Consider the following 57,671-nt stretch of genomic DNA (forward strand, 5'->3'; position numbering starts at 1 on the left):
AATAAGGCCGAGTTTTGAGATTTTCGGTGCACTTCCGAAAAGCTCAAAATCGTGCCCGCAGCGTTCCACCACCCCCAACCCGACCTGGAGCCCATCCACATCTGCCACCACCAACGCCACGCGCAGCGCAAGCTGCGGCCAACCTACTTTTGCCCGTCACCATCACCTCAACTCTCAGTAGTGAAATTGCGGCAGTAACGTCTTGATCCGATTGATCAGTTTCTGAATCTCAGTGGAACTGGAAATCGTCGGACTCAATAAATAGAACTCCCGCCGGAAGTCACTGGAAAGCTGCTGGTAGGGCAATAAGGTATCGGTGATCGAACGCTTGGAGACGATGGCCTTGCCAATGCGCATGCTGACCAGCTTGGTAATCAAATTATCATCACTGACCTTGATCAAATGGGTCGGTCGGATGTGATGTTCGTTGAAGTAGCGCTCAGTATATTCCCGTTGGGTTGAACCGGCGCGACCAATGATCCATTCCGGGCTCTCTAAGTTGCCGGCCAGGACCAACTCGTCGGAAGTAAAGGCCATCTGTTCGACCTGTTGGGCCACGAAAGGTTTCTCCAAGATGCCAAAAGCGATTTCGTGTTTGAGAATATCTTCCAAGATCACTTCGGAATCAGCGGTAATGATTTCAAAATCAAATTGATCGAAATAGTTTTGCAGATTTTCCATTAATTTTGGTAAAACAAACAATGAGGTCGTCGGCGAAACCCCAATCGCACAGCGGATGCGAGGACTGCGATGGCTTTTGACCAAATGATTCAGTGAGTTTTCCCAATTCTGGAGGATAATTTGCGAGTCTCGATAGAAGCGGTTGGCGTTTTCGGTGGGCACCACACCTTTATTGCCGTTACGCTCGAATAATTTGACGCCGAGATGGGCTTCCAGTTTCTTGATTTGAATCGAAATACTGGGTTGGGTCACATAAAGATCCTTCGCCGCTTTGGTGATCGAGCGGGTCTCGTAAACCTTTTGAAAGACAGTTAAATCCTGAAACATCAGCGTTTACTCCCTTTTATAAATATTATTTATGAGAACATATAGAAATATAATATCACGAATTTATTGTGAAATAAACAATTTAAGTATTTTCTACCTAATGCGGAAGCGACAACGATTCTTCTTTTGAAATACGATGACCTAGTCTAGGTTTCGACTAATTTTATAATAAAATCACAATTGAGAAAGGGCTCTCATTCACATGGCGCCTCTTAAACATTAAGAATATTTATGCTAATCTAAGGGTGAGCGATCTTCAGCTGAAAACTCATCATTATTTTTTATCGCACTTATTCAGGTTTATGGAGAAAGGGATGGCGAAATGAAGCATCTAGATCGGATCTTAGGATTTGGGTTATTGTTGATTCTACTGGTTGGTGCACCGTTTGTTTTACCAACCAATATGCATTATATTCGTTTATTATTTGGGTTGGCGTTGGGTTATATCTTGTCACGGTCATATACCGGCTTTGCAGGCAGTGTTAATCGGGCCTACAATACGGGGTCCACAAAATTGATGCGAACCTTGATGTTCATGTTTTTTATCACTTCTGTAGCGGTGGCCGGTTTTCTCATGTTGGAGCCGGATGTGACCAAATATTCATTGTGGGTCAATCCGATCAATTTCGGTTTATTATTAGGTGGACTGCTGTTCGGATTTGGGATGTCGTTTTCTTCTTGCTGTGCTTCCGGGGTGATGACCGACTTAGCGACGGATCTACCACGGGCAGGGGTAACTTTGGTCTTCTTCACGCTGGGCGTTTTTCTTGGGTTCCCACTGCAAGCGACGCAATCGTGGGTCAAGGATTCCTGGTTCACGACCGCGACCGGCGCGAAGTACTCAAATGGCGTCTTTATGCCGGACTGGTTCAAAGGTGGTATTCTGAACGGCTACTTAGGCGCGGTGATCATTACCGGGATTTTCTGCGCGATCGTGACTTACTTGGCTTATCGCTATGAGAAGAAGCGGCGTAACGCGCAAACTTACCGTGGGGTTTTATCAGAACGGGCGCAAGACGCCAACTATGAAAATAAAGTGGCTGAGTTCGAATTAAAGAGCGACCATACTTATGACGTGTTGTTCACCCGGCCCTGGACTTTGAAACAAGGCGCGGTGGGGCTAACGATCATTTTCATTTTGATGATGGCCTTAACCAAATCAGGTTGGGGTGCCTCCACGCCTTATGGATTCTGGTTTGGCAAAGTGTTGAATGTTTTCGGTGTTTCTGGCGCGTCCTTGGCGGCATTTACCCATCAAAGCGCGGAAGTTTTCACCGGTTCTTGGTTGAGCAACGCGATGACAGTGCAAGATTTCGGGATTTTTCTGGGCGCGGCGGTCTTTATTTTGACCTCGGGATTATTCAAAGAAACGATCCATGCGGTGCCAAGTTTGACGGTCAAGACAACCGTCATGTATGCTTTGGGCGGCTTCACGATGGGCTTTGGCACGCGGTTGGCTAACGGCTGTAACGTGGGTGCTTTATACAGCCCAATTGCCCAATTCTCACTGTCAGGCTGGATTTTCTTGATTGTCTTGATCCTCGGCGGTATTATCGGCAACCGTGTTTCTCAGGCTGTTTATGGTGATTAAATCGCCCGCGGTTGCTAAGGTGATCGTCGCGGCTAGCAAGTGATCCAGTTAATTATTTTGGCCAGTTGGCAACTAACGCAGTTGGCTTCATTCAAGGAGGAAATGACATGACTCATAAAAAAATCGTGATCGTCGGTGGCGTTGCAGGTGGCGCTTCAGCGGCGGCACGGGCGCGGCGGTTAGACGAACACGCGGAAATCACCATGTTTGAACGAGGACCACACGTTTCGTTTTCCAACTGTTCTTTACCGTATTACTTAGGTGGTTTGATTGAAAACGCCGATGATATCGTCTTGATGTCGCCAGAGCAATTCAAGGCGCAATATAATATTGACGCGCAAGTCAATTCTGAAGTGATCGACGTGGATCCGGTGGCCAAGACGGTCGCGGTCAAACAGACCAAAACCGGTGAGCTGAAGCAAGTTAGTTATGATGAGCTGGTCCTGTCACCAGGCGCCAAGCCAGTCATGCCAGCTTGTATCAAGGGTATCGATCGGGATAATGTTTTCACCGTCCGGAATGTGGTCGATATCAAGAAGATCCATACCTTCCTTGAGGTCAACCATGTCACTGATGTCGCCATTGTTGGCGGTGGTTTCATCGGTTTGGAAATGTGTGAGAATCTGGCCAAAACCGGTCGCCATATTTCTTTGATCGAAGCGGCAGACCATGTTTTGGGGACGATCGATGAGGATTTCGCCCAATTGATCCACAAAGAATTGTACGACCACGGGATTGATGTGATCCTCAAGGAAGGCTTGGCGGAAATCACCGCTGAAGCCGCGATCCTCGGTTCCGGGCGGGCCATCAAGGCGCAGGCGGTGATCGTGGCGATCGGGGTAGCGCCGGAAACGGAATTGGCGACCAAGATCGGCTGTAAATTAGGCCTGACTGGTGGTATCGCTGTCGACCAACACTATCAGACTTCGCTGCCAGACGTTTACGCGGTGGGCGATGCCATCGAAGTCAATCATCTGTTGACTCGGAAGAAAACTCGCCTGGCCTTGGCTTTCCCAGCACAAATGGAAGCGCGGGACGCGGTGGATCATATATACGGCCGCACCGTGCAAAATAGTGGCTTCATTGGCTCCCAAGCGATTCATATTTTCGATTTGAATGTGGCGTCCACTGGGTTGACGGAGAAACATTGTCAACGGGAAGGTATTGATTTCCGCGCGACCACCGTGATTCCGAAGAATCGGGTCGGCTTGATGCCGGACGCGACCCCACTGTACTTGAAGTTGGTGTTTGCTTATCCAAGTGGTGAAGTGCTCGGCGCTCAAGCAGTCGGCAAATCCGATGTGGACAAACAAATCGATATTGTCGCGACAATGATCGCGATGCACGGGAAAATCTCCGACCTGACTCATTTGGAAGTCTGCTACTCACCATGGTTCAGCACCGCGAAGAACGCGGTCAACATGGCTGCCTTAGTCGCTGAGAATATTTTGAATGGTGAGTATCAACAAGTGCCGATTACCGAAGTGCGGAAATTAGTCGAGAAAAAAGCGCTGATCATTGACGCCCGTGAGCCGAATGAATACGCGGAAGGTCATATTATCAACGCGATCAATATTCCGCTGAGCGAATTCCGCCAACGCTTGGCTGAAATCCCAGCGGATCGCCCCGTCTACATTCATTGTCTATCCAGCCAGCGCAGCTATAACATGGTGCGCGCCTTGGGTAATCTCGGCTATCGTCAGGTTTACAATATTGTCGGTTCGTTCTTAGGATTGTGTGAATATGAATACTTCCAAGATCAAGTGACTGGGAGGCAACCGATCGTCACGAATTACCGCTTCGATTTGTTGTAAGTCATGAAGTAGTTTCAATCAAAAGGAGGGTCACAAAAATGTCCAAAAAACGTAAAATCACTTTGGCCGTTTGGCTGGTCCTCCTTTTGCTTTGGGAAGTCGTGACGCGGCTACACTTAGTTTCGGGGATTTTGTTTCCGGCTCCAGAGGAAGTGCTACGGACTTTCGTGGCGATTTGGCAGCATGGCTATAATGGCATTCCCTTCTGGCAACATCTGGGCATCACTTTGTGGCGGTTGTTCAGCGCGATTTTATTGGCGATCGTGACCGCAGTACCGCTGGGATTGGCTTCAGGTATGTCGACCACCGTCAATGGCTTGGTCGATTCGCTGGTCCAATTCTATCGGCCGATCCCGCCGCTAGCTTACTATACCTTGCTGATTCTTTGGTTTGGGATCGGCGAGTCCTCGAAGATCATTCTGCTCTACTTGGCGGCCTTCGCGCCGATTTATTTGGCCGGAGTGGAGGGGGTCCATAATCTGAATCAGGATTACCAACTAAGTGCCCGTTCACTGGGTGCCAGTAAAGGACAGATCTTTCGCTGGGTTATTTTTCCTGGGGCCTTGCCTAGCTTGTTCACCGGAATTCGCACGGCGGTGGGGGTGTCTTTCTCCACCTTGGTGGCGGCGGAAATGGTCGCCTCTACCTCAGGCATTGGTTGGATGGTGATCGACGCTTCCAAATATTTGAAAAGTAGTGTCATGTTTCTCGGAATTCTGCTGCTGGGTGGGCTAGGACTATTGCTGGATTGGCTTTTACAGCGGCTGGAGCGGCGGCTGATTTTCTGGAAGGGGCAACTCTGATGGGGCGGCGGTGGCTGGCGCGATGGCCGCGTTGGGGCCGTGGGCTTGTGTTGGGCTTGGTGGCGCTGATTTTGGCGCCGGGAGTTAGCGGGTGTCAGCACTCGCAAAGCGGCCAGGCCGTAGCCGAGATTCGCATTGGTATTTTGAACACGCCCAATGATGTAGCGGTGGCGCGGCAACTGGGCTATTTTCAGGCCGCTTTTCCCCATCAGAAATTGAAGTTTATCACCTTTGATTCAGGTGTAGACGCGAATAAGGCGTTACTTTCCGGCGGGGTGGATTTCGCGACGATGGGTGATACCAACGGCGTGGTGGCCTTGGCCGCGGAAATCCCAGTCCAATTGTGTTGGATCAATGAGATCTGCGGCGCCAATGAAGCTTTGGTCGTGCGGCGCAGTGCGAAAATCAAGCGCGTTGAGGACTTGGTCGGCAGGAAAATCGCGACCCCGTTTGCTTCGACGTCGCACTATAGTCTGATGAGCGCCTTGAGCCAGGCGGGTATTCGCGATCAAGTGACTTTATTGGATATGGATACGCAGAATATCGTGGCGGCTTGGCAACGGGGCAATATCGATGCGGCCTATACTTGGCAGCCGACCTTGGCGCAACTCTTGCCAGAAGCGACTGTTTTGTGTGATAGCGCCGATTTGGCCCAACAGGGGATCACAACGGGCAACATTACCTTGGTGCGCACCCAATTTGCTCAGGCTCATCCCCGCTTGACTCAGCGCTTCGTGGCGACCCTGGATCAAGCGCATCAATTGCGCCGGCGGAATTTCTCCCAGGCAGTCAGCGCCGCGGCCCGTCAAGTGGGTATTAGTCACCGCGAAGCCCGGTTACAGATGCAGGGCACGACCTGGCCTGGCGCCAGCGCAGAATTCTCGTCGGCTTATTTAGGCGCGGCTGGTAGCAGTGGCGCGTTTGTTCAGGCGATGACGCGGACGGGTCAATTTATGGCTGGTCAGCAAACGATTACGACGGCGCCCTCAGAACAACAATTTATTGATTTCATTTGGAAAGGGGATCAAGAACCATGACCGCTTTGATCGTCGCAGACGGGTTAACGGTTCGTTACGGTCAGCAAGCGCCGATTTTGTGGCAAACCGATTTGACGATCGCCACCAACGAAATCGTGGCTTTGGTCGGCCCCTCTGGCTGTGGCAAAAGCACTTTACTCAACGCGATTGCCGGGTTCATTCCTTACGAAGGAACATTGACCATGGCGGGAGATGCGATCAAGGGACCGGCCAGCCAACGTGGCGTCGTCTTCCAGAATTCTTCCTTGTATCCTTGGTATGATGTCGCCCAAAATATTGGCTTTGGCTTGCGCGCGGCCCAGCAAGCGCCGGCAACGGTACAGGCGCGGGTGACCCAGCTCCTGCAATTGATTGACTTGGAAGGACAGGCGCACAAGAAAGTTTTTGCCTTGTCAGGGGGGATGCGGCAGCGGGTCGCCATCGCGCGGGCTTTGGCGCCGCGACCGCCGTTATTATTGCTGGATGAACCATTCGGCGCGCTGGATGCCTTTACCCGCCAGAAAATGCAACACCTGATGTTGAGTATTTGGCGGCAAGAACAAGTGAGTTTGCTGTTGATCACCCATGATCTTAACGAGGCGCTCTTCTGTGGTTCGCGCATCGCGGTGATGACCAGTACCAGCCGCCAGTTGATCGCAACGCTGATCAATCCTTATCAAGGGCGAACCGAGCCGGAGTTGAGCGGTGCGCAGCTGCAACAGCGGGAGCAGTTTCAACAGCGCTTGCTGACCCTGATCAACCAATGAGAATTAGGTTTTAAAAAGAGCCAAGTCGAAATTTTCCGACTTGACTCTTTTTTGCTGGGAATAGCAGGCAGAGGCGCTGAGATGTCCGGCCGCCGTAAAACTGGTCTAACCGCCGGAGGCAACCGCTAGACCTGCAAGTATTTCATTTCAATATAATAACCGCTATCTAACTGGACCCACTGACTGCCATTTTCCAACGTCAGTAAGCACTTGACACCGACTTCAGTTCGATCAGCTAGCCGTTGCGTGATCACGCGGCCATAGGGAAATGTCCACTGGGAGATCGGAAAACTGGGACTGGCTTTGATTTGACCGCGCCGGACGGTTTCGTCGCGGGTCAGGATCGCAAAGGGCATACTGGCCAATAGTTGCGCGGTCGGTTTTGCTGGGCTGGCCGGTTGGGGCAAGTCCGGATGCTGTTGAAGTTGTGTATTCAGACTATCGATCCACAGGTCACCGCCAAGATTGAACCAAACGCTATGGTCCCGTGGATTTTTGACGGTAGTAAAAATCTGCCAGGTCGAGCCGGCAGGTAGGGGCCATGCTAAAGGTTGACCATAATGGGGGCTTGAATAGGCCTGTTTAGGTTGACGCATCGTTACCGCGTTATCTCGAGTCAAGGTCAGGGGACGTTGGCCCGCGGTCAGACGATAGTGGAAATGCAATTGTTGGACCGTTTGGCCAAAGACGCCATGGGGATCATGGTCGACTCTAACGAAATCTTCCCGGTAGCGAGTCAAGGGTTCGATCGCAAATGCGCGATTCAGTTCTCCGTGAATGAAGGCTGGTGGCGCAAGCAGCTGCCCGGTTTCATCTTCATGGAAGACCATCAAGGGAGCGGCCAATTGTTTGGTGTAGATCAAATCGATCTCAGTTTGATTTAATAAGAATTGAGTCTGATAGTGACGGATATCATATAGAAGATAACCGGGGATCGTTTGCCAGGGGATTTTGAGTTCACTACGAAAAGCCCCCCAGATTTGGCGGGGCTCAGCAAGTTGATGAGCGGTGCTATCTAAATAACGGATCAAGACGGCCAGATCTTGATGCTGACGCCGGGTGACTTGACCCGATGCAGTAAGATCAGTCGTTGACGCTTTTTTAGGAGGCGTTTGTCGCTCGGTGGCACGATCTCCCTCAGCACGTGGCATCTCGTGACCTCCTAAAATTGCTAAAAAATGATTTAGACACGATTTTGAATTGAGATCTCCGCCAAATGGTTACCACGAATGATCTCGGTTTTTCTTGGCCGTTGCTTGATCAAAGTCTTGATGGCAAAGTCGATCTCATCTTCAGAAATATCGCGATGCTCGCTCTTCATCAGAATTTCCTGGTGGGTGGGCGCTTTCGTATAGACAACCGTCACATTGCCTAAAGAATATACTTTGACTAGTTTAGCGTCAGTACCAGCCAATTGATTATGAACTAATTTACTGAAGCTATTGGTTACATCAAAAAGTCTCATCTGATCCCTCCGAGGTTGATTTTTTTGTGTAAAACTCGCTAACATAAGTATAGAATAAAATGTTCGTTTTTGAAAACGTTTCGGCCCTTATTTCTGGGAAAATTATGAGCACACTGTGAAATGAGGTCGCTCAAGCGAGCTAGTGCGGAAAAACAAGCCCAGCGAAAGTCAATTGAATGAAAAAACGGCGCCGCGATTCTAAACCGCGGCGTCGTTTTGATCACGCTAGGTAAATAGTTTTTTAGACTTACTTGATCGAAAAACGATCATCAAACTCAATCATTCTTGGTCGTGGCGTTAGCGCTGGTCACGCTAGATTCGTCATGACGCTGTTCACTGATGTGGATCTGATCATCAGCCATGCGTGCTTCCAATTGCTTGATCGTGGGATGATCCAAATAGAAATCTGCGACCCGGTCTTCGATCTGTTCTTGGATCACTCGCCGCAATGGTCGTGCGCCCATAGCCGGATCGTAGCCCAGATCAACTAATTTTTCTTTGACGGGTTCAGTGACATGGATGGTCAAACCTTTATCGGCGATCATTTTGTTAGTATCGGCGATCATCAGGTCAACGATCTTCATTAGATTGGCCTTGGTCAATGAATTGAATTCAACGATGTCATCGAAACGGTTGAGAAATTCTGGCTTGAAGAATTCGGTCAATTTGTCCAAAACAGAATGAGTCTCACCAGTAGCAGCCGCGCCGAAACCAACATTGGCTTCTACATCTCCTTGACCGGCGTTAGAGGTCATGATAATGATCGTATCTTTGAAGGAAACGGTCCGTCCTTGGGAATCGGTCAAACGACCATCATCAAGGATCTGTAAGAACATATGCATCACATCAGGATGGGCCTTTTCGATCTCATCTAAGAGGACCAGGCTGTAAGGATTGCGGCGAACTTTTTCCGTCAACTGACCAGCTTCTTCGTAACCAACATAGCCAGGAGGTGACCCGATCAATTTCGAGACACTGTGTTTTTCCATGTACTCACTCATGTCGAAACGGATCATGGAATCCTCGGACCCAAATAGCTCCCGCGCTAATTGCTTGGCCAATTCAGTTTTCCCAACGCCAGTGGGACCAACGAAGAGGAAGGAGCCGATCGGCCGACCGGACTTGTTAAAACCGATCCGGTTCCGCCGGATCGCGCGGGCGACTTTGTCGACAGCTTGATCTTGACCAATGACGTTAGCTTCCAGATCTTCAGATAGGTTTTTCAATTGGGCTTGTTCCTGCGCCCGTAATTCGCCGACAGGGATATGGGTTTTTTCCTCGACGATCTGTTCCATGTCTTTTTCGGTGATCACAGGACGATCGCCGTCAGCAGAAGCTTGATTATTTTTCATTTTGTTGAGTTTTTCGATTTGATCACGGAAATAAGCAGCCCGCTCATAATCTTCTTGTTGGAGCGCTTCTTGTTTCTGAGATTCTGCGGACTGGATTTTTTCTTCAATCACTTTCGGGTCGATATTGGTCAAAGTCAAGTTCTTCTTTGAGCCCGACTCATCCAATAAGTCGATTGCTTTATCAGGTAAAAAGCGGTCTTGGATATAGCGTGCGGAAAGGCTGACCGCCGCTTTGATCGCGTCGGCAGAATAGCGAACGTGATGATAATCCTCGTAGCGAGGTTGTAACCCTTTGAGGATCGCGACCGTTTCTGCTTGGGTCGGTTCATCAACGGTAACCGGCTGTAACCGTCGCGCTAACGCGGAATCTTTTTCGATCGTGCGATATTCATTCATCGTGGTGGCGCCGACCAATTGCAATTCGCCTCGGGCCAACGCAGGTTTCAAAACATTACCCGCGTCCATCCCACCTTCAGCGTTACCAGCGCCAACGATCTCATGGATCTCATCGATGAACAAAATGATATTAGGATTGCGTTGTAGTTCTTGGATCATTTGTTGCATCCGTTGTTCAAACTGACCGCGGACGCCAGTACCTTGGACCAGAGAAACCACATCTAACCGAATGATCTCTTTGTTTTGTAATTTAGCAGGTACGTCACCGTTGACGATTTTTTGCGCCAAACCTTCAATAACGGCAGTTTTACCAACACCAGCTTCTCCGATCAAAACGGGGTTGTTTTTCGTCCGGCGATTGAGGATCTCGATCACACGAGCGATTTCACTGTCCCGTCCGATCACTGGGTCGATCTTGCCTTGTCGCGCTTGATCGGTGAGATTGACGCCGAATTGCGCGAGGACACCATTACCGCGGCGATTGCCGCGGCCGCCTTGACCAGGTTGTGCCTGCGCTTGCCGTTCTTGCTGCTGGAACCCGGAATTAGGGTCACTACCTTGGCCACCCATCGCTCGCATGATATCATCGAGGTTGGAGAAGCCAAATGGATCTTGGGCCATATTCGTATTGCCTCCTTGATTAGCTTCATTTTTTAACTGCTGATAGCAATTCTGGCACAAGTCGATCTCGCGACGTTGGCCGTTCACAGTCGTATATAAATGGATCGTTGCTTCATTTTGATGACAATTTTGGCATAACATTGTCTCCATCACACCTTTCTGGATGTGTCGCTTCTTGAAAAAGGTCAGGCAAAGTTTGACCTTTGTTGACCTATGCTTGTATTATAGTATTAGCACTCTATGGGCGCAAGTGCTAAGGCTTGTAATTCTGACCAAATTTTCATAAGCTTTAGATGGCACCTTGAACAAAGGGGTCTAGTTCCTAAAACCATTTTAAAACTTCAAAGATAGGGTGGGCAATCAATATGACTCAAGATTATTCGCAACAATTACAAGCGCTGGTCAGTGGTGGATTATCGTCATTAACAGTGACAGAAAAGGACTTCATGAGCTTCAGAAAAGCTTGGCTGGCCTTCCCGCAACGCAAAGAAATCGTCGGTGAGGCCAAGCGAAATGGTACAGTGATCTACCATTTTGATGAAAGCGGTAACGTTCAGTAGCTAAGCCGATTTTTGGCATTTCAAAGTTCAAAAATTCTTGTAGTATTTGGCAAAAAATGGTAGCATTTAGGTTGTAGCAAACAGTGTCCACAAATGGACCTGTTTCACGGTTGTGTTTTTTAACGCAACTAAAAATTTTTTATTTATGAAGGAGCTCATTATAATGGAAAAACGCGATTTTCATGTTATTGCTGAGACAGGTATCCATGCACGTCCAGCAACTCTCTTGGTACAAACTGCTAGCAAGTTCAACTCAGACATCAACCTTGAATACAAGGGCAAGTCAGTTAACTTGAAGTCGATCATGGGCGTTATGTCTTTGGGTGTTGGTCAAGGCGCTGACGTTACGATCTCTGCTGATGGCGCTGATGAAGCCGAAGCAATCGTTGCTGTTGAAGAAACAATGAAGAAAGAAGGACTTTCTGAATAATGACTACAACCTTGAAAGGGATTGCGGCTAGTGACGGCGTTGCAATCGCCAAAGCCTATCTCCTTGTTCAACCTGATTTGTCATTTTCGAAGTCTGCAATTAATGATGTAACGAAAGAAACCGATCGTTTGCAAAGTGCCATCGATAAGTCAAATTCCGAGTTACAACAAATTCGTGATATCGCAAGCAAAAGCTTGGGCGAGGAAGAAGCCCAAGTTTTTGATGCGCACATGATGATTTTAGCGGACCCTGAATTCACAGGTGCCGTCAAGCAAAAGATCGAAGATGAAAAAGTCAACGCTGAATCCGCTTTGGATGAAGTCGCGACGACATTCATCAAGATGTTTGAGGCGATGACAGATAATCCTTATATGCAAGAACGCGCTGCTGATGTCCGCGATGTTTCCAAGCGGATCATGGCGCACTTGTTAGGGGTCGAACTGCCAAATCCGGCCTTGATCGACGAAGAAGTGATCATCGTCGCTCATGACTTGACGCCTAGTGATACGGCTCAGTTGAACAAGAAATACGTCAAAGCTTTCGTCACCGATATCGGTGGACGGACTGCGCATTCGGCTATTATGGCTCGATCGCTGGAGATCCCAGCCATCGTCGGTGCAGGTAGCGTCACAACAGATATCAAGGCCGATCAACGGGTGATCGTTGATGGCAATACTGGTGACATCGTTGTGGAACCAACTGATGCGGACGTTGCAAAATATCAAAAATTAGCTAAAGAATATGCGGCGCAAAAAGCGGAATGGGCAAAGTTACGTGATGCTCGGACCGAAACCGCTGACGGGAAGCATTTTGAATTGGCGGCTAATATCGGCACACCGAAAGACCTTGCTGGCGCTACCGATAATGGCGCAGAAGCAATCGGTCTTTATCGGACTGAGTTCCTTTACATGGACTCACCAGAACTGCCGACTGAAGACGATCAATTCACTGCCTATAAAGCTGTTATTGAAGGTATGGCTGGCAAGCCTGTCGTTGTTCGGACTATGGATATCGGGGGCGACAAGCACTTACCATACTTGCCACTCCCTGAAGAAATGAATCCGTTCTTAGGTTACCGGGCGATCCGGATCAGCTTAAGTCGTCAGGATATTTTCCGGACTCAGTTACGGGCGTTGTTACGCGCGTCTGCATTCGGTCACTTGCGGGTCATGTTCCCAATGATCGCGACCTTGCAGGAATTCCGTCAAGCCAAAGCGATCCTTGATGAAGAAAAGGCCAAATTAGTTGCTGAAGGCACTGAAGTTGGCAAGTATGAAGTGGGGATCATGATCGAGATCCCTGCGGCCGCAGTTTTGGCTGACCAATTCGCGAAGGAAGTTGATTTCTTCAGTATTGGGACCAACGATCTGATTCAATATACCATGGCTGCTGATCGGGGCAACGAGCACGTTTCTTACCTGTACCAACCTTATAACCCTTCTATTTTGCGCTTAGTCAAGCATGTGATCGATTCTGCGCATAAAGAAGGTAAATGGGCTGGCATGTGTGGTGAAGCCGCTGGTGACCCAATCATGGCACCGATTTTAGTCGGTTTAGGTCTTGACGAATTCTCAATGAGTGCGACTTCGATCTTGAAGATCCGTTCCTTGATGAAACGTTTGGACACGGCTGAAATGGCTAAAATGGCTAACAAAGCTTTAAACGAATCTTTGACGAATGATGATAACATCAAGCTGGTCAAAGAAACCTTGAAGTAAGCTCCGCTAATGATTTAATATATTCGCCTATCCGAAAAGCCTCACGCAATTTTGCGTGAGGTCTTTTTGCGTTGAAGTGTGTTGTGGACTGATTTTCAGTAGCATCGGTTGAATGATTGAGCCTTGTGGATTCCTGTTCTTGAATCTTCGCTTGATTGCAGGTGTGGTTGGGTTTAGGTGTGGACGCAACCGGCTGAGACTGCTGTTGCGGACGGGAACGTGATGGGCGTCGTTTTGAAACTGCCCGGTTCCTATTCTAAAACATGCGTTTAATTGCAGGTATGCCGGGTTGGGTGGTGACGCAACCGCCTCAGGGCGTTTGTCGTGGCTGGAACGCAGTGGGCATCGTTTGAAGCCAATCCGCAAAAGCAGCGGCTTGTCTTCAAATCGAGCCTTTGTCTAAGTGATAAATCACTAAGACAAATTTCACTGCTGAGCCACACGCCCTGAGGCGGTTGCTAGGCAGAATTATGCCTATCTGCAATCTAGGCGAAGTAGTTAGCGAAGTGCTTTTGCAAGTGCGGTGGTCAAACAATTGCCCTTTTTTAGGATGGTACGACAATATCAACAGATTCGGGTCGGGAGGTTGGGACACTTTACGTAGGCTGAACAGCTCTACTTGTTTCCTTAACAATTCTTGGGTGGAAAGCCGACTGATTCAGTTGATTTACTGAGAACTAGGTTTGTTCATCAAACAGACTGCGCTGGTGTCACCAATTTGAAAATTGTGACCACTAACCATGGTCGTTAATTGCGTGGTTCCCCATCAATCGGCGATAGCTTGTCAGATAGCGTGAGTGCTCAAGCAACTATTATAATGTTGAGCGGCTGGAGCGGAGCGTGGCGTTGAAACGTGCTCCACACAACTGACTTCTGCGCTTAACTACGCCAGGCTTCCGGAGGCACAGACCCGCCTCCAAAATCCTGGCTAGGTTAATGCTCAAAGTCAACCCGTTGTGTTCCGCACTCTGGCGTTGGTGGATCGTTTACTAGCTGGCGGAAGATCGGGCTGGGGGTGAGTCAGCCGCGATATTATTGTTGGCGATTTATCGCCTACAATAAGGCCGAGCTTGAAGATTTTCGGTGGTTTTCCGAAAAGCTTCAAGTCGTGCCCGCAGCGTTCCACCACCCCCAGCCCGACCTGGAGCCCTACCACATCTGCTAACCACCAACGCCACGCGCAGCGCAAGCTGTGGTCAACCTACTTTTATCCGCGAAAAAATAACGATAAAAAAGTAAGCAAAGTGGTTGACAAAATAAGTCTACAATTGTAAACTTAACTCATCCTAATGAAAGGCAGGCGGCAACGATGACGTCAACGCAACCTGAAAATTTACCAGAAATCAGCCCAGCAGAGTGGGAGGTCATGCGGATCGTTTGGACCTTGAACGGCGCCCAGACCCATGAACTGATCAGCAGCTTGCAAGAGAAAATGGATTGGACCGAATCAACGATCAAGACTTTGATTCGACGCCTGCAACAGAAAGGCTATCTGCAACGTCAAGGGACCCAACGTCCTTATGTTTATCAAGCGACGATCACAGAACAGGCCGGGATCAATCAGCAAACCGATGCGCTTTTCGCCAATTTATGTGCGATGCACGTGGGTCCGACCCTGATTCGTCTCGTCAAGAACAATACATTGAGCCAGCAAGATTTGACCGAACTGAGCCAACTGATCGCAACCAAGCAAGCAACTGCGCCGGCCGTTGTCGCCTGTGATTGCTTAGCGGACTGCCAAGTCGAAAACCAAGGGGAGTGTCACGAATGACCAAAAACGAAATGAACGAACACAAGCAGATGGATCATACCCAAATGGATCATACCCAAATGGATCATAGCCAGATGGATCACAGCCAGATGGACCACAGCAAAATGGATCACAGCAAAATGGATCACAGTCAGATGGACCATAGTAAAATGGATCACAGTAAAATGGACCATAGCATGATGGGGCATGATATGGCTGGGATGGATCATGACATGGGCGAGATGGACGGCGACATGATGATGCACGGCGGCCATATGATGCACATGGGTAATTTAAAGAAGAAGTTTTGGATCTCAGTGATCATGGCGATCCCGGTGCTGTTGTTGTCCCAGATCATGGGCTTCAGCCGCGCGGTGATCCCGGCTTTTCCTGGTTCCGAATGGCTAGTTTTGGTCAGCGCCACCGTGCTGTTCTTCTACGGCGGCTGGACGTTCATTAACGCGGCTTATTATGAGTTGAAAGAGAAGAAGCCGGCGATGATGACCTTGATTTCCTTGGGGATCTCCGTTTCTTACTTCTATAGTGTGTACGCCTTTATCGCCCGGAATTTCTTAGGCAATCATCATGTGATGGACTTTTTCACCGAATTGGCCACGCTGATCTTGATCATGTTACTGGGTCACTGGATCGAAATGAACGCGATGATGAAGGCCGGCAATGCCTTGGAGAAAATGGCGCAGTTGTTGCCGAGCCAAGCTCACGTTCAAGTTGCCAATGGTGAAGTTGTTGAGCGGCCTTTAGCTCAGATCAAGGTCAATGATCTCTTGATCGTTCGCGGTGGGGAGTCGATCCCAGCCGATGGGACGATCCTCAATGGCCAAAGTCAGGTCAACGAATCTTTGGTCACTGGTGAATCTAAGGCGATCAATAAAGAAGTGGGCGCCACGGTGATCGGTGGTTCAGTCAATGGCGATGGTACCTTGACGATCAAGGTCACGGGCACTGGCGAAAGTGGTTATTTGTCGCAAGTGATGAAATTGATCGGCCGGGCGCAAAATGACAAGTCGAAATCAGAAACCATGGCGGACAAGGTTGCCGGCTGGTTATTCTACTTCGCTTTAGTTGCTGGGATCCTGACCTTCGTTGTTTGGGGCTTCAACGCCGACATGGCGACTGCGTTGGAACGAATGGTGGCGGTTCTCGTGATCGCCTGCCCTCACGCTTTAGGAGTGGCGGTACCGTTAGTGGTCGCCCGTAGTACCTCATTAGCGGCGGTCAATGGCCTGTTGATCCAAGAACGTCAAGCCTTAGAAAACGCGAAAACGATCACCCATGTTTTTTTGGATAAGACTGGGACCTTAACAGAAGGTAATTTCACCTTGAATGCTGTCCACAGTTACCAAACGGGTTTAAGCGATGATCAGGCGTTACAATTGATCGGTGGGTTGGAGCAACATAGTAGTCACCCGATCGCCACCGGGGTTTTGAGCGCGGTCAAAAAAGCCCAGTTAACTTTGCCTGAGGCTACCGATGTCCAAACGATCAAAGGGGTCGGTTTGGCTGGAACGATCAATGCGCAAGACTATCAGATCGTCACCGTCAATTATTTACAGCAGCATCAGTTGACTTATGACCAAGCAGAATTTGCTAATTTGGCCGATCAAGGCAATAGTGTGAGTTATTTGATCCGCGGTCAGCAGGTGGTGGCGATTTTCGCCGCAGGGGATCAGATCAAGGATAGCGCTCGTAGCTTCATCAAGTCCTTGCAGGCTCGGGGGATCACGCCGGTTATGTTGACTGGGGATAACCAGGCGACAGCTGCGAAAGTCGCGGAGAGTTTGGGCATCACCGAATTCAAGGCGCATTTACTGCCAGAAGATAAAGAAAAAGTTGTGCGTGAGTATCAAGCCGCTGGTCATCACGTGATGATGGTCGGCGATGGCGTCAATGACGCGCCGGCCTTGGTTCGGGCCGATATTGGTGTGGCGATCGGTGCGGGAACTGATGTGGCCATCGATGCCGCCGATGTGATCTTGGTCCATAGTGATCCAGCGGATATTTTGAACTTCCTTAATCTGGCGCAAGCGACCAATCGAAAAATGATCGAAAACCTTTGGTGGGGCGCTGGTTACAACTTGATCGCGATTCCGTTAGCGGCGGGCGTCTTGGCTCCGATCGGCTTTGTCTTGTCACCGGCGATCGGTGCGATCATCATGTCCTTCTCCACCGTGATCGTGGCGTTGAACGCTATGTCCTTGCGGTTGAAACGGGCCTAAGTGCCAAATGACCACCATGATTCGTTATTACGGAAGCTGTAAAACGAAAATGATCCAATCAAGCTAGGTAGAACTGTCGAACATCGCCCAATGTTCGGCAGTTTTTTTGTAGCCGTTGGTTTGATTTTTGGTCTAGAACTCCTGATGAGAAATCATCTGTCCGCTCAAAAAAATTTTAGACTCGATTTTTGTGCGCACTCAGATTTAGAAAATAATTTGAAGAAAAAAGCGAGGATTTTTTTAAAGGGTGGCTTGATATGTCATATTATGGCTAGGTGATTGGCTATAATGACCTTAATGACGGTTTTTAGGATGATGGAATCCGATCATTGGCTGTATTGCCAGATATTTCGGATCATATTGGTACGGGTATGTGGGAAAAAGGAGTTTTGGGCAATGAATAGTCAGGAGCGGATCCTGCGGCTTTTTATGTTATTGATGACCCGTCGACAGATCACCAAGACCGAAATGATCAGCGCAGAAACGGATCTCTATCGGGCTGATCACACGGAAAAGGATCTGGAGAATCGCAAGAAAAGGTTTCAGCGGGATATTCAGATCATTCGCCAAGTATTGGCGTCGACCTCACAATATCGACTGCAAGATAATCATCGCGGTGTTTATACGTTGATCGAATTATCGCCGCCAACGCGGGTGAACCAGCGGTCATTGGCTGACCAGACTGCGGTGGCGGTGAACGAGTAAGTCAACGGGTTGACCAGATCCGTTAGTTTTAGCGTCTGGATCTTCAGGGAGTAATGAAGTCGCACGTTAGCGTGGGGCTTTTTTCCTTCTCTAAAAAATGAATAAGTAGCTGATCGCTCACTTGAGTGACTTTAGCAAAATGGTCATGATCGTTCGTTTTTTTAACATGAGCTAGCAGCGGGCGCAAAAATTTTTTACGTAATTAATAAGGATACATAAGTTATGCCAAGATTTGTTTATCAGAATACCAATCGGATGATCGCAAAGCTGAAACTACCCGAATCAGCGCTTATTATTATCGAAGAATTATACATTTTGCACAATCTAACCGACGATCTCATACACTATATCTTGTATATAATTCCTTTATATTTGCAAATCACTACTATATGTGGGCCGATATTGCTTGCTTTTAATTTTTGGCACGGTAAAATAGGTGCTATGGAGTATCGGCGCGATTATCGTCTTTACAGGCGAGCGCGCGGTGCTGTTGCCCGATCATGAAGTTAGTCCTGGGCAACGATCAGTAAATAAATCATGACTTTAATGAGTGGAGCGATTGAAATGGATGAGCTAAAAACACCGTTACAAAGTAAACTGACCACAGTCAATGTAATCAAGCGTGATGGCCGCATCATGGCTTTTGAACCGGAGAAGGTCGCACAAGCGATCCAGAAAGCTGCCACGAAAACCGAGCAGGATGGGCAAGAAGTCTCCGATGAAGAACTCCAAAATGTCTTGGATGATATTCTGGCGGAGCTCACTGATCGCTTTACGACCAATGTGAAGATCTATGAGATCCAAAATATCGTGGAGCATACTTTGCTTGATCACCACCTCTATTCGATTGCCCAAGAATATATCGGCTATCGGACCCAGCGAGATTTCGCGCGGAGTCAGGCAACGGATATCAATTTTACGATCAAAAAATTATTGAATCGGGACGCGACTGTCGTTAACGAGAACGCCAACAAAGACAGCCAAGTTTTTAATACGCAGCGGGACCTGACTTCCGGAACGGTGGCCAAAGCGATCGGGTTGAAAATGTTGCCGCCGCAAGTCGCCAACGCCCACCTTAAAGGCGAGATCCATTGGCACGACTTGGATTATCAACCCTATAGTCCAATGACCAACTGCTGTTTGATCGATTTCAAGGAAATGTTGACCCATGGTTTCAAGATCGGTAATGCGGAGGTCGAGCCACCTCATTCGATCCAAACGGCCACGGCGCAGATGGCACAGATCATTGCCAATGTTGCCTCCAGTCAGTATGGTGGCTGTTCTGCCGATCGGGTCGATGAGCTATTGGCGCCTTTTGCAGAGCGGAATTTGGCCAAACATGAGGCGGAAGCGGCGGAATGGATCGATGAACCTGAACGACGTAAAGAATACGCGATCAAACGGACTAAAAAAGATATTTATGATGCGATGCAGGCGTTGGAATATGAGATCAATACTTTGTATTCGTCACAGGGACAAACGCCTTTTACGACCTTGGGTTTTGGTTTAGGGACAAGCTGGATCGAACGCGAGATTCAAAAGTCGATCCTCAAGATCCGTATTCTCGGTCTCGGCAAAGAACATCGGACGGCGATTTTCCCGAAATTGGTCTTTACATTGAAGCGCGGTTTGAATCTAGCACCGACTGATCCAAATTATGACGTTAAGCAGTTGGCGCTGGAATGTGCGACTAAGCGGATGTATCCTGATATTTTAAGTTATGATAAAATCGTTGAGTTAACGGGCTCTTTTAAGGCGCCGATGGGTTGCCGTAGTTTCTTACAGGGCTGGCAGGACGAAAATGGTCAGGAAGTCAATTCAGGGCGAATGAATCTAGGGGTGGTCACCTTGAATCTGCCGCGGATCGCGCTTGAATCAAAAGGCGATCAGGCTCGTTTCTGGTCACTGCTGAGCCAGCGCTTACAGGTCTGTGAAGAGGCGTTGGTCTTCAAGGTCAATCGAGCAAAACAAGCGCATCCTTATAACGCGCCGATCCTGTATCAATATGGTGCTTTTGGCAAACGGCTCCGGAAAGATCAATCCGTTGATGAGTTGTTCAAGAATAGTCGCGCGACTGTTTCTTTAGGCTATATCGGCCTTTACGAAGTGGGGACAGTCTTCTTTGGACCGACTTGGGAACATGATCCTGAAGCCAAGGCGTTCACGCTAAAAGTCGTCAAGGCTTTACATGATCATTGCGCGGATTGGGAACAAGAGTATGGTTATCATTTCAGTGTTTATTCAACGCCGTCAGAGAGTCTGACCGATCGTTTTTGCCGCTTGGATACCAAGAAATTCGGTAAGATCAAGGATATCACCGATAAAGAATATTACACGAATAGCTTCCATTATGATGTGCGCAAGAATCCAACGCCATTTGAGAAGTTAGATTTTGAAAAAGACTACCCTCAATACTGTTCCGGCGGTTTTATCCATTATTGCGAATATCCTAATTTAAAGCAGAACCCGAAGGCGCTTGAAGCGGTGTGGGATTATGGCTATGATCGGATCGGCTATTTAGGTACCAATACACCGATCGACCAATGCTTCAAGTGTGGGTTTAAAGGTGAATTCGTTCCTACCGCTAAGGGCTTCAAGTGTCCTGAGTGTGGTAACGCTGACCCAGCTAGTTGTGACGTGGTCAAGCGGACATGCGGTTATTTGGGCAATCCCAATCAACGGCCAATGGTCCATGGCCGTCACGAGGAGATCGTTTCCCGGGTCAAACATCTAAGCTTCAGCAATAATCAGGTGGCTAATCAACAAAGAAATGGGTGATTTTTACGACAAAAGTAACTTGGCGTTCGCCGCGTCTCCCGAAAAATCCACAGCCTGGTGAATGGCAAGCAGCCCAACTGAGCCAGCAATATATCGCCGACTATAAACCTTTTAATTTCGTTGACGGGGAAGGGGTGCGTTGCAGTTTATATGTTTCCGGTTGTCGCTTCGCTTGTCCCGGTTGCTACAACGCCGCCGCACAGAATTTCCATTACGGTCAACCCTACACCGATGAGCTCCAAGAACGGATTCTGACGGACCTGGACCAATCGTATGTTCAAGGGTTGACGCTGCTAGGTGGCGAGCCCTTCTTGAATACACAGGTCTGTTTGAAATTAGTTGACGCGATTCGCGCGCGCTTTGGGTCAACGAAAGATATTTGGTCCTGGACCGGGTATACTTGGGCGGAGTTACAACAAGAAACGCCGGATAAATTGGAATTATTAAGTAAAATCGATATTCTGGTGGACGGTCGCTTTTTGGAAGCGGAAAAGGATCTGACCCTGCAGTTTCGCGGTAGTCGCAACCAGCGGATCATTGACGTGCCGCGCTCTTTAGCCCAAGGCGACGTGGTGATTTGGGATAAATTAGTTAAGTGAGCTCTCTTTAAAATGAAATATGCCAACGAAACGTGATACCAATTCGAAGACAGTGCCTCGGCTTGTAGGTTGCAACCCTATGCGGCTGGTGGCGGTGCTTCGAGTTGGTGTTTTTTGTTTTGGGTTTTTGGGGGTTCTGTGTGAGTTCAACCGGCTGGGACTGCTCGATTGGATTTTTCGCGTAATTGCAGGTTTTGGTGGGTTTGGCTGGGACGCAACCGCCTCAGGACGTTTGTCGTGGCTGGAACGCGGTGGGCACTGTTTTGAGCCAATCCGCAAGCCCAGCGGCTTGTCTCAAAATCAGGCCTTATTCTAAGCGATAAATCGCTAAGAATAATCTCACCGCTGAGCCACACGTCCTGAGGTGGTTGCTAGGCAGCATTGAGACTATTTGCAATCGAAGCTGGATATCTGATGAAGTAGTTTTGCAAGATAGAGGTCAAAACAATCGCCAACTTTTTTGGTGGTACAGCAATGCCAACTGATTTGGATTAGAGCCAGTAGCTTTATCTCAAACATTTAGACGGATCATCACTGGAAACAGACCGATTCAGCTGATTCATCAAGAGCTTGCCTCAGTTCATCAGACAGACTGCGTTGGTGTCACCAATTTGAAAATTGTGACCACTAACCATGGTCGTCATTTGCGTGGGTCCCCATCAATTGACCACATCTTGTAAGTTGGCGTGAGTGCTCAAACGGATGTTATAACGTTGAGCGGCTGGAGCGTAGCGTGGCGTTGAAACGTGTTCGCCGACCTAGCTTCTTTCGCTTAGCTACGCAACTATTCCGGAGGCATAAACCTGCCTCCAAAATAGTTGCTAGGCTAATGCTAAGAAGCTGACCAGGTCGGTTCACACTCTGGCATTGGTGGGCTGTTCACTCGTCTGGCGGAAGGTCGGGCTGGGGGTGAGTCAGCCGCGATATTATTGTTGGCGATTTATCGCCTACAATAAGGCTCAGCTTTGAGATTTTCGGTGCCCTTCCGAAAAGCTCAAAGTGATGCCCGCCGCGTTCCACCACCCCCAGCCCGACCTGGAGCCCTTCCACATCTGCCAACCACCAACGCCACGCGCAGCGTAAGCTGCGAGCATCATCACGGCCAACATTCAAACATATTTCCTCAATAATTCACGCCAAAAAAAGTTAGCGCAAACACTTTCCCAGTCGTCTCTGTATTGTATTTTTTCAGAAAAACCAGTAACATGAAGGCAGACCTTTCAGCGGAGGATAAAGATGTTTAAAATCATGATTATTGAAGATGACGCGACGATCGCCCAATTGATCGCCGAGAATCTTGAAAAATGGGATTTAAAGGCGTACATCATTCAGGACTTCAATCAAGTCATGCCCGAATTTACGGCGGCCAAACCTGATTTGGTCTTAATGGATATCAATTTGCCGGTTTTTGATGGTTTTCATTGGAATCAAAAAATCCGCGAAGTTTCGCAGATCCCGATCATTTTCATTTCGTCGCGCAATACCAATATGGACATGGTGATGGCGATGAATATGGGGGCGGACGATTTTGTCAACAAGCCTTTCTCCATGGAGGTCCTGTTGGCCAAAATCAATGCTTTGCTGCGGCGGACTTATGATTATCAAGATTCGAACGCGAATTTTTTGGAACATAACGGGCTGAAATTGAATTTGCAAAATGGCGATGCCCAGATCAAGGGGCAGACGATCAATCTTTCCAAAAATGAATATAAACTGTTGCAGTTCATGATGCGCCAACATGGCAAGATCATTTCGCGAGATCGATTGTTGCGCGAGCTTTGGGATGATGAACGGTTCGTTGACGACAACACCCTGACTGTCAACGTTAATCGGTTACGGCGTAAAATTGAAAAAGCGGGGATCCAGGATTACATCGTGACCAAAGTTGGTCAGGGTTATTTGATTCCATGAGGTGGCGCGAATGACATTTGGCAAGTTTCTGCGGGATCACTTTCTGCAGATCGTTTTCTGGTTGTTGGGCTTGGTTCTGTTTAATTTGGTCATTTGGCTAGATCCTTCCAATTCGGTCGCGCTGGTCAACCTGCTCTATTTGGATCTACTTTTGGTGATTTTTCTGGCGGTCTTTCTCTTTATTTTATTTTGGAGTCGGCGGAGTTGGTATCGCCAGGTGGATGAACGGATCGCTGACGCGGACAATATCTTGAATAACCCGTTAGTCAATCCGCAACGTTCAGATGAACGTCAGATTGCCCGCTATTCGGAGACCTTATTGGAGACGCATCAACAGGTTTTGAACAGCTTGGTCAATGAACAGGCGGATCAACGGGAATTTATCGATAGTTGGGTCCACGATATCAAGGTCCCGCTGGCGGCGTTACGTTTGGTCAGCGATAGTTTGGAAGATGAGATCGGCGAACAGAAGTATGATCAATTGGTTGAAGAAATCGACCGCATGAACCATTATGTCGAAGAGGTCTTGTATTATTCACGACTGAGTCATTTCGCCAATGATTATTTGATCCAAGAATATTCGCTGAAGGCGATCATCAATCCAGTCGTCCGTGATAATATGAATTATTTCATCCATAAAAAAATTCGGCTCGAACGCAAAAATTTGGATTATACGGTGCTGACCGATCAAAAATGGCTTAGTTTTATTATTCAGCAGATCATTGCTAATAGTTTGAAATATACGCCACCTGCAGGCGAGATCACGATCGCCGTGGTTTCGGATCGTCGCGGTCTGGACTTGAAGATCACCGATAATGGTGTGGGGATCCCAGAAGCGGATCTGCCGCGGATCTTTGATAAAGGTTTTACCGGTGCCAATGGCCGACATGCGGACACCCACGCGACTGGTCTCGGCTTATATTTGGCCCAGAAATTGGCCCAGAAATTAGGTCATCAGATCAGCGTTTGTTCAACGGTCGGTGTGGGGACGACCTTGACGATCCACTTTCCATTGCTGAGCTATTATAATAGTCCAGGTAGTCAAAATGGGTTTCTAGAAAAAGAGGGGGAGTACAATGACTAATGAACAGATCCAAGTCGTGACCATCGCCGGCAATGATTCAGACGGCAGCGCCGGGATGCCTGCCGATCTGCATAGTTTTTTCATGCGTCATGTTTATGGTATGGGGATCTTGACGGCGGCGGTTTCGGGGAATTCCTACGGGATCGAAGCGGCCCAAGTCATGCCGGCGGAGTTTATCGCCCAACAATTCGCGACTTTAGCCAAGGATTTTAAGATCCGGGCCGCGAAAACTGGTATGTTGGCCGATGCCACAGTGATCAATGTGGTGGCGGATTGTTATGAAAAATATGATTTTGGTCCTTTGGTGGTCGATCCCGTGATCATTACCAAGCACGGCGCGATGTTATTAGAAGAAGAAGCCTATCAGACTTTTCGCCGGCGATTATTACCCTTGGCGACGGTGTTGACACCGAACTTTTTTGAAGCGCAAAAACTGACCGGCCTAGAGTTGGCGACTGATGAGCAGATCATGACCGCAGCGCGGCAATTGCAAGCGGCCGGTGCGAAAAATGTGATGATCAAGGGGCGTCATGATGACGAGCACCAACGTGAAGTTCGCGATTTTGTGCTGACTGCGACGGGAGAGTCCTTCTGGCTGGCGGAACCCTATGTCAAAACCGACCACGTCAACGGAACTGGCGATTCATTGTCGGCTGTGATCGCGGCGGAATTGGCGAAAGGTCAGACTCCGGCGGCAGCGATCCGCTTGGCGAAGAAATTTGTTCATACGGCGATCGCCCAACCGATCGCCGTCGGTCATAAGTTTGGTCCGATCAACCATTGGGCGACAGCTGACCTCAAATAAGCTGACAGTCAAGGCGATGGCGTCTGATTGTTGACAAATATTGAACGAATACCCTTGGTGGTGTTCGTTTTTTGTTGATGGCGATTTTGCTGTGAGCGCCAGCGATATTGGCCGGTCAGTGCGCATCACCCTTGTGAGTACAGCATCCTGATAGCGCGATTTGCTCAGGTCGACGCCCGACCGTGACCCTGACAAAAGATCCTTCGGCGTCCCAGCCACTTTCTGGTTACAAAAGTGTTAGTGTTGTCTTAGGGCATTTCCGTGTAAAATGTAAGTAACGACGGTGGCATTGAGAAATGGGGAAGATTGATGCGAATGGCGGAAGTGAAACAAGTCAGCAAGAATTTCGGCGCGCGGCAGAACTTGGTCCGAGCGCTGAACAATATTAGTTTTAAGATCGAGCGCGGCGAATTTGTTGGGGTGATGGGCCCCTCTGGCGCCGGGAAAACAACCTTGTTGAACGTGATGTCAACGATCGACCAGCCGACGATGGGGCGGGTCTATTTGGCGGGGCAAGAGATCACCACTTTGCCAGAGCGGGATCTGGCCGAATTTCGGCGCAATAATATTGGCTTTATCTTTCAAGATTTCAATTTATTGCCAGCCTTATCGGTCCGGGAAAATTTGGTCATGATCTTGTCGATGTTGCGTCTGCCTGCTGACCAAGTCGAGCAACGGTTGGCTTATTTCAGTGAGCGCTTGAACTTGGCTGAATTGATGAGCCGCTACCCCAATGAACTTTCAATGGGTCAAAAGCAGCGGGTCGCGGCGGCGCGGGCCTTGATGACTCGGCCGCAGATCGTTTTCGCAGATGAACCTACCGGAAGTTTGGATTCCAAGTCCGCGACTGAGTTGTTGCAATACTTGGCCACGATCAATTTGGAGGACGAGACCACGATCATGATGGTGACCCATGACGCGTTTACCGCCAGTTATTGCAATCGGATCATTTTCATTAAGGATGGCGCCCTTTATTCTGAGGTCGTGCGTTCTGGCAGTCGCCGGCAATTTTTCCATCAAATCATTGACATGCAGGCAGCTATTGGTGGGGGTAATCTTAGTGATTTCAAAAATCGCCTTTAAAAATTTTCGCCAGCACTTAGCGGGGCGCGTGTTATATCTGGTCGCGATCGCCCTGTTGGTGATGATCTCCTATGACTGCTTGACCACGTTTGAAAATCCGATCATTTTGAAAATGAACCGGCTTAATCCGATTTTAGGGCTATTATTGATTTTGTTAGTGGCCTTGCTGGTTTTCAGCTTATTGATCATTTTCTACGCCAACCGTTTTTTTGTATATCAACGCCATTCTGAATTCGGTCTCTTGATCGTCTCCGGATTATCACGAGGGCAGATCGCTTGGCTGTTCTTTCTGGAGACTTTGCTAGGTGAGGTCTTGGCACTACTGGCTGGCTTGGTTTTAGGGATGTTGACGAATAAATTATTTGCCATGTTGCTGCTGCGCTTCATGGGGATCAGTCAAGAAACGAACCATTGGTGGTCCTTGATTGGTCTGCGGGATGTCAGCGTGGCTTATTTGGTTATTTTTATGATCGTCGGCGTGCTCGATGCGATTCGGATCTTTCAGCTGCGTCCAGTGCGCCTACTCAACCCTGAACAAAGTACCGATCAGCCAATGACTGCGCCCTGGTTGGCCCGCTTATTGGCTTGGCTAGGCCCTTTGTTAGTCGTGGGGAGTTATTTGGCGATCTTCAAATTGAATTGGTTAGAACCGTTTCGTTTAGCCGACCGCGCCTCTTTGAATACCTTGCTGATTTTTATGGCGCTCATGTTAGGGGTGTGGTTTGTTTTTCGCAATACTTTGCCCCAACTTTGCGCGCATTTACGGCAATCGGAATGGGCCTATCGCCATCAACGGATCCTCGATCTGGCGATGACCGGCAGTGAGTTTCGGCGTCATCATCAGTCGTTGACCTTGACGACTGTTTTTGTCACGGCCTCAGTGGTGTTATTAGGGATCGCCGCGGTCAGTTACGCGGATAATTATCGTGACTTGGACGAGGAGGCGCCAGTTGATCTGGCGGTGGATCAGGCTTACCATGACCAAGTGGCGCAAGAGATCCGCGGTCAAGGCGGTCAGTTGGAGCGGTTGACGAGTATTCAGGTCAAGGCAGTCCCGGCGCAAATGCGCGGTCCTCACAGTCGCGAGATCATGGGTCAGCGCAATATGCCAGTGGAAGTTATCCCCAGTTCGGCTTACCGCCGGGTCCAACGGCATCAGCGCGGTTTACCGCCGCTGATACTCCAAGAACGCCAAGCGCTTTATATTTCTTATAATTTTCAATATCAGAAATTACCGGCACGAGTTCTCCGCCAAAATAAAATCAAGTTTGCCCAACCAGGCCTGCCCCAATTGGCGATCAGTGGTTACTCGCGTCAATATCCTTTTGGCAACTCCTTGTTCTATGCAGATCTACTGGTGGTGCCGGACGCGTTTTTTGAGCAATTGCATAGCGATCCGCCCCGCCGGCTGACCGGTTATCGGATCAAAAAAATGGCGCCGGACAGCGCTTTTCTCCGCAAGATCGATCACGCGTCTTTCGCCAGCAAGAATCTGCGGAAAATGACTTATCACGCTGATCCCGACTTGCGAAAATCTTGGCTCAAAACAAGTGTTACCGGTCAGAAAAAGTCGGGGGATCTGATCACCTATTCAAGCAATAGTTATTCTGTTCGTGGGCCTTTCCAAGTCATGCTGCGGCGAGTCTTAGGCGTGGTGATCTTCGTTATCAGCTTATTGGCCTTATTGATGACTTTCGCCTGGGCCAGCGTCTTTTCCCTGCGGCAGCTGTCTCAGGTCGAACAGAACCGTTTCGATTATCTGACTATGAAAAAACTAGGTGTGGCTGAAGACGAGTTGCTCCGCTATTCGGACCGGCAGAATCGGCGGATCTTTCTGACCCCAGTGCTTTTTGGGATCGCCAATGGTCTTTTCATCATGCACTTTGTTGGCTGGCACTTGGACCATCTGCCGTTAAAACTATTGTATTTGTTGACGTTGGTTGTTTTTCTCGTTTATTGGTTCTTCTATTTATTCACGGCCTATAATTATCGGCGCTTATTACGGACAACGCAGATCTCCACGCAACGTTTGATCTGATATTGCGCTGAGGCAGATCGATTCTTGAAAGGATGACAAAAATGAAATTAACTGTATTGGGTTATTACGGTGGCTACCCCACGGCTACAGCGGGGACAACGGGCTTTTTGATCGAAGAACAGGATTATCGACTATTGTTGGATTGTGGAAGCGGTGTGCTGAGTCAGCTGGAACAGCGGCTGGATCCATTGCAATTGAACGCGGTCTTATTGACCCATTATCATCATGACCATATTGCTGATGTCGGCGTGTTGCAGTACTACTGGCAGTTACATCAGGGTCCACGACGGGAGGCGGTCTTGCCGATCTATGGCAATACAGAAGATCCTTTGAATTTTGCCAGTTTGACTTGGGCGCAGGCAACTAGTGGTCAGGCCTACGATCCCGCCGAGACATTACGGTTGGGGCCTTTATCGGTCACTTTCTTACGCACGATCCATCCAGTGCCAACTTACGCGGTCCGGATTGAAAACGAAGAAAATAAAGTGTTGGTTTTCACAGCGGATTCCGCCTATTTTCCTGAATTAGGGCAGTTTGCCCACAAGGCGGACCTACTGATCACCGATACCAATTTCGTTAACGGGAAAACGGGGCGCTTATGGCATATGACCGCGTCCCAGTCGGCACAGGTCGCCTTGAGTGGTCAAGTGCAGCGCTTATTGCTCAGTCACTTACCTCAACAGATCGATCATCAGCGCTTACTCCATGAGGCGCAGGCGGTCGCGCCAACTATACCAATCACTTTGGCTCAAACTGGGAAAATAATTGAAATCAATTAAAATTTATTCACCGCCGCAAACGGAAAACTAAGAAACCCTTTTCATTACCATGACAACGGCACTGTTCACAAGTGACAAGCTGTTAACTAAAAGAGATTATCAAAATCATAAGCTATTCTTATTAGTACACATTAAATTATAGCAAGTGAATATCCTGCTATTAGTTGATATATCAAGATTGTATATTTCTTAAATCATTCTTATGTTTCAAATTCTTTACAATTTTTTTATCAAAAGGACTAGATTTTTTCTTAATTAGTGGGTATAATGTACTTGTGAATTGATAAGGATTATGTTCATAATCGCGTAATAAGGGAGCGAATGTCATGGTAAATTTATATACATCACCAAGTTGCACATCTTGCCGTAAAGCCCGTGCCTGGTTGAAAGAACATAATATACCGTTTGAAGAACGTAATATCTTCTCTGATCCGCTAAGCAAAGATGAGATCAAACAAATCTTGCGCATGACCGAAGATGGTACTGAAGAGATCATTTCGACTCGTTCTAAGATTTTCCAAGAATTAGGGATCGATTTAGATGACCTAACTATGGATGAATTATTGGATCTGGTCGAACAGAATCCTGGTCTTTTACGGCGTCCGATCATTATGGACGACAAGCGGTTGCAAGTTGGTTACAATGAAGATGAGATCCGCCGCTTCCTCCCCCGGGAAGTTCGGGCATTGGAATTGCAACAAGCTCAACAGATGGCTGGCTATTAAACGCTACGGTGTTTAACTAACTTTATTGAATAAGCAGATATGGAATGAGGCATTTTGCTATCGTTCCATATTTTTTTGTGTTAAAATCGTTAGGATCTTACTTATTAATAGTTAGTATAGCCCTGATCGACTTTTTGTCAATGAAAAAGCGATGAGGTGGTTTTCTTAATCTGAACAGTGTAGTATACTGCAAGAATAGGGTCATTGGCTTTTAGAGGCGATGGCTGCTGGTCACAGAAATGAGGTGGACCTAATGGAAATGGAACGGATCGATGAGAATACGATTCGCGTGATCCTTGGTCGTGAAGATCTGGAGGAACGCGGTGTCAAGATTTTGGATCTTTTGGCAAATCATCAACAGATCGAGAAATTTTTCTATAGTATTCTCGAAGAAGTAGATGAAGATCATATGTTTGCCGATAATGACGCTGTCACTTTTCAGGTGATGCCCAACAAGGGTGGCTTGGAATTGCTGATCAGCAAATTGGATGAAGATGAGTTGGCGGATCGCGCACAATTAGAATCAGCGCTACAAAAACGGCGGATAAATAGTAAACAACATCAGAACAAGGGTCAATTAGCCGCACTACAGAAGAAATTACAAAGTTCTGACGAAGATGACGAAGATGAACTTAGTCGTTATTTGGAAGATGGCGATGTCGATTATCAACAATTGGTTCTGAGATTACCTGACTTCGAGGCGCTGATCCAATTGGCCGATGCGTTGCGGATCGAATCGGGGATCTCGAATCTGTATCGGTATCAGGATCAATATTATCTGGAACTTGTTTTCTTCGTTGATGATATGCATGATATCTCAGTCGAGGACGCGTTGGCGATCGCCAATGAATATGGTGAACGCACCACGGTGACTGCCGAGGTATTAAGTGAGTATGGCAAGAAGATCATGGATCAAGTCGCTTTACAGACGACGCGGCATTACTTTTTAGCTCAACATTAGCCGAAAATCAGCGTTGGTGCTGATTTTGCTGGTATTTTCAAATAAAAAAACAATTTAAGCAGCCTGCCGATCGTCGGTAGGCTGCTTTTTGTGGCTCTTTGTTAAATGAAGTTGAATGATAGTTTTGCGCCGATTTGCAAAGTGCCGTTTCTGTATTTATTTCTCCGCTTGCTTATAGGTGTTGCCGGGTTTGGATGTTGACGCAACCGCCTCAGGGCGTTTATGGTGGCTGGAACGCAGTGGGCATCGTTTGAAGCCAATCCGCAAAACCGGCGGCTTGTCTTCAAAGCGAGCCTTTGTCTAAGTGATAAATCACTAAGACAAATTTCACTGCTGAGCCACACGCCCTGAGGCGGTTGCTTGGCAGAATTGAGCCTATCTGCAATCGAAGTTGGGTATCTGATGAAGTGGTTTTGCGAGCTAGAGGTCAATCAATTGCCCTTTTTGGGGTGGTACTACAATATCAACAGATTCGGATCAGGAGGTCGGGACACTTTACGTAGGTTGAACAGCTCTACTTGTTTCCTTAACAATTCTTGGGTGGAAAGCCGACTGATTCGGGTGATTTGCTGAGAGCTAGGTTTGTTCATCAAACAGACTGCGCTGGTATCACCAATTTAAAAATTGTGACTACTAACCACGGTCGTTAATTGCATGGTTCCCCACCCATCGGCGATAGCTTTCCAGTCGACCTGGAGCCCCACTACACCTGCCACCACCAACGCCACGTGCAGCGCAAGCTGCGGACACGCTACTTTTGTCTACGAATCCATCACTCCCAGCCTAATCTTCTCGGTAGATTTGATTAGCCGCGGACTTAGGCATCCTATTTACAGCTACGACATAATCCGCCTGATAGCTGGGAAACAAACGAGATAGATCAAAAGCTGGCCACAACCAATCAATTGAAAAACTTGCCAGGATTTAAAGTCGATCATCGCGGCGGTCACACTGCCTAAGGGGATAAAAATACCGCTGATGGTAAAAATAATGCTAAAAACGCGACCAAGAAAGCGGGAATCGACAGAAGCCTGAAGATAGGACATCAGCGAGATATTGAAAGTTGTCACGGCGCCTGAAAATAAGCCAAAGAGAAGCAGGAGTAAGGGCTGCGAGGAACACACGAACCCAATCAGGATCAGCGCCAGGGATGCTGGTAATAATAAATGGAAGAAGGACTTGGGCGCCAGCTGGATTTTATAAATACTAACAAAAAGCGCACCTAAAACACTGCCGAGGGATTGGGCAATCAAAATGTAGGCATAGATGTGTGAGAATCCAGAAAACGTTGCGGTAAAGGGCAGATAAAACGAATAAATCGCATCCAAGAAATTGAGAAACGCGCTGGAGATCAAGATGATCAGGAGGCCTTTTCTGGCGGCGATATAGTGAAGCCCCGCCTTTAATCCCGTGATGAAGGTTGCTTTGACGGTGGGAACCTCGTGTAAGATGACAAAGTTGTTTTCGCAGAGGGCTGAAATAAAGAAAGAGAGCGCATCGATCAACATGCCGTATTTAAAGCCGAATTGTTTGATCACAAGCATGGCCAGCAGTGGCGCCCCAACGGCGATGATCTCCGCAATCACTTTGGCCGTGGCATTATAGCGATAGATGCCCTTTTGACTCAACAAATCTTTCGTAATGGCTTTATAGGCTGGCACATTAAAGCTAAATAGCACGGCCAGTAAGACGTTGATAATGATGAGTACCCAAATGTTTTGGGGATCATAGTATAAGAAGAGGAGGAAGGTCAGGGTGCCGGCAATTAAGTCTGTGACGAACAAGAGTCGCTTTCTATTGCCGAAATCGGCCAGATGACCGGCAAAGAGATTAAAGATCAGCCTGATCAGCGCCTCGCTGGACTGATAAAACGTCATAAAGAAATTGGCGTTTCGTGCCAGTCCGGCGATCAATAGTTTATTGCCATAATCAAAGATGATATTGCCAAGGTTGGTGGTTTGCCCGCGGATGAGCAGCAGGCCGATATTTCTATTTTCTTTGTTCATGATCGAAGTAACCTCGCAGTGACAGGAAGGTCTGGTTGAATTCGTGATTTCCTGGTAGGCAAAAGACAAGGAGGTAGCGCAGATCCGCCAATGATTTGGCTTGCCGCGTTGGCTGTTGCGGGTATTCTCTAAAGAAAGCTAACGGAACGGCTATTTCTGGAGGCGCTTGTTGACGGCCGTTTTGGAAGATCGCCAAAGTTACCGCCAGACAAGTGGGGCTGCGCTGATAATCCTTAACTTTGGGCACAGCGGCGTTGTTGACCAAATCCCAATAGGTCGCAAGGAGATCGAAATTGAAGGCCTGTTTGACCAACAGCGGTATTTGACCGCCACCGAAACGCTTGCCGATCTCACAAAAACTGAGTTCATCAGTCTTTGTACGATAAAAAAATTCAGCGTGAAACGGCTGGATCGTATCCGTGCCCAGCCTCGTTAGCACGGCTTGAGTGGCCGCTTCTAGTCGTTCAATCAAATGATCGTTGCTTTGATAGTGTGAATTGGTCCTAATTATATTGAAAAAATCAGTCTTAATGGCTAAGATGTTACCAACATATTCATGGGAGAAAAAATAGCCGATTTCGCCGTTGATCGCGATGCCATCACATGTAAACATGGTATCAAACGTCTCAACAGTTTCCAGCAGGTACTCAGTGGGATTGAAATAGTCAGGCACCGCTGTGACGATGGCGACGCCTCGGCCAGAGTCCTCGCCGCGGGGTTTAATGATAAATTTGGCGGGGAGCACGTCGGTTTCGCAAGGGTCGATCAGGCTTGGTTGTTTGATTTCTGGCAGCAGAGTTTGCCGCATTAATTTCTTGTCCTTATAGGCATAGGCAGTTTCCCAGGCGTTCTTCTCATCGGTAAAGATTGCTTTCAAAATACCAACGAGATGGATCAGCCCCTCATCAAGGGAAAAAATATCGTCAATGCTCGGCTGGCTTTTGAAGAATAATAGCAGCTCTAATAGACTAAAATCGGCAACAGTGAAAACTTGCTGTTCGGGAAATCCCACGCTCAGATAGCTCTGGCGTTGCTGGCTAGGGCAGACGATCGCGAGTTGGTTAGCTGGTTGGAGCCCGACGCTTTCAGGCGAAAAACGATAGATGAAATATTTCATTGATCTTGATACCTCGTGTTTGCTTGAGCCCATCGTTCAGCCCGCAGTAACTGCGTTTTTACGCTGCGAAAGGAAGCACCATAAACTGACAGTCCGATGACCGCATCGGCGCTGTGGACCGCATTGCCGATCTGACTGCCAACGCGAACATAGGCCACCTCATCAAAAATAGAAAATTCGGACTTGACCGCTTCAGTAAATTCTGGCAGAGCTTGGATCGTGCCGGCTTGTTTAGCCGTTAAGAGCCACCCAGTCACCGGATAATTATGCCTGATTACTGGGAGTTGTTCCGCACAGACCGAATAGATCAGGAGTTTAAGCGGGTTACAGTTCAGTTTGAATTCCAAGTTTTGGCGAATTCGCGCGCCACCGATCCGGCTCCCAATCTCCAAGAAGATGATCTCTTGATTGTCAAAGAACACTTCCAAATGAAAGAGAAAGGTTCCAGTTGGCGCCAGTTTTTTAACGAGGTTCGTGGCGTATTGATTGAGTTTAAGGTAGCTGGCATCCGTGTGATCCAAGGAGACTGCCGCCGCCGAAACACCGGCTTTGATCAACAGCGGGTTATAGATATATCGCGCCGGTTCGCAATACAAAACCTGACCGTGGGCAATCAAGCCATCAATATGATAAATATCCGCATAAAGATACTGTTGGGCCAAAAACGTTTGCTGTATCCAATCATGATCAGCCTGAAAGCGCGTCAAGTCTGCCTTTTCTTTCAAATGAAACGTATTTATCGAACCGGCGCCATTCAACGGTTTAACAATAATATCATGGTTATGATCAAAGAACGCTGCTAATGCGGCAGACGAAGAAACGACTTGTGAGTGGGGCACTTTAAAGCCAGCAGCGCTGACCTGCTGGACCATGGTCGCTTTATCGCGAAAGATCCGCGCCTCCGCAAGACTTTGACCAGGCAAATTGAATTCTGTCCGTAATTTGCCGGCCAGTTCAATATCAAATTCGTCTAGCGCGATAATCGCGTCAAAATGCGTGCTTGTCAGAAGCTCCCGAGCCTGACGTTCTCTAACGAGTTGGTAATTCTTGACGAAAACAAGTGTGACATTGACCGGTTGATTCACTTGAAAGGACGCCGCTTTCGCGTGATCTATGATGATGGTGTAGGCATGCTGGGGCGCCAGACATTGATAAATATCTGTATATTGTTCACGGTACGGATGAAAAATCAAGATGTGCTTCATTAGCGGTACCTCGCGATTGGATCGACGTAGATGTTTTCGGATGGATTGCGATGATAAGCGAAATTGCTGGGCAATTTTGGTAAAACTAGGGTTGGATCGATCCTAGCTTTAAATAGTTGATAAGGGATCCCCAACGTTTGATAAGCGTAATCAGCGGTGATTGGTTGGCGACTTTGTTTAACCTGACGGATGGATTTCTCGAGGTTAGCAAGAAAGTCCTCGTAAAGTGGGCTCAGGAATTCCGCGAGGGTGGGAAAGTTCTGGAGGATCGCGGTCACGCTGATCTGGTGGTAGGCGCACTCTGAAAATATTTCGCGGGCCAACTTTTTAAGGGTGTAATGCTGTTTCTTATTGCCGGCATTGCCAACGGCCTGGTGTAAGACTCGAATGGCCTCGAGCTGCCCAACCAGAAAATGGGTCAGTTCGTGGCTTTCGACTGAGTGAAATACCTTCAGATAAAGTGAGCGATAGTGTGCCGTTTCGAACAATGATTTTGCATGCTCGCTGATCATCGTTGATCTTAACGGGAAGAACACACTATCGAGTTGCGCCAAGTTGCCACCCTGATAATCAACGAGTACAAAATTGGCAACTGTGACTAGGCCGTTATTGAATTTGACACACACCTTGAGATAGTAATGCTGGCCGGGGATCGGCAACGCACAAATCAGGCGTTCTCGCGGTATTTCGATCACGTTCGTCGATATTGCGCGGCTATTTGTTGCAATGGACGGGATGTCCGGCACGATCACAAAAATGTCGCTGGCGCTAAGCCATGGATCTAAGATAGTCCGGATAAACTGCGCGATGACCGGCGCAAAAGAGACCGGCTCAAACGAAAAAAGACTAACTAATTCTTGGCAAGGACTAGCAAGGGGATTTACCAGATTGGCGGGATAAACATTTCTAAAGCAAAGTTGCTCTTTATAGAAAAATCCCTGCGGTTGTTCCGCGAATTTTGTTAATTCGTCTTGAATCGGAGAAAAGGTGAATAGGTTCTTGCCAGATCTAACTAAGGGGGAGGCAGGTAAGGATCTAGCCTTAAAGGTTTGGCAGATCTGCTCACGCCAATAAATATTTTCATCCATCGATTTTTCCTTTCCGGGTGCCTATTGACGCCCCTGAGCAGCAAATTACCCTGAACTTTTCCGAGCCTACGTCTGACTAAAAACTTGGTCTAGCCATAGATCTCACCTTCATAACCACTCAAGCTTAACGCACTTTGAATATTGCCAAAGCCACGTAAAAGCTGATCGTAGTTTAGTAAGAGCGCGGCAGGGATCTGTCTATGGACGAGGCCCATTGTAATCGCCATCCCGGCACGGATATCTTGTAAGTCAAAAACATCATTTTGATTTGCTGCTTGCTTTGAACGAGCTTGCGTTTTTAGCGCGCCATTTCTTAGACACTTAATATTGATCCCTAATCTTTGCAATTCAGAAATATGACTGGACCGATTGCCAAAAACTTCATCCAGCAAAATCGAGGGGATATTTCTGAAGGCCAAGAATTCCGAAATGATCGGTCCTAAATCTGTTGTAATTTGTGGAGGCGAGCCTAAGCGTAGAAATTCAAAGTATTCTTCATTGATCTTGGCCACTTTATGAAAAACCAAGGTATGGTCAGACTCAGCCAGCGCTAAGCCTAGGTTCTCAAAAAGCTCCGCGTAATTTTGGGGGATCTCACAAATTTTAACGTTGCTAAAGGTGATCGTTTCTAAGCGATCCCAAAGCAGTAAGACATAGGAAACGAGCATCGTCATGTCCGGTGGGAGTGTCACCTGACAGTCCCTGGCCACTAGCGCGTCGACAGCGGGAATCAAGATCTTGTCTGCTGCTGGATGAATGACGACGCGATTGGTCGACTTTTCCAACATGGCAATTAGAAATAGGATCGTGGGATCCTGTGATAGGCCGTTTATTTTGAGCGCATTCGGGTAAACATAGGCTAAACTAAGCGCGTTGAAGAAGGCGCCGACGCTTTTGCTGCCATCGGCGTAGCAGTTCAGAACCAGATTGCGATTCAGGGTGTCCTTCTTTTCCGCATAGAAAGTGTTCGCGCTGGCATCATATTGATAATTCGAAATCGTCGCCAAGATCTCCAAATGTAGATCGATCGGACGATCGCAAAAGTCATTGCCACCAGGAAAGCTGAAAAGAAGCTGATGATATTTGTAAGTCAAAGCCGAGATGACGCCGATACTGGCGCGACTGACCTTGTTTAACAGCGTAATATTGAATGGGGCAGTCCCAGCCGTTAACGTAATGGCATCTTTTGAAACATGGGCATCGACCCAACCGTTGTTTGCAAAAAGATATAAAACATTAAGAAAATCAAAGGCTGTGGGACAATTGTTGAGCGTGAGGGTGTTCTGGTTGAGAAAAAGACTCGACAACAAGGCGTGAACACCAACAACTTTATCGCCTTCAATTTTAACGTTTCTCCTAATTTTGTCATTGACAGGGGTTGCTTTGATGGCTCGAAAAAGATGCGTAGAGATTTTTTTAGGATCATCAATGTTGGTGTAGTCGGCTGAAGGATTGATCGATTGATTCAAATTTTTTTCTAAGTCTTCAAAAGAAATCTCGAGTATTTTTGCATATTTCAGTAGTTCATCGACGTCAATATTGCGAGATTCTTTTTCCCAGTTTGAAATTGCTTGCCGGCTGACCTTAAGCTCTTTGGCAATGAAATCTTGAGTAAAGCCCAAGGCTATTCTTTTTTTCTCAGGAACTCACCGATCATTTACGCCACCTCCACTTTTATAATAGAATACCTTATGAATAATTTTAATTCTCATTTAATCACAATGCAAGCAACATTCTGTTGCGGTACTTGCAAGCTTGCGATATTCAAATTTAAATAAATCAGAGTGGCCTAGTCTGCGTATTTATAATGAGGTGATGTGATCATGTATGCAGCAGTGGATCAACAAGGACGACTGGTTAACGCCGCTCAACTGCTTGACCTGACGGCAGCTGAGCGGGCGCGGGCTTCTTTTTGCTGTCCGCGTTGTCAGCGGGCCGTCCAATGGGTCACTGGTCCGAAAACGCGACCGTTTTTTCGCCATGTTCCGCTACAAGTTGGTGTGGGAATGGAATCGGCGCTTCATCATTCAGGCAAACAGACTTTACAGCAAGCTTTAGCTAAATTGGCGATCACCAGTCAGCTGGAGGTCAGCTTGCCCTTTGCCGCTGATAGCAGCAAGCTTGATGAGCAAGTGGTTGCACGCCCGACTGAACCATTGCTGTCTGACCAAGGTGAGCAACGGCGGGCCGATGTTCTTTGGCGCAGCAATGAGCGTGTCTATGTTTTGGAGTTTCAGTGTGCCCCTTTGACCTTAGCGACCCTGCGGCAACGTCAGCGTGATTATCAAAGGTGGGGGATCCAAGCAGTTTGGTTGCTGGGGACCACTTATTTTGAGCACGGGATTTTAAAAAATGGCGCCTTGAAATTTATGAGTTATCAACCGATTTGGGGCTATTATCTGGCCTTTTGGTTACCTGCGGCTGGTTGTGTCCAACTGCTGGCTCATTGCTTGTGGCAGCCGCCACAAGCCAAACTGAACTATCAGTGTTTCAGCATGAGTTTAGCAACTTTTCTCAAGCGGGCCTTGGTGCCACGACAGGCGCCGTCGTACTTGCCTGCGATCACGGCTCGGTTTGACCCGCGGTGTTGGTTGCAAGAACAACTGACTTGGCAACAACCCCGATGGCTGGCCTATCAAGGCCGCTGTTATCAAGCTGGCTGGCCGTTACAGCAATTACCGCCGGCACTTTGGTTACCGCAATATTTGCCGCCGGTGGTAGCGCACTGGCCGGACCTATTGGCGCGGCAATTGGATTTCTATTTGGCGCAAGGAGCCTTATCCGAAAAACAGCAACGTCAGTTATTGGCTCAGAGTCATTGGCCTTTGCTTTTGGAACAAAGGCATCGTTAAGTCCAGCAAAAAAGCGCTACCGGTTTGACCACCGATAACGCTGCTTGTGCTGAAATATGAAAAAGCTGATCCACTCAGATCAGATGCAATTGTGACTGTTGCCGACCCAATAACCGTAAAAACGGTTTTTGATTGATCGCCGCCGCTTTGCGGGGCAATTGTTTGTTGAGGATCTGATTGATCAACTCCGGCGTAACCGCGCCATTGACCAGAATACCATCGCCGTCAACAACTTCCCGATAGTCGATGAAGACAGTCGATGGTGTCTTTTTGACACCAAGATTGTTGGCCAATTGCCGGTCCGCTTCGCAGAGGTCCTTGGCCAATTGACTTTGCCGATCAGCGAAGAAAGTAGCCTCATCGAGATGGACTTCGTGGGCGATCAATTTGATCAGCGCCTCGGAATAACAGTCTAAGCCCTCGTTCAGGTGATCTTGTAAGCTCATCGTAAAAGCGCGCGCCTTTTTATTGCCCTGAAAAGAGGCCGCCTTGTAGTCGAGCATTGATTGAAAGGTGATCGCCATCACTTGATTGCGTAAAACCAAATCACGAGTATCCAAATGATTTCGTTTTAGAAAATCGGTGACTACATTCATATTAGTAATGGGCACCAGATTTGGCTGAACTTTCAGCTTGTGTTGCTTTAAGCCGCGAATAATATTGACTTCAGTGTTCAAACAAAGCCCACCGATAGGATTCGCAAACATAAATATCTCTAGCAAAAGTATTTCCCCCATGCTGATAAAAACCTAAACGATAAACAAAAATAAAAATCAAGCGAATAAAACAATCATACTTCAAAAACCATCTTAATTCTAGCTTGAAAAAATGCGGACTTCAAATTTTATAACTGTGAAATAGCACGCATAACCTTATTGACCACAGGACGTTGTGGGATCTGAAAGCGGGTCAACAGGTCCTGATAGAATGTGGTGGCCTGGGCAACATGCTTCGTTTCTAGTTCTAATTCATAATCTGTCTGACCATTGGGATAATCGGTTTGGTCAAGCGTCAAAAGACCAGCAGCCAAAGTGGCGATCCGGCGCTGCGTCGTGCCCTGAGCGAAACAGTGTAACTGAGCAGGGTCGATCTGGCGTTGGCTCAAGGCGGCGCTGACTTGACTAGCGACTTTGATTTTTTGCTGGTGGACCAATGACTCTGCCATAGCCAACGGCAACGGATCAGTGATCTCCACTAGTTCATGGCCGGCCGCAGTTTTGATGGTCGCCGGGACTTTTAAGGTTTGTTCCGCGCTGCGAGCAAAGATCCGGATCCGCAAACCACAATGTTGCTGGCGCAGTTGCTGATCCGCAGTATCAAAATAATAATTCTTTTGGCTGAAGGCGGGCGCAAACGGATAAGCGGCCACAAGCCGTTGATATTCGGCTGCTGTCACCAAATTTTTGAATTCGATCTCTAAAGCTGCTATTGGAATCGCCTCCTTATCCAGAAGGACATTGTAACATTTTTTGGATTGCAATTGTATTAAATATACTTGAGGGAAGGATCCGATGAAAAAAGGCATAAACATAAAAGCGCTTGAAGACAAGGATACAGTTAGCTTTTGGACACAATATCACCGGAAAAGAATTATTCAGCGCCGAGCCAATGAGCTAACTTGCATATTCTAGTTGTTTATCAACAGCCCGATTTGACCACGAGATTCTCTGACAGTCAAGTTTGAACGACTAGGATGTGGCGGGATATTTTCACTGGGCTTGGATTTTTATCCGTTGCGCGATCTGCTGGTGTCTATCCCAGAACCGTGCTTTTCCCACCGGTTATGTGGTAAAATAAACGTTGGACTGTATAGAGTGAGGGCTACGCTAATGGAAAATTGGTCGCAATTCTTAATGCCTTATAATCAGGCGGTTGACGAGCTGAAGCTGAAGTTTCGGGCATTACGCAAATTTTATCAAAATCAAGGTGAGCATTCACCGATCGAATTCGTGACAGGTCGGGTCAAACCGGTCAATAGTATTCTCGAAAAAATGCAACGGCGCTATATCCGTGAAGATGTGTTGGAGACTGATATGCAAGACATCGCAGGCTTACGGATCATGTGTCAATTTGTGGAAGACATTTATCAGGTCGCCGATCTGATCCGGCAACGTCAAGATATGACTGTGGTCGAGGAACGGGATTATGTTTCTAATAGTAAGCCTAGTGGTTATCGGTCTTATCATATCGTGATCGAATATCCGTTACAGCTGATCGATCAGGAGAAGAAACTTTTGGTTGAGATCCAGGTACGGACTTTGTCGATGAATTTTTGGGCCACAGTCGAGCACTCCTTGAACTACAAATATCAAGGCGAGTTTCCCGAGGAGATCAACGAACGACTTAAGCGAGCGGCGGAAGCTTCATTTATGTTGGATCAGGAAATGTCTGAGATCAGAGAAGAGATCCAAGAAGCGCAACGTTATCAGTATGACCAACAGCAAGGTGACCAGGCTGGCGGGGCCAGCGGCGAACGATCTGAGCAGGCGGATCCAACGCAGCAACCACCAAGTCAGCCACAACGACCAGTCGATAAGAATGGGGCGGCATCATGAAAATTGCGGTTTTTGGAAATAGCGGGGAACAATCATCCCGCGTGACCAGCGAATTGAAAAAACGTTTGGCGGCAGCCAAGATCACGGTCGACCCTTTAGACCCGGATCTAGTGATCAGTGTCGGTGGCGATGGGACGTTGTTGAATTGTTTCCATCGTTATAGCCACCAGTTGGAACGGGTCCGTTTTGTGGGCGTCCATACGGGGCATCTTGGTTTTTATACGGATTGGCGGGATTACGAATTAAGTGAACTGGTCGATTCGATCGTCGCCGACCAAGGTCAAAGTGTCAGTTATCCACTATTGAACGTGGAAGTGGATTATGGCGACCAAACGGAGCCTAGCCATTTTCTATCTTTGAATGAGTCTTCGATCCGGCGTAATGCTTTGACGATCAAGGCGGATATTTTTATTCGCGATGAATTCTTTGAAAGTTTTCGTGGTGACGGGATTTGTGTAGCGACGCCAACCGGTTCGACTGGTTATAGTAAATCGTTAGGCGGGGCAGTGTTGCATCCACGGTTAGAGGCGTTACAAATGACGGAGATCGCGTCGATCAATAATCGTGTTTTCCGGACATTGTCGTCGCCGATCGTGATCGCGCCAGATGAATGGATCACGATCAAAACCAGTTGTGCCGCGGATTATACTTTGACGGTGGATCAGCTGAGTAGTCATAATCGGGCGATCCGCCAGATCAAATATCGCATTGCTGATGAACGGATCCGCTTCGCGAAATATCGCCATATGCATTTTTGGTCACGGGTGGAAGATTCGTTTTTAGGAGCGCAACGGGAACATGACGATGAACAGCATGATGGCGTATAAGTGGGTCTACCATCAGGAGGGCGGGCAAGCCCGCCCGCTTTTCTTACAACAATTCCTGAAGCAGCATGGTTTTTCCAAAGCGCAGATTGCCCGCTTGAAATTTTCAGGCGGACAACTTTTCGTTAATCATCATCAACGATACACCAATTATCCCTTGCAAGATGGTGATGTGATCCGCGTCATGTTAGCGCCAGAGACAGCGGCGGATTCGATCATTTTGAGCCAAGCGCCACTAGAGATCATTTACGAAGATGAGATGTTTTTAGTTTTGAATAAGCCGCCATTGGTGCCCTCGATCCCTTCGCGCAGTCATCCTGAAGATACGATGGCCAATCGCGTCAAGGGTTATCTGGCCGCGCAGGGAGCGCCCAGCTTAGCGATCCACATCGTTACCCGCTTGGACATGGACACCTCAGGCTTGATCCTTTTCGCCAAAAACTCCTATGCGCATAATCTAATGGCGCAACAAGCGCATAGTAAACAATTACAAAAAACATATTTAGCGATCGCCGCAGGTGTGTTGACGCCGACGCAAGGCACGATCGCATTACCGATCCGGCGTGCGGCGACCCATGGCATGCGGCGGATCATCGCCGCAGATGGCAAGGCTTCGCGGACGGATTATCGCGTTGTGGCCACAGCGCCGCAAGCTTCTCTGGTCCGGTTGCGTTTATTGACTGGCCGGACTCATCAGATCCGGGTGCATTTGGCCGCCTTGGGCCATCCGTTATATGGTGATCACTTATATCAAGGACCGCAATGTTCGCTAGCGCCGCGACAGGCGTTACATTGCGCGCAATTAAACTTTTATCAGCCGATCCTAAAAAAAGAAATCAAATTGGTCGCGCCTTTACCAGCGGATATGGCGCGACTTTGGGCTGAATTATCCTAGCCGATCCATGGGTCGCTTAGTGGGGTGAGTGGATGGAAAATAAACAGGAACCAACGGAGATCTTAAACGCAAAGTTAGTACGAGCACTGGTCAAAGGCGAAAATAAGGTCTTCCGCAAAACCTTTTTGAATATGCACTTTTATGATCAGGCCCAGTTCTACTTGTCTTTGACAGCAGAACAACGGCATTTGCTTTACCACATCCTTGACCCCCACGAAATGGGCGACTTTTTTGATACCATCGAGGATGATCTACCGGAGATGGCGGATCTTTTAGCGGAAATGGTGCCGCAATACGCGGCGGAATTGTTGAACAGTATGTTCGATGATAATGCGGCGGATATTTTGGAACATTTGCCGAAAGAAGACGTTGACCACTATTTGGCTTTGATGGACAAAGCGGACGCAATCCAATTACGCAAATTGTTGCATTATGATACCGAGACTGCCGGAGGGATCATGACCACCAATTTCGTCAGTTTGCGGGCAGATCTCACGGTCGGGCAAGCTTTGGCGGAATTGAAACGGGAAGCCGACGAAGCGGAAACGATCTATTATGTTTATTTGGTCGACGCCGATCGTTATTTAGTCGGGGTGATCACCTTACGTGATTTGATCATTACGGACAATCATACGAAATTAGCAGCCGTGATGACACCTAACGTGATCAGTGCCAGCGTCCATGACGAGCAGACGGATGTGGCGCAAAAGATCCGGGATTATGATTTTATCGCTTTACCAGTTGTGGATGACGCTCAAAAGTTGGTCGGGATCATTACGGTCGATGACGTGATCGAAGTCATTGATGATGAGGCGCAGTCGGATTACTCCGGTTTAGCCGGGGTCGATGTCGATGACGTGTCTGAAAATCCTTTTAGGGCGGCGTCCAAACGATTACCATGGCTGATCACCTTGCTGTTCTTGGGCATGTCGACGGCGACTTTGATCAATCATTATGAATCACTTTTAAGTGAAGCGAGTATTTTAGCCGTCTTTATTTCCTTGATCACCGGGACCGCGGGGAATGCGGGGACCCAGAGTTTAGCCGTGGCAGTTCGCCGGTTGGCCTTGACCAATGATGATAAACCGCGGTTATTACGCTTGATTGGCAGTGAGATCTTGACCGGCCTGGTGACGGGTTTGGTGACGGGTTTGACGATCACGTTGATCGTCGGGATCTGGAAGCAGAACTTTATCTTGGGGTTGACGATCGGGTTGGCAATGACCGCCGCGATCACCGTGGCTAATTTGGCCGGAAGCTTGATCCCAATGTTAATGGATAAGTTGGGCTTTGATCCGGCGGTGGCTAGTGGTCCCTTCATTACGACTTTAAGCGATCTGACCAGTGTCCTGATCTATTTCAGCATCGCCCAAATGTTCCTGCACGCTTTTTTGAACTGAATAAGGCTTATGATAAAAAAAGGCCCTCAGCTTGTTTTGCTCCAGATCAATGGATCTAGGTCAAAACAAGCTGAGGGTTATTTTTAATGGCTGAAGAAGGGCTGATCAGCGCAGTTGATCAAGAAGAAAAAAACTAAATCTTGAAAATTAGTGTAACTGGTTTCGTGCTCAGACAAGGCCGCCGGTTAGTCCTAACGCAATCGTGGACTAGGTGGACCGGCTTTTTCATGGGCGCTTGTGGTTCGACCGTTGGGGTAAGGTCACTGTAAACTTAGCGCCATGGGGACGATTATCCCCGACACTGATCTGGCCGTGATGTTGTTGCACGATCAGTTGGGCGATGGCCAAGCCCAGACCGCTGCCACCAGTTTGTTTCGAGCGGGAGGCGTCCGCGCGGTAAAAGCGATCGAAGATATGAGCTTTGGCCTCAGCAGAGATTCCTTGACCAGTGTCGTTGACACTGAACTGGGTGTGACCATTGCTATTTTTGACATTGACGCTGATGCTGTCCCCAGCTTTGGTGTACTTCAAAGCATTGTCAAGCAGGATCACCAACAATTGTTGTAAGAGCTGGGGGTCACCTTGAAAATCATGGGGTTCATAATTACGTAAGGTCAATGATTTCTGTTGACTAGCGGCGATCTCTTGGTAAGGTGCCAGCAGATCCAGCCAAAAATGTTCACCAGAGATCGTTTGTAAGCGCATCGGCAAAGCAATCGCATCGGCGCGAGCCAAGGTCAAAAGATCCTGGGTGATCTTTTTGAGTCGTGCGGTCTCATTGAGCGCGGTGGCGATCGTGGCGGCCTCTGACTCGATCTGCTGGTGCGGCTGCGTCAATAGATATTCCAAATTATTTTGGATCACTGTCAGGGGCGTCCTTAATTCGTGGGCAGCGTCGGCGCTGAAATCCTGCTGGCGTTGCCAAGCTGTGATGATCGGCTTCATACTCCGCCGCGCTAGAAAATAAGCGATCCCGATCGCCAGTAATTCGCAGATCGCCAAGCTGAGAAACAAAACCAAACGAAAATTTTTCAGCGCTTGGATCTGCGTGTCGATATTTTGGAGTAGCAAGACATAATGCCCGGCATAATGTGGTTCGGGATTTTGGGCGCTGACCTTGACCAGTAAGGTGCGGAAATTCGCGGTTTGGTCCGAACTCGTGACTTGGATCGTCACCAGTTGATTTCTTTGGGCCTTATTTAGTTTGATCTTTTTGAAAAAGCGGTAATTCTGCTGACCCAAGAAATCTACATTGGTGATCTGACCTTGGTTATCGAAAACCAAGGCGTTGGCTTGAAAGGGCACACTGGGTGCGTCGGCCGGTCGCACTTGTTGGTTAGCACGTAGTTGAGTCTGTTGTTGGGTCAGATCTTGGTCGACAGTTCGAAAAAGGCTACTTTGATAAAGATTTAAGATCACCACCGCTAAAACTGCGAAGATCAAAGTAAAACCGATCAGTTCGCCCCAAAAAAGCCGACGTTGTTGCTGCTTGATCACGGCGTCATTTTTCATTGCGGGTGCCTGCGGGACTTTCTAATAGATAGCCGGCATTACGGATCGTGCGAATGGTCAAGTTCGCGTGGGCCTGTTTCAGCTTTTTGCGTAGGTTACTGAGATAGACCTCGACCACCGTTTGCGCCGTTGTGGAGTCAAAGCCCCAAAGCCGTTCGAAGATCTGCGCCTTCGTAATAATGATATTGGGATTTTGCAAAAAGTAGACGAGCAGATCATATTCTTTACCAGCCAGCGGGAGTTCGTTAGCGGCGACAGTCACTTGGCGGGTCTGTAGATCAACGCTTAAATTGGCTTGAGTCAAATTCTCGAGGGTAACATCGTGACCAGACCGGCGGAGCAACGCTTTGACGCGCATCAATAATTCCTCACGATGAAAGGGTTTGACTAAATAGTCATCGGCGCCGAGTTCAAAACCTTGGGCTTTATCGGCAAGGGTGTCTTTAGCGGTCAGGATCAAGACCGGTAGATTCAGTTGATCTTGTTGGCGCCAAGTCTTGAGGATCTCGTAGCCACTTTTTCCCGGCAGCATCAGATCTAAGATCACCAGATCAAAGGCGCCAGTTTCACCAGCGGCTTGTCCGGTTAAACCATTGGTCTCGATTTGGACAGTGGCCGCGTTCTTCAAAAAACGTTGGATCCCTAGAGCAAGTTCTTGATCGTCTTCGATTAATAAAATATTGGTCGAGGTCATATTTTCCTCCTAGAAGTTTCGCGAAATGTTCATCTTGATTTAAGCTGACTTTATGGTTGCTTCGTTAAACTAGAATCATTCATTAAGATCTGCGGTTCGAAAGAGCCACTGATCATGAATTACGCTTATTTTAGCATAATTTAATGTGACAAATGATAAATGAGGTGACGATTTTGGCTCAGACAGCGCAACAACAGACTAAACCACGCACTCGTCCGCAGCGACGTTGCGATTGGTATTTGCTTGGTATTTTAGGACTAGCTCTTTTCTTGTATGCTTGGAAAATCTGGGAAGCTGGGAACGCCAATGATTTCTACACGGCCGCGATCACCAGTATGACCAAAAGTTGGCGGAACTTCTGGTACGCCAGTTTTGATCCAGCCGGTTTTATTACAGTGGATAAACCGCCAGTGGCGCTTTGGTTCATGGCGATCAGCGCCAAGATCTTTGGTGTCCATGGGTGGAGCGTTGTGCTTCCGTCCGTTCTTTTTGGCGTTGGTTCGGTCTATTTGCTAGATCGCTTGGTCCGACCGCGCTTTGGTCGACTTGCCGGTAATTTAGCGGCGTTGACCATGACGCTGACGCCGATCGTGGTCGCCGATTCGCGAACGAATAATATGGACGCGACCTTGATTTTTTTCTTATTACTGGCGCTTTATTTCTTACAAAAAGCGACTCAAGCCCAACGACCTTGGTTGGTGATGTTGAGCTTTGGTTTGATCGGGATCGCGTTCAATATCAAGATGTTACAAGCTTTTATGATTTTACCGATCATGTATCTTTACTACTGGTTGGCGACGAAACAAACTTGGCGAAAAAAGTTGGGACACTTAGCGCTGGCCACAGTTTCTTTGACTTTTTTCACCCTACTGTGGCCACTTTCAGTTGATTTGACCAGTGCTAGTGAACGCCCTTATGAAGGTGGTTCGGAGACGAATTCCGTGCTCGAATTGGCTTTTGGTTACAATGGGACTCAGCGCTTATTGGGTCAGACTACTGGGACTGGCGCTCGTTTCAGTGGTATGGGCAATAGCAAAGAAGGCGGGGGGATGACCCCGCCTTCCGGTAATGGCACAGGTGGGACCACCGCAAGTGGCGGAACGACTGCTGGCAATACTACCCCAGGAGGCACCGCACCCACTGGGGCACCACCAACAGTTGATCCTGGTAGCAATGGGACCACTGGTGGCGGGAATGGTCAAGGTACGACGCCACCTTCAGGAACGGCGCCAAGTGTTCGTGGCGGCCAAACTGGTGGCTCTAGCAATGGTCAGACTGGGACCGCGCCAAGTGGTAATCCCCAAAATAGCACTGGCACTGGCGGGATCACGGGCCAAAATGGTCCTGGCGGTCAGCAAATGACTGGTGGCGGTCCTGGTGGTAATGGTGGTGCCGGCGGTGCTTTCAATATCGGGACTGCTGGTCCGTTCCGGATCTTCCAGAAAGCTTTGGGTCAACAAGTCAGTTGGCTCCTAGCGGTGGCGATGTTCGGTTTGCTCGGGGCCTTTGCCTTTTATCGGCGGCGGAAAAATCGTTGGTATCAGACGACGGCCCGACAAAATGAAGTGATCCTTTGGGGCGGTTGGTTGATCTTGACTTATGGCTTCTTCTCTGTAGCTAGTTTCTTCCACCCCTACTATATGATCATGTTGGCACCAGCGATCGCCGCCTTAGTGGGGATCGGGTTACCAGCGATCTGGCAGCAATTCTGGGCCAAACGCAGGATTTGGACGCTGGTGTTACTGCCGTTGGCGCTCTTGGTGACCAGCGGGTTGCAAGCTTGGTACGTTTATAGTGATTACCCTTGGCTCAGTTGGCTTATTTTATTGGCCGGCGTGACTGCTGTTGCGCTTTTGTTCATCGGTAAATACAGCCATTTGAAAAAGAAACTAGTGCCTAGTATTTTGGTCACGAGTACGATCGCAATGGTGGTCGCGCCCGCTTGGTGGTCTTTGACGCCAACGCTTTCTGGTGAATCAGCGGCCATCCCTTACGCGAGTCCGTCGCTTTTAAGCTCGGGCGCTAGGCAAGCTGGTGGCTTAGGCAGCGAGTCTGTCAATAGCAGCCTATTGAGTTATCTTCAAAAAAATCAAGGTTCTGCGACTTATCTGTTCGCAACGACGGATTCTGGTACCGCCGCGCCGTATATTATCGCCACTGGTGAAGCGGTCATGGTGATCGGTGGCTTCAATGGCACCGATCCAGCGATCACCTTGAAACGATTCAAGAAATTAGTCAAGGCAGGTCAGATCAAGTATTTCTATCTGGCTGGCAAGAGTTCGAATAACACGATCGTGCAGTGGGTCAAGAAAAACGCCCAGAAAGTCGCGGCCAGCAAATATGGCGGAACAACGTCATCAAGTAGTACCCAAAGTCAGACGATGTTCAACCAGAACAACAAGACGACCGGGCGTAGCGCCAATACTACTGGTGGTGGCAGCACGACGACCGCTAATGGACCACAGGCCGGTTTGGGCGGCATGGGTGGCACGAGCGGAACACTTTATGATCTAGCCAGTATTTATGATTAAGTCTTTAAATTTTTATGATCAGAAGGTCTTACTGAATCTGTTTTTTATTTTTTATAGGTAGTCATGAACTTGATCAAATCTGAAAGGAGTAGTGCAATGACTCAAGAATTGATTTCGATCGTTTTACCCGTTTATAACGAACATGAGATCCTTCCGACTACGATCCAAACTTTAGAAAATTTCGTCGCGGCGCAGTCGCAGACCTACGAATTGATTTTCGTTGATGACGGTTCCAGCGACTATAGCGCGACGATCATTGCCCACGCCCGGGAAAGCTTCAAAAATATCAAATTGGTCCAATTCTCCCGAAATTTCGGTCATCAGATCGCGATCACTGCAGGGATCCGTTACGCCAGTGGGGCGGCGATCGTTGTGATGGACGCTGACTTGCAAGATCCACCGGAAGTGATCAATGCGATGATCGAACAGTGGCATCAAGGCTATCAAGTGGTCTATGGCAAACGGGTCCAGCGCGATGGTGAGACTTGGTTCAAAAAAACCAGTGCGCGACTGTTTTATCGGTTGCTGGCCCGAATAACGGCGGTGCCGATCCCAACTGACACCGGCGATTTTCGCCTGATCGATCGTCAGGTCGCGGAAGTACTCAAAAAAATCAATGAGGATGATCCTTATGTCCGTGGCTTGATCAGCTGGGTCGGCTTTCGGCAAACCGCCGTTAATTATGAGCGGCACGAACGCCTAGCTGGCCAGAGTAAATATCCCCTCCGCAAAATGATGAAGTTGGCCTTAGATGGGATCACCTCCTTCTCGGAGCTACCACTAAAATTAGCGACGTGGCTTGGTGGTGGCCTGTTGGCGATTGGCTTACTGGTCGGTTTGATCAACTTGGTGACCCTTGATCTAGGCGGTACGGCTTTGATCGCTTTTCTACTGGTGAGTCTCAGCGGCCTGCTTTTGTTGGCGATCGGGATCCTGGGCGCTTACTTGGCCCGGATCTTTGCGGCCAGTCGCCAGCGCCCCTTATACATCGTCGCCAATACAGAGGGATTTCACCACCCCCAAACCTCGCGCAGCATGTTTCAAAACAGTGCGGAGCACAACAATTTGACTTCGAGCATTAACCTAGTCAAGCGCAAGAAGCTAGGTCAGTGAGCACATTTCAAAATCAGAGTGCGAACCACCCCGGTCAGTGCTTGAGCATTAGCCTAGTACCTGTTTTGGGAGCCGGTTTTAGCTCCCGGAACAGGTACGTAGCTAAGCGGAAAGCACTGGGGTGGTGAGCACATTTCAAAAAAAGCAATCACATTTTTTCATGTGATTGCTTTTTCGCTTGGCTAGGTTGGTGTTCTGGCAGTGAGGTACTTAGTCTAGGGAACTGAGATCGCCGAGGATCTTTGTTCCATGTAGTTGTTGCACACCTAATTCGGCCGCGATCCGCTCAGCGTTAGCTTCGGTGATGCCGCCGCCAGGAAGGATCTCGATCCGATCTGCGGCTAGCGCGATCGTCTGCGCCAATTGGACAAAGTGTTGATCAATCGGGGTATCCAGAGGACCGCCATGGGTCAAGATCCGGGTGACGCCATGTTGGGCCAACCAGTCGATCGACTCACTTTGTTTTTCAACGGGGATCTCATCGAAGGCCATGTGCATCACGACCTGCAAGCCACCGGCCGCACCGATCAGCATCTCCATCGCCTCAGTATCTAAGGTGTGCTCAGCGGTCAAAGCGCCAAAGGTGACCGCGTCAACACCGACCTGTTGGGCAACAAAAAGATCGGATTCCATGATCTTGAGTTCCAAGTCATTGTAAACGAAATCACCAGCCCGTGGTCGGATCATTGCGACGAGTGGGATCTGCTGCTCATTTAAATAACGGGCGGCTTCAGCGAGGACACCGTGACTTGCGGTAGTCCCACCAACGGCCAGATTATCATTGAGCTCGATCCGTTGTGCTCCGGCGCGCACCGCCAGCGGGATCTGAGTGAAATTTTCAACGCAAACTTCTTTTAACAACATGACAACTCCTTGCTTAGAATCCCAGCATTGCTTTCAGACCGAAAAAGGCGATCACGATGACACCTAAAGCGATCCGATACCAGCCAAACGCTTGGAAGTCATTCTTCTTGATGTAATTAAGTAAGAAACGAATGGAAAGGTAAGCGACGATAAAAGAGACCAAGGTCCCAACTAATAAAACGAGCGTTTGTTCACCAGTGAAGGTGTTCCCTTTGAAAAAGTACTTGAAGATCTTGAGCAGACTGGCACCGAACATGGTTGGGATCGCGAGAAAGAAGGAAAACTCAGTCCCCACAAAACGTGAAGTCCCGATCAACATGGCGCCTAAGATCGTCGCGCCGGAACGTGAAGTCCCTGGGACCAACGCTAAAACTTGAAACAAACCAATGAATAGCGCCGTTTGATAAGGTAATTGATTCAGATCGTTCAACGTGCTTTGCCGAGTTTTGTTACGACGTTCGATCAAAATGAATAGCACGCCATAAATGATCAAGGTCGTGGCGATCACTGGCCAAGAGGTCAAGTGTTCGTCCATCCAATCATTGAGTGGCAGACCGATGATCATCGAAGGCAGGATCGCGACTAAAACTTTGAGCCAAAGCGTCCAAGTTTGCTTTTTCTCACCACTATTTTTCTTAGGCGAAAAAGGATTGAGTTTGTGGAAATAAAGCATGATCACCGCCAAAATGGCGCCAAACTGGATCACGACCATGAACATATTGATGAACGCGGTGGATTCTTTGAGCTTGATGAATTCATTCGCTAGATAAAGGTGACCAGTTGAACTGATCGGTAGAAACTCGGTGATACCTTCGATAATGCCTAAGATAATGGCTTTCAGGATATTCAACGGGGTAACGTCCCTTCGATTTTTAAATTTTGTGGTGCTAGACGTCGATGCGTCTTAGTCTCTAGATTTTAAAGGAACAACACGCAGACACTTTCAGGTGTATTGATATCTTGTTGGATCTTGGTCAGCAGGCCAGTTTCTGGGTTGCGGCGATAAAGCGTGCTATTATCCGTGTTTTGATTAGCACAGACCACAAAGCGCTCGCTGGGATCCAAATCAAAATCACGGGGGAAGTCACCTTCAGAACTGATCCGCTGGATCAAATTCAAGTCACGGCCATTATCGGTGACCGCAAAAACAGTGATCGAGTTATGGCCGCGATTCGAAGCATAAAGGAACTTGCCATCACGACTGATCCGGATCGCCGCGCTACCATTAAAGTCGGTATAATCATCAGGGATCAAAGAATAGTTCGTGATCAAGCTGAAATGGCCATCAGGATGATAGGCTAAAACTTGGACTTTGCTAGATAATTCGCCAAGCAAGTAGGCGATCCGACCGTTAGGAGCAAAGACCAAGTGACGGGGACCATAACCTGCTTCTGTTCGATAGCTGGCGACTTTTGTCAGATCACCGCTGGAACTGACATCATAAGTGATCAATTCATCGATGCCCAAGTCACAGACTGCTAGACGTTGGTCGGGAGTCAAGTCGGTGAAGTGGACGTGCGCACTATCTTGTTCAGGCCGGGGACCTTGGCCAACATGATTGACCACACTGGCTAATTCTAGACCACCATTGGCTAAGATCCGGTAAACTTGGACCTGCCCCTTGTGATAGTTCGCCGCATAAACCAGTTGCCGAGGTTCATCCACGGCGACATAGGCTGGTGGTGAGCCAGCCGCGGTGACCTGATTGATCAAACGTGGTTGTTCGCCAGAAAGGTCATAAGCACTCACGCCACCTGCTTCGCCGTCTTTAGTGACCGTGTACAGAACACGATCGTGACTGATCGCCAAGTAAGTTGGTTGCCCCACCTTAATAAAAGGCCGCGGTTCGTCGATCACTTCTTGATCAGTATCCAAAGTAGCCGCGTAGATCCCTTGACCACCACGACGGGTATAACCGCCGAAGAGAATTTTTTCTTTCATGATTTACCTCCATAATTTATCAATGTTAGTATAGCATAATCTCAATGTCCAGCGTGATTTTCTTAAAAGCTTTGGTAAATCCTTAACGGAATAAGACCCGGCACAGCGCGCTGCCAAAACGGCTACTCTAAAGTCAACGGTTAGCAGCGTAAGCTGATGACTTCAAAAACCAAAGGTAGCGTTTGCGATGATGTCGGGACTGTTGCGCCTAAGCAAGCCGATTTGCGGCATACTCTGGTTCACGTGCTGAGGCAATGGCAGATAAGATGTGCTAAAATAAGGATAACAATAATTAAGGATAAGGTAGGTTTTTTGTCATGGATATCAAAGCAGAAGTGACTGCGATCGGCCCGCAAGCATTGACCAGCGGGGATCCCATGGTGATCCTCTTTAACGAGACAGCTAGTGCGGCTTTGCGTGAGGTGGCAGTGATCCAAAAGTTCACCGATCTTGCGGCGGCTCAGAAAATGACGATCACGGTCGGAGATAGTCTAACGATCGGTTCACAGACCTATCCCATTAAAAGCGTGGGTAAATTGGTCAACGATAATCTGCGTTCGATCGGTCACGTTACTTTGGTTTTTGATGAAGCGGCGCCGCTGGGGCTACAAAATGCGCTCCACTTTGCCAAGCAACCGAAGCCAAGTTTTACAGTGGGGACACCGATCATTTATCACTGTCATGAAAATGAGCCACATCAATAAGGTCGTGCGCAAATAAGGCTGATAAGGAGGGTGCCGATGGCTGCAAGAAAATCTGAGTCAAAAAAACCAGGTTCGTGGTTTTATCAATGGTTCCTTAACAATAAAGTTACGGTCGTTCTGATCAATTTGTTGCTTTTCTTGGCGGTGATCTGGGTTTTTGCCAGCGTTAGTTGGGTCTTTCAACCAGTTGGTGAATTTCTAGGGATGGCCTTACCGCCGATCTTATTAGCGGGGATCCTGTTTTACCTGATCGAGCCGTTAGTTGAATTGGCGGAACGTCATTTGAAAATACCCCGGATCCTAACGATCTCGTTGATCTTCGTGGCGGTTTTTGCCTTGATCGTTTGGGGGATCGTTACTTTGATCCCGATCATTCAAAAGCAAACCCAGCAGATCCTAGATAATTGGCCGCTTTATTGGAAGAATATCGAAAATACGTTTCGCAAGATCCTGAATGATTCGGAACTGGCTAAGGTCCGTGACCAAGTCAATCAGCAATTGCAGAACGTTTCGACTGAGTTTACCAAACAATTGAATAATAGCGTTTCTAATTGGTTCAGTAATATCGGCTCGGCGGTTGGCGCGGTCACCAATGTTTTATTGGTTTTAGGGACAGCGCCGTTCATTTTGTTTTTCATGCTGAAAGATGGACCTAAATTTAAAGGTTACGTGGTGCAATTCGTACCAACGAAGTTTCGGAAGTCGACCAGCGAACTGTTGACGGCCGTCAATCTCTCTTTAAGCAATTATATCCGCGGTCAACTGACTGTCGCTTTTTGGGTCGGGCTGATGTTCTCCGTTGGTTATGGGATCATTGGACAAAAATATGCCCTGACTTTAGGCGTGCTGGCGGGCTTTCTTAATTTGATCCCTTATTTGGGTTCTTTTTTGGCGATCATTCCCGCTTTGATCATTGCCGCTTTCACGAATTCTTTCATGGTCGTGAAAGTCTTGATCGTCTTCATGATCGAGCAGACGATCGAAAGTCGGGTGGTCTCACCGCTGGTCGTGGGGAGCAAGATGGAGATGCATCCCGCGACGACCTTGATCCTCTTACTGGCCGCCGGTAAAATGTTTGGCTTGTTAGGTGTGTTGCTGGGGATCCCAGTTTATGCTGTGGTCAAAATTTTAGTCACTCGTGGTTTTCAGTGGTTCAAATCGGTCTCCGGCCTTTACGATGAAGAGCCTAGCGCGCCGTTACCGGAAACTTTGCCGCCAGGATCGCCGACGCCGCCAACTAAATCAGATACTGAAACTAAAGAATAGTTGGCGAAGGACGAGGTCATTGATCATAGATTTTTCAGAAAATGAATTTTTTTCGAAGAATACGCTTGCCAACGATGAAAATTGCGTGGTATATTATGTAGAAGGTCTAAGTCGTACTTTTATCAAGGGTTTCCTTTGCTAAAAGTGTCGGTGAAAATCTTACTAATGTAGCTTCTCGCTGTTGAAAAACCGAGGGGCTACATTTTTGTTTACAATTATTCAACAATAATAACTGTAACGAGGATTTCGGCGTGGCATTTTTTAGCAAAACAGGGGAGCTAATGCCTGATCGTCAGCGCAAGCGTGATCGATTTCTAGAATTATCGGTTTCTCATTGGTTACAATTTTGGCTCACCGTCATTTTGCTTGTGTTGATCAGTGGTGGGGATGGCTTTCTTGATCGCGCTTCCAAACCGATTGCTAGGTTAATGCTCACAAGCAACCCGGCTCGCTGCGCACTCTGATTTGAAACGTGTTCGCCGACCTAGCTCCTTGCGCTTAACTACGCTAGGGTTCCGGAAGCAAGGAGCGCTTCCAAAATCCTAGCTAGGTTAATGCTCAGGAGCTGACCAGGTCGGCTCGCACTTTGGTTTTGAAACGTGCTACGCGAGCCTGCTTGTTGCGCTTAACTACGCAATTGTTCCGGAAGCAAGGAGCGCTCCCAAAACAATTGCTAGGTTAATGCTCACAAGCAACCCGTTGTGCGGCGCACTCTAGCTGAAACGTGCTGCGCGAGGATTGGCTGTTGTGCTTAGCTACGTCATTGTTCCGAAAGCAAAAAGCGGCTTTCAAAACCATGACTAGGCTAATGCTCGCAGCCACCCATCCTCGCTCCGCACTGTGATTTGAAACGTGCTACGCGAGCCTGCTTGTTGTGCTTAACTACGCGATTGTTCCGGAAGCAAGGTGCGCTTCCAAAACAATTGCTAGGTTAATGCTCACAAGCAACCCGGCTCGCTGCGCACTCTTTTGTCTGGGGTCTAACTATGTTAGAATGAACGTTGAATCTGTCTGCTGATCGTGCTTTTTTGTGGTCGGTCGCTAGGCAAAAATAATTTTTAGATGTTCTAGTTTAAATGATATAAATGAATGGTCGAGGTAAGAAAATGACAAATCATATTGCGCTTTATCAACCGTTGATGCCGGCCAATACTGGCAATATCGCGCGAACTTGCGCGGCGACGGATACTGTTTTACATTTGATCAAACCGTTGGGCTTTCAGACGGACGATAAGCATTTGAAACGGGCGGGGTTAGATTATTGGGATAAGGTTCGTTTGGTCTATCATGATGATCTCGCGGCTTTTTTGGCCACGGTTCCTGACTTAGAGCGACTGTATTTGATCACAAAATTTTCGGACCGGGTTTATAGTCAACCAGATTTCTCAGATATCAAGCAGGACCACTATTTTCTTTTCGGAAAAGAAACGACGGGTTTGCCTGAGGATTTCATGCGCGAGCATCAAGCCAATTGTTTACGGATCCCCATGACGGAAAATGTTCGGGCTTTGAATCTATCTAATACGGCGGCCTTGGTGATCTATGAAGCGTTGCGGCAACAAAACTTTGCGGGGCTAGAGTTGACGCACCGTTATCCCCATGACAAGTTGAAATAGGGGCCTGTTGGGAATATATCTGCGAACCAGCGGCTTTAGAGTTGCCAGTGGGGGCTTGGGCCTGATCAACCAGCACACGCGCAGAGAACGAGAAAGGAATGGGGACAAAGATGGCGAAAAAGAAGACGAAGCGACGCAAAACAGCGAAACGGCGGCGCAAAAATGCTGATCTGACCATGAATATCGTCGGATTGGTTTTTGTACTCCTGGCGATCCTGGCGATTTTTCGTTGGGGTTTTTTAGGCAATCTTTTCGCCAACACTTTCCGTTTGTTTGTAGGCGATACTTATTTGATCGCGGCGGTGATTTTTGGGATGACCGGGCTTTACATGCTAGTTCTGGGACACTTTCCCGACCGGATCCCGGCCAAGCGACTTTGGGGCATGATTTTAGTTTATTTTAGTAATTTGATTTTAGGTGCGGAGATCCTGTTTAAGCATAATGAGATCCACAGTCAGTTTCTGAAAATGGTTTGGCGTTTGTTGCAGGCGG

At 48.1% G+C, this 57,671-nt stretch carries 49 protein-coding genes (1 of these 49 running past the window's edge); 33 read left to right on the forward strand and 16 right to left on the reverse strand.

Annotation, left to right across the window (positions count from 1 at the left end; genetic code table 11):
* Positions 1-174: 174 nt before the first annotated feature.
* Positions 175-1,008, reverse strand: coding sequence for a LysR family transcriptional regulator (locus OCU21_RS04895; RefSeq protein WP_261806349.1), 834 nt, complete (start codon positions 1,006-1,008; stop codon positions 175-177).
* A gap of 322 nt (positions 1,009-1,330) precedes the next feature.
* Here OCU21_RS04895 and OCU21_RS04900 point away from each other — a divergent pair, with 322 nt between their 5' ends.
* The 5 genes from OCU21_RS04900 to OCU21_RS04920 all read left to right on the forward strand — a co-directional run bounded on the left by OCU21_RS04900 (position 1,331) and on the right by OCU21_RS04920 (position 6,999).
* On the forward strand, positions 1,331-2,599 hold the full coding sequence (locus OCU21_RS04900) for a YeeE/YedE family protein (protein ID WP_261806350.1): 1,269 nt from the start codon (positions 1,331-1,333) through the stop codon (positions 2,597-2,599).
* A gap of 107 nt (positions 2,600-2,706) precedes the next feature.
* Entirely contained in the window at positions 2,707-4,413 is a 1,707-nt protein-coding gene (locus OCU21_RS04905; protein ID WP_261806351.1) for an FAD-dependent oxidoreductase, read from the forward strand.
* 38 nt (positions 4,414-4,451) lie between these two features.
* Positions 4,452-5,216 (forward strand): ABC transporter permease subunit, encoded by a 765-nt coding sequence (locus tag OCU21_RS04910; RefSeq protein ID WP_261806352.1) that lies wholly within the window; start codon positions 4,452-4,454, stop codon positions 5,214-5,216.
* A complete protein-coding gene (locus OCU21_RS04915) occupies positions 5,162-6,253 on the forward strand; it encodes a taurine ABC transporter substrate-binding protein (RefSeq protein WP_261806353.1) in 1,092 nt (363 codons plus the stop codon). Before OCU21_RS04910 ends, OCU21_RS04915 begins: the two co-directional genes overlap by 55 nt.
* A complete protein-coding gene (locus OCU21_RS04920) occupies positions 6,250-6,999 on the forward strand; it encodes an ABC transporter ATP-binding protein (protein WP_261806354.1) in 750 nt (249 codons plus the stop codon). The genes OCU21_RS04915 and OCU21_RS04920 overlap by 4 nt, the downstream gene beginning before the upstream one ends.
* 125 nt (positions 7,000-7,124) lie before the next feature.
* Here OCU21_RS04920 and OCU21_RS04925 read toward each other — a convergent pair whose 3' ends face one another.
* The 3 genes from OCU21_RS04925 to OCU21_RS04935 form a co-directional block, all read right to left on the reverse strand.
* Positions 7,125-8,150: a MucBP domain-containing protein gene (locus OCU21_RS04925; RefSeq protein ID WP_261806355.1), complete on the reverse strand. Its 1,026-nt coding sequence runs from the start codon at positions 8,148-8,150 to the stop codon at positions 7,125-7,127.
* A gap of 32 nt (positions 8,151-8,182) precedes the next feature.
* Positions 8,183-8,464, reverse strand: a complete 282-nt coding sequence (locus OCU21_RS04930) for a DUF1827 family protein (protein WP_261806356.1) — start codon at positions 8,462-8,464, stop codon at positions 8,183-8,185.
* A 275-nt stretch (positions 8,465-8,739) separates the two neighbouring features.
* Positions 8,740-10,974, reverse strand: coding sequence for an ATP-dependent Clp protease ATP-binding subunit (locus OCU21_RS04935; RefSeq protein ID WP_261806421.1), 2,235 nt, complete (start codon positions 10,972-10,974; stop codon positions 8,740-8,742).
* A 224-nt stretch (positions 10,975-11,198) separates the two neighbouring features.
* Between OCU21_RS04935 and ykzS the strand changes: the two genes are divergently transcribed.
* From ykzS to OCU21_RS05020, 17 genes are all read left to right on the forward strand, one after another.
* Positions 11,199-11,393, forward strand: coding sequence for a protein YkzS (gene ykzS, locus OCU21_RS04940; protein ID WP_261806357.1), 195 nt, complete (start codon positions 11,199-11,201; stop codon positions 11,391-11,393).
* Positions 11,394-11,556: 163 nt separating this feature from the next.
* Entirely contained in the window at positions 11,557-11,823 is a 267-nt protein-coding gene (locus OCU21_RS04945) for a phosphocarrier protein HPr (RefSeq protein WP_261806358.1), read from the forward strand.
* The gene (ptsP, locus tag OCU21_RS04950) at positions 11,823-13,541 is read left to right on the forward strand and encodes a phosphoenolpyruvate--protein phosphotransferase (RefSeq protein ID WP_261806359.1); all 1,719 of its coding nucleotides are present in this window, start codon (positions 11,823-11,825) and stop codon (positions 13,539-13,541) included. Before OCU21_RS04945 ends, ptsP begins: the two co-directional genes overlap by 1 nt.
* Before the next feature lie 1,309 nt (positions 13,542-14,850).
* Positions 14,851-15,312: a CopY/TcrY family copper transport repressor gene (locus tag OCU21_RS04955; RefSeq protein ID WP_261806360.1), complete on the forward strand. Its 462-nt coding sequence runs from the start codon at positions 14,851-14,853 to the stop codon at positions 15,310-15,312.
* Positions 15,309-17,528: a heavy metal translocating P-type ATPase gene (locus OCU21_RS04960; RefSeq protein WP_261806361.1), complete on the forward strand. Its 2,220-nt coding sequence runs from the start codon at positions 15,309-15,311 to the stop codon at positions 17,526-17,528. The genes OCU21_RS04955 and OCU21_RS04960 overlap by 4 nt, the downstream gene beginning before the upstream one ends.
* Positions 17,529-17,924: 396 nt before the next feature.
* Positions 17,925-18,233 (forward strand): hypothetical protein, encoded by a 309-nt coding sequence (locus tag OCU21_RS04965; RefSeq protein WP_261806362.1) that lies wholly within the window; start codon positions 17,925-17,927, stop codon positions 18,231-18,233.
* 564 nt (positions 18,234-18,797) lie between these two features.
* Positions 18,798-21,011, forward strand: coding sequence for an anaerobic ribonucleoside-triphosphate reductase (gene nrdD / locus OCU21_RS04970; RefSeq protein WP_261806363.1), 2,214 nt, complete (start codon positions 18,798-18,800; stop codon positions 21,009-21,011).
* Positions 21,008-21,610 (forward strand): anaerobic ribonucleoside-triphosphate reductase activating protein, encoded by a 603-nt coding sequence (gene nrdG / locus OCU21_RS04975; RefSeq protein WP_261806364.1) that lies wholly within the window; start codon positions 21,008-21,010, stop codon positions 21,608-21,610. Before nrdD ends, nrdG begins: the two co-directional genes overlap by 4 nt.
* Positions 21,611-21,689: 79 nt before the next feature.
* A complete protein-coding gene (locus OCU21_RS04980) occupies positions 21,690-21,926 on the forward strand; it encodes a hypothetical protein (protein ID WP_261806365.1) in 237 nt (78 codons plus the stop codon).
* A 920-nt stretch (positions 21,927-22,846) separates the two neighbouring features.
* Positions 22,847-23,521: a response regulator transcription factor gene (locus tag OCU21_RS04985; protein WP_261806366.1), complete on the forward strand. Its 675-nt coding sequence runs from the start codon at positions 22,847-22,849 to the stop codon at positions 23,519-23,521.
* A 10-nt stretch (positions 23,522-23,531) separates the two neighbouring features.
* Positions 23,532-24,605 (forward strand): sensor histidine kinase, encoded by a 1,074-nt coding sequence (locus OCU21_RS04990; RefSeq protein WP_261806367.1) that lies wholly within the window; start codon positions 23,532-23,534, stop codon positions 24,603-24,605.
* A complete protein-coding gene (gene thiD / locus OCU21_RS04995; protein WP_261806368.1) occupies positions 24,598-25,410 on the forward strand; it encodes a bifunctional hydroxymethylpyrimidine kinase/phosphomethylpyrimidine kinase in 813 nt (270 codons plus the stop codon). The genes OCU21_RS04990 and thiD overlap by 8 nt, the downstream gene beginning before the upstream one ends.
* Before the next feature lie 306 nt (positions 25,411-25,716).
* Entirely contained in the window at positions 25,717-26,493 is a 777-nt protein-coding gene (locus OCU21_RS05000; protein WP_309297196.1) for an ABC transporter ATP-binding protein, read from the forward strand.
* A complete protein-coding gene (locus OCU21_RS05005; protein ID WP_261806370.1) occupies positions 26,471-28,531 on the forward strand; it encodes an FtsX-like permease family protein in 2,061 nt (686 codons plus the stop codon). Before OCU21_RS05000 ends, OCU21_RS05005 begins: the two co-directional genes overlap by 23 nt.
* 41 nt (positions 28,532-28,572) lie before the next feature.
* Positions 28,573-29,310, forward strand: coding sequence for an MBL fold metallo-hydrolase (locus OCU21_RS05010; RefSeq protein ID WP_261806371.1), 738 nt, complete (start codon positions 28,573-28,575; stop codon positions 29,308-29,310).
* Between the two features lie 326 nt (positions 29,311-29,636).
* Positions 29,637-30,035, forward strand: coding sequence for a transcriptional regulator SpxA (spxA, locus tag OCU21_RS05015; protein WP_261806372.1), 399 nt, complete (start codon positions 29,637-29,639; stop codon positions 30,033-30,035).
* A gap of 253 nt (positions 30,036-30,288) precedes the next feature.
* A complete protein-coding gene (locus tag OCU21_RS05020) occupies positions 30,289-30,996 on the forward strand; it encodes an adaptor protein MecA (RefSeq protein WP_261806373.1) in 708 nt (235 codons plus the stop codon).
* Positions 30,997-31,832: 836 nt separating this feature from the next.
* Here OCU21_RS05020 and OCU21_RS05025 read toward each other — a convergent pair.
* From OCU21_RS05025 to OCU21_RS05045, 5 genes are all read right to left on the reverse strand, one after another.
* Positions 31,833-33,002, reverse strand: coding sequence for an MFS transporter (locus tag OCU21_RS05025; protein ID WP_261806374.1), 1,170 nt, complete (start codon positions 33,000-33,002; stop codon positions 31,833-31,835).
* The gene (locus tag OCU21_RS05030) at positions 32,986-34,119 is read right to left on the reverse strand and encodes an ATP-grasp domain-containing protein (RefSeq protein WP_261806375.1); all 1,134 of its coding nucleotides are present in this window, start codon (positions 34,117-34,119) and stop codon (positions 32,986-32,988) included. The genes OCU21_RS05025 and OCU21_RS05030 overlap by 17 nt, the downstream gene beginning before the upstream one ends.
* Positions 34,116-35,324: an ATP-grasp domain-containing protein gene (locus OCU21_RS05035; RefSeq protein WP_261806376.1), complete on the reverse strand. Its 1,209-nt coding sequence runs from the start codon at positions 35,322-35,324 to the stop codon at positions 34,116-34,118. The genes OCU21_RS05030 and OCU21_RS05035 overlap by 4 nt, the downstream gene beginning before the upstream one ends.
* Entirely contained in the window at positions 35,324-36,412 is a 1,089-nt protein-coding gene (locus tag OCU21_RS05040) for a hypothetical protein (protein WP_261806377.1), read from the reverse strand. The genes OCU21_RS05035 and OCU21_RS05040 overlap by 1 nt, the downstream gene beginning before the upstream one ends.
* A gap of 89 nt (positions 36,413-36,501) precedes the next feature.
* The gene (locus OCU21_RS05045; RefSeq protein ID WP_261806378.1) at positions 36,502-38,034 is read right to left on the reverse strand and encodes a carboxyvinyltransferase; all 1,533 of its coding nucleotides are present in this window, start codon (positions 38,032-38,034) and stop codon (positions 36,502-36,504) included.
* A gap of 201 nt (positions 38,035-38,235) precedes the next feature.
* Here OCU21_RS05045 and OCU21_RS05050 point away from each other — a divergent pair, with 201 nt between their 5' ends.
* Complete coding sequence (locus OCU21_RS05050; protein ID WP_261806379.1) at positions 38,236-39,264, forward strand: competence protein CoiA; 1,029 nt, start codon at positions 38,236-38,238, stop codon at positions 39,262-39,264.
* Between the two features lie 74 nt (positions 39,265-39,338).
* Here OCU21_RS05050 and OCU21_RS05055 read toward each other — a convergent pair whose 3' ends face one another.
* On the reverse strand, positions 39,339-39,986 hold the full coding sequence (locus OCU21_RS05055) for a DsbA family protein (RefSeq protein WP_261806380.1): 648 nt from the start codon (positions 39,984-39,986) through the stop codon (positions 39,339-39,341).
* Between the two features lie 122 nt (positions 39,987-40,108).
* A complete protein-coding gene (locus tag OCU21_RS05060) occupies positions 40,109-40,795 on the reverse strand; it encodes a CYTH domain-containing protein (protein WP_309297197.1) in 687 nt (228 codons plus the stop codon).
* Positions 40,796-41,093: 298 nt separating this feature from the next.
* Between OCU21_RS05060 and yjbM the strand changes: the two genes are divergently transcribed.
* Genes yjbM through mgtE form a run of 4 tightly spaced genes read left to right on the forward strand, consistent with a single transcriptional unit; the run spans position 41,094 to position 44,938 of the window.
* Positions 41,094-41,819 carry a GTP diphosphokinase gene (gene yjbM, locus OCU21_RS05065; protein ID WP_261806382.1) on the forward strand — a complete coding sequence of 242 codons (726 nt, stop codon included), beginning with the start codon at positions 41,094-41,096 and terminating at the stop codon, positions 41,817-41,819.
* Complete coding sequence (locus OCU21_RS05070; RefSeq protein WP_261806383.1) at positions 41,816-42,646, forward strand: NAD kinase; 831 nt, start codon at positions 41,816-41,818, stop codon at positions 42,644-42,646. The genes yjbM and OCU21_RS05070 overlap by 4 nt, the downstream gene beginning before the upstream one ends.
* Positions 42,636-43,538: an RluA family pseudouridine synthase gene (locus tag OCU21_RS05075; protein ID WP_373875464.1), complete on the forward strand. Its 903-nt coding sequence runs from the start codon at positions 42,636-42,638 to the stop codon at positions 43,536-43,538. Before OCU21_RS05070 ends, OCU21_RS05075 begins: the two co-directional genes overlap by 11 nt.
* A gap of 32 nt (positions 43,539-43,570) precedes the next feature.
* Entirely contained in the window at positions 43,571-44,938 is a 1,368-nt protein-coding gene (gene mgtE, locus OCU21_RS05080; protein WP_261806385.1) for a magnesium transporter, read from the forward strand.
* A 225-nt stretch (positions 44,939-45,163) separates the two neighbouring features.
* On the opposite strand, the gene OCU21_RS05085 is transcribed toward mgtE, so the two are convergent.
* Positions 45,164-46,450: a sensor histidine kinase gene (locus OCU21_RS05085; protein WP_261806386.1), complete on the reverse strand. Its 1,287-nt coding sequence runs from the start codon at positions 46,448-46,450 to the stop codon at positions 45,164-45,166.
* Positions 46,440-47,144 (reverse strand): response regulator transcription factor, encoded by a 705-nt coding sequence (locus OCU21_RS05090; protein WP_261806387.1) that lies wholly within the window; start codon positions 47,142-47,144, stop codon positions 46,440-46,442. The genes OCU21_RS05085 and OCU21_RS05090 overlap by 11 nt, the downstream gene beginning before the upstream one ends.
* Positions 47,145-47,296: 152 nt before the next feature.
* Here OCU21_RS05090 and OCU21_RS05095 point away from each other — a divergent pair, with 152 nt between their 5' ends.
* A complete protein-coding gene (locus tag OCU21_RS05095; RefSeq protein ID WP_373875463.1) occupies positions 47,297-49,675 on the forward strand; it encodes a glycosyltransferase family 39 protein in 2,379 nt (792 codons plus the stop codon).
* Positions 49,676-49,738: 63 nt separating this feature from the next.
* Positions 49,739-50,788, forward strand: coding sequence for a glycosyltransferase family 2 protein (locus tag OCU21_RS05100; protein WP_507762981.1), 1,050 nt, complete (start codon positions 49,739-49,741; stop codon positions 50,786-50,788).
* 210 nt (positions 50,789-50,998) lie between these two features.
* Here OCU21_RS05100 and OCU21_RS05105 read toward each other — a convergent pair whose 3' ends face one another.
* The 3 genes from OCU21_RS05105 to OCU21_RS05115 form a co-directional block, all read right to left on the reverse strand.
* Positions 50,999-51,652 (reverse strand): copper homeostasis protein CutC, encoded by a 654-nt coding sequence (locus OCU21_RS05105; protein ID WP_309297198.1) that lies wholly within the window; start codon positions 51,650-51,652, stop codon positions 50,999-51,001.
* A gap of 13 nt (positions 51,653-51,665) precedes the next feature.
* Positions 51,666-52,502, reverse strand: coding sequence for an undecaprenyl-diphosphate phosphatase (locus OCU21_RS05110; protein WP_261806390.1), 837 nt, complete (start codon positions 52,500-52,502; stop codon positions 51,666-51,668).
* A 68-nt stretch (positions 52,503-52,570) separates the two neighbouring features.
* On the reverse strand, positions 52,571-53,593 hold the full coding sequence (locus tag OCU21_RS05115) for a lactonase family protein (RefSeq protein WP_261806391.1): 1,023 nt from the start codon (positions 53,591-53,593) through the stop codon (positions 52,571-52,573).
* Positions 53,594-53,910: 317 nt separating this feature from the next.
* On the opposite strand from OCU21_RS05115, the gene OCU21_RS05120 reads away from it, so the two are divergent.
* The 4 genes from OCU21_RS05120 to OCU21_RS05135 all read left to right on the forward strand — a co-directional run.
* Entirely contained in the window at positions 53,911-54,297 is a 387-nt protein-coding gene (locus OCU21_RS05120) for a PTS glucitol/sorbitol transporter subunit IIA (RefSeq protein WP_261806392.1), read from the forward strand.
* Positions 54,298-54,333: 36 nt separating this feature from the next.
* Complete coding sequence (locus OCU21_RS05125) at positions 54,334-55,563, forward strand: AI-2E family transporter (protein WP_261806393.1); 1,230 nt, start codon at positions 54,334-54,336, stop codon at positions 55,561-55,563.
* Positions 55,564-56,669: 1,106 nt separating this feature from the next.
* Positions 56,670-57,179, forward strand: a complete 510-nt coding sequence (gene trmL, locus OCU21_RS05130; protein WP_261806394.1) for a tRNA (uridine(34)/cytosine(34)/5-carboxymethylaminomethyluridine(34)-2'-O)-methyltransferase TrmL — start codon at positions 56,670-56,672, stop codon at positions 57,177-57,179.
* A 110-nt stretch (positions 57,180-57,289) separates the two neighbouring features.
* Positions 57,290-57,671, forward strand: the 5' portion of a protein-coding gene (locus OCU21_RS05135; RefSeq protein ID WP_261806395.1) for an FtsK/SpoIIIE family DNA translocase. It continues 2,072 nt past the right edge of the window; 382 of the gene's 2,454 nt are visible here — the first part of the coding sequence; it begins with the start codon at positions 57,290-57,292; the stop codon falls past the right edge of the window.

Origin of the sequence: Lapidilactobacillus luobeiensis, assembly GCF_024345205.1 — a bacterium.
In the GTDB taxonomy this organism is placed as follows: Bacteria; Bacillota; Bacilli; order Lactobacillales; family Lactobacillaceae; genus Lapidilactobacillus; species Lapidilactobacillus luobeiensis.

What these genes read in the sequence shown, in the direction of transcription:
- OCU21_RS04895 (WP_261806349.1), bottom strand. Translation starts at nt 1,008, where the DNA reads ATGTTTCAGGATTTAACTGTCTTTCAAAAGGTTTACGAGACCCGCTCG.
- OCU21_RS04900 (WP_261806350.1), top strand. Translation starts at nt 1,331, where the DNA reads ATGAAGCATCTAGATCGGATCTTAGGATTTGGGTTATTGTTGATTCTA.
- OCU21_RS04905 (WP_261806351.1), top strand. Translation starts at nt 2,707, where the DNA reads ATGACTCATAAAAAAATCGTGATCGTCGGTGGCGTTGCAGGTGGCGCT.
- OCU21_RS04910 (WP_261806352.1), top strand. Translation starts at nt 4,452, where the DNA reads ATGTCCAAAAAACGTAAAATCACTTTGGCCGTTTGGCTGGTCCTCCTT.
- OCU21_RS04920 (WP_261806354.1), top strand. Translation starts at nt 6,250, where the DNA reads ATGACCGCTTTGATCGTCGCAGACGGGTTAACGGTTCGTTACGGTCAG.
- OCU21_RS04925 (WP_261806355.1), bottom strand. Translation starts at nt 8,150, where the DNA reads ATGCCACGTGCTGAGGGAGATCGTGCCACCGAGCGACAAACGCCTCCT.
- OCU21_RS04930 (WP_261806356.1), bottom strand. Translation starts at nt 8,464, where the DNA reads ATGAGACTTTTTGATGTAACCAATAGCTTCAGTAAATTAGTTCATAAT.
- OCU21_RS04935 (WP_261806421.1), bottom strand. Translation starts at nt 10,974, where the DNA reads ATGTTATGCCAAAATTGTCATCAAAATGAAGCAACGATCCATTTATAT.
- ykzS (WP_261806357.1), top strand. Translation starts at nt 11,199, where the DNA reads ATGACTCAAGATTATTCGCAACAATTACAAGCGCTGGTCAGTGGTGGA.
- OCU21_RS04945 (WP_261806358.1), top strand. Translation starts at nt 11,557, where the DNA reads ATGGAAAAACGCGATTTTCATGTTATTGCTGAGACAGGTATCCATGCA.
- ptsP (WP_261806359.1), top strand. Translation starts at nt 11,823, where the DNA reads ATGACTACAACCTTGAAAGGGATTGCGGCTAGTGACGGCGTTGCAATC.
- OCU21_RS04955 (WP_261806360.1), top strand. Translation starts at nt 14,851, where the DNA reads ATGACGTCAACGCAACCTGAAAATTTACCAGAAATCAGCCCAGCAGAG.
- OCU21_RS04960 (WP_261806361.1), top strand. Translation starts at nt 15,309, where the DNA reads ATGACCAAAAACGAAATGAACGAACACAAGCAGATGGATCATACCCAA.
- OCU21_RS04965 (WP_261806362.1), top strand. Translation starts at nt 17,925, where the DNA reads ATGAATAGTCAGGAGCGGATCCTGCGGCTTTTTATGTTATTGATGACC.
- nrdD (WP_261806363.1), top strand. Translation starts at nt 18,798, where the DNA reads ATGGATGAGCTAAAAACACCGTTACAAAGTAAACTGACCACAGTCAAT.
- OCU21_RS04980 (WP_261806365.1), top strand. Translation starts at nt 21,690, where the DNA reads ATGCGGCTGGTGGCGGTGCTTCGAGTTGGTGTTTTTTGTTTTGGGTTT.
- OCU21_RS04985 (WP_261806366.1), top strand. Translation starts at nt 22,847, where the DNA reads ATGTTTAAAATCATGATTATTGAAGATGACGCGACGATCGCCCAATTG.
- OCU21_RS04990 (WP_261806367.1), top strand. Translation starts at nt 23,532, where the DNA reads ATGACATTTGGCAAGTTTCTGCGGGATCACTTTCTGCAGATCGTTTTC.
- thiD (WP_261806368.1), top strand. Translation starts at nt 24,598, where the DNA reads ATGACTAATGAACAGATCCAAGTCGTGACCATCGCCGGCAATGATTCA.
- OCU21_RS05010 (WP_261806371.1), top strand. Translation starts at nt 28,573, where the DNA reads ATGAAATTAACTGTATTGGGTTATTACGGTGGCTACCCCACGGCTACA.
- spxA (WP_261806372.1), top strand. Translation starts at nt 29,637, where the DNA reads ATGGTAAATTTATATACATCACCAAGTTGCACATCTTGCCGTAAAGCC.
- OCU21_RS05020 (WP_261806373.1), top strand. Translation starts at nt 30,289, where the DNA reads ATGGAAATGGAACGGATCGATGAGAATACGATTCGCGTGATCCTTGGT.
- OCU21_RS05025 (WP_261806374.1), bottom strand. Translation starts at nt 33,002, where the DNA reads ATGAACAAAGAAAATAGAAATATCGGCCTGCTGCTCATCCGCGGGCAA.
- OCU21_RS05030 (WP_261806375.1), bottom strand. Translation starts at nt 34,119, where the DNA reads ATGAAATATTTCATCTATCGTTTTTCGCCTGAAAGCGTCGGGCTCCAA.
- OCU21_RS05035 (WP_261806376.1), bottom strand. Translation starts at nt 35,324, where the DNA reads ATGAAGCACATCTTGATTTTTCATCCGTACCGTGAACAATATACAGAT.
- OCU21_RS05040 (WP_261806377.1), bottom strand. Translation starts at nt 36,412, where the DNA reads ATGGATGAAAATATTTATTGGCGTGAGCAGATCTGCCAAACCTTTAAG.
- OCU21_RS05050 (WP_261806379.1), top strand. Translation starts at nt 38,236, where the DNA reads ATGTATGCAGCAGTGGATCAACAAGGACGACTGGTTAACGCCGCTCAA.
- OCU21_RS05060 (WP_309297197.1), bottom strand. Translation starts at nt 40,795, where the DNA reads ATGTTTATGCCTTTTTTCATCGGATCCTTCCCTCAAGTATATTTAATA.
- yjbM (WP_261806382.1), top strand. Translation starts at nt 41,094, where the DNA reads ATGGAAAATTGGTCGCAATTCTTAATGCCTTATAATCAGGCGGTTGAC.
- OCU21_RS05070 (WP_261806383.1), top strand. Translation starts at nt 41,816, where the DNA reads ATGAAAATTGCGGTTTTTGGAAATAGCGGGGAACAATCATCCCGCGTG.
- OCU21_RS05075 (WP_373875464.1), top strand. Translation starts at nt 42,636, where the DNA reads ATGGCGTATAAGTGGGTCTACCATCAGGAGGGCGGGCAAGCCCGCCCG.
- mgtE (WP_261806385.1), top strand. Translation starts at nt 43,571, where the DNA reads ATGGAAAATAAACAGGAACCAACGGAGATCTTAAACGCAAAGTTAGTA.
- OCU21_RS05085 (WP_261806386.1), bottom strand. Translation starts at nt 46,450, where the DNA reads ATGAAAAATGACGCCGTGATCAAGCAGCAACAACGTCGGCTTTTTTGG.
- OCU21_RS05090 (WP_261806387.1), bottom strand. Translation starts at nt 47,144, where the DNA reads ATGACCTCGACCAATATTTTATTAATCGAAGACGATCAAGAACTTGCT.
- OCU21_RS05095 (WP_373875463.1), top strand. Translation starts at nt 47,297, where the DNA reads ATGATAAATGAGGTGACGATTTTGGCTCAGACAGCGCAACAACAGACT.
- OCU21_RS05100 (WP_507762981.1), top strand. Translation starts at nt 49,739, where the DNA reads ATGAACTTGATCAAATCTGAAAGGAGTAGTGCAATGACTCAAGAATTG.
- OCU21_RS05105 (WP_309297198.1), bottom strand. Translation starts at nt 51,652, where the DNA reads ATGTTGTTAAAAGAAGTTTGCGTTGAAAATTTCACTCAGATCCCGCTG.
- OCU21_RS05115 (WP_261806391.1), bottom strand. Translation starts at nt 53,593, where the DNA reads ATGAAAGAAAAAATTCTCTTCGGCGGTTATACCCGTCGTGGTGGTCAA.
- OCU21_RS05120 (WP_261806392.1), top strand. Translation starts at nt 53,911, where the DNA reads ATGGATATCAAAGCAGAAGTGACTGCGATCGGCCCGCAAGCATTGACC.
- OCU21_RS05125 (WP_261806393.1), top strand. Translation starts at nt 54,334, where the DNA reads ATGGCTGCAAGAAAATCTGAGTCAAAAAAACCAGGTTCGTGGTTTTAT.
- trmL (WP_261806394.1), top strand. Translation starts at nt 56,670, where the DNA reads ATGACAAATCATATTGCGCTTTATCAACCGTTGATGCCGGCCAATACT.